Annotated in this window: 46 protein-coding genes and 1 riboswitch (2 of these 47 cut by a window edge); of the genes, 12 read left to right on the top strand and 34 right to left on the bottom strand. The window is 59.7% G+C overall.

Going from position 1 to position 57671, the window contains the following annotated elements:
* The 12 genes from BK670_RS02010 to BK670_RS01955 form a co-directional block, all read right to left on the bottom strand.
* Positions 1 to 1394 carry the 5' portion of a methyl-accepting chemotaxis protein gene (locus BK670_RS02010; protein ID WP_123448521.1) on the bottom strand. 541 nt of this gene lie to the left of the window's left edge, so the window shows 1394 of its 1935 coding nt (coding positions 1–1394); its start codon is at positions 1392 to 1394; the stop codon falls past the left edge of the window.
* 140 nt (positions 1395 to 1534) lie between these two features.
* Positions 1535 to 2824 (bottom strand): adenylosuccinate synthase, encoded by a 1290-nt coding sequence (locus BK670_RS02005; protein ID WP_003221122.1) that lies wholly within the window; start codon positions 2822 to 2824, stop codon positions 1535 to 1537.
* 54 nt (positions 2825 to 2878) lie between these two features.
* Positions 2879 to 4066, bottom strand: coding sequence for an ATP phosphoribosyltransferase regulatory subunit (locus tag BK670_RS02000; protein ID WP_007915833.1), 1188 nt, complete (start codon positions 4064 to 4066; stop codon positions 2879 to 2881).
* Between the two features lie 313 nt (positions 4067 to 4379).
* Positions 4380 to 5249 (bottom strand): protease modulator HflC, encoded by an 870-nt coding sequence (hflC, locus tag BK670_RS01995; RefSeq protein WP_123448397.1) that lies wholly within the window; start codon positions 5247 to 5249, stop codon positions 4380 to 4382.
* Positions 5249 to 6421: an FtsH protease activity modulator HflK gene (gene hflK, locus BK670_RS01990; RefSeq protein ID WP_123448396.1), complete on the bottom strand. Its 1173-nt coding sequence runs from the start codon at positions 6419 to 6421 to the stop codon at positions 5249 to 5251. Before hflK ends, hflC begins: the two co-directional genes overlap by 1 nt.
* 96 nt (positions 6422 to 6517) lie before the next feature.
* Positions 6518 to 7819: a ribosome rescue GTPase HflX gene (hflX, locus tag BK670_RS01985; RefSeq protein ID WP_123448395.1), complete on the bottom strand. Its 1302-nt coding sequence runs from the start codon at positions 7817 to 7819 to the stop codon at positions 6518 to 6520.
* Between the two features lie 12 nt (positions 7820 to 7831).
* The gene (gene hfq / locus BK670_RS01980; protein WP_007902656.1) at positions 7832 to 8092 is read right to left on the bottom strand and encodes an RNA chaperone Hfq; all 261 of its coding nucleotides are present in this window, start codon (positions 8090 to 8092) and stop codon (positions 7832 to 7834) included.
* Between the two features lie 95 nt (positions 8093 to 8187).
* Positions 8188 to 9159 (bottom strand): tRNA (adenosine(37)-N6)-dimethylallyltransferase MiaA, encoded by a 972-nt coding sequence (gene miaA / locus BK670_RS01975; protein WP_123448394.1) that lies wholly within the window; start codon positions 9157 to 9159, stop codon positions 8188 to 8190.
* Positions 9159 to 11060, bottom strand: coding sequence for a DNA mismatch repair endonuclease MutL (gene mutL, locus BK670_RS01970; RefSeq protein ID WP_175559558.1), 1902 nt, complete (start codon positions 11058 to 11060; stop codon positions 9159 to 9161). Before mutL ends, miaA begins: the two co-directional genes overlap by 1 nt.
* Before the next feature lie 8 nt (positions 11061 to 11068).
* On the bottom strand, positions 11069 to 12442 hold the full coding sequence (locus BK670_RS01965) for an N-acetylmuramoyl-L-alanine amidase (protein ID WP_371748301.1): 1374 nt from the start codon (positions 12440 to 12442) through the stop codon (positions 11069 to 11071).
* 57 nt (positions 12443 to 12499) lie between these two features.
* Positions 12500 to 12970, bottom strand: a complete 471-nt coding sequence (gene tsaE, locus BK670_RS01960) for a tRNA (adenosine(37)-N6)-threonylcarbamoyltransferase complex ATPase subunit type 1 TsaE (protein WP_007915806.1) — start codon at positions 12968 to 12970, stop codon at positions 12500 to 12502.
* Positions 12958 to 14457 (bottom strand): NAD(P)H-hydrate dehydratase, encoded by a 1500-nt coding sequence (locus BK670_RS01955; RefSeq protein ID WP_123448393.1) that lies wholly within the window; start codon positions 14455 to 14457, stop codon positions 12958 to 12960. The genes tsaE and BK670_RS01955 overlap by 13 nt, the downstream gene beginning before the upstream one ends.
* A 63-nt stretch (positions 14458 to 14520) precedes the next feature.
* On the opposite strand from BK670_RS01955, the gene queG reads away from it, so the two are divergent.
* Positions 14521 to 15582 (top strand): tRNA epoxyqueuosine(34) reductase QueG, encoded by a 1062-nt coding sequence (gene queG, locus BK670_RS01950; protein WP_123448392.1) that lies wholly within the window; start codon positions 14521 to 14523, stop codon positions 15580 to 15582.
* A 21-nt stretch (positions 15583 to 15603) separates the two neighbouring features.
* On the opposite strand, the gene BK670_RS01945 is transcribed toward queG, so the two are convergent.
* From BK670_RS01945 to orn, 5 genes are all read right to left on the bottom strand, one after another.
* Positions 15604 to 20400 carry an RHS repeat-associated core domain-containing protein gene (locus BK670_RS01945; RefSeq protein WP_259697512.1) on the bottom strand — a complete coding sequence of 1599 codons (4797 nt, stop codon included), beginning with the start codon at positions 20398 to 20400 and terminating at the stop codon, positions 15604 to 15606.
* A 461-nt stretch (positions 20401 to 20861) separates the two neighbouring features.
* Positions 20862 to 23279, bottom strand: coding sequence for a leucine-rich repeat domain-containing protein (locus BK670_RS01940; protein ID WP_123448390.1), 2418 nt, complete (start codon positions 23277 to 23279; stop codon positions 20862 to 20864).
* Positions 23280 to 23435: 156 nt separating this feature from the next.
* A complete protein-coding gene (locus tag BK670_RS01935) occupies positions 23436 to 24464 on the bottom strand; it encodes a hypothetical protein (protein ID WP_123448389.1) in 1029 nt (342 codons plus the stop codon).
* A gap of 154 nt (positions 24465 to 24618) precedes the next feature.
* Entirely contained in the window at positions 24619 to 25230 is a 612-nt protein-coding gene (locus BK670_RS01930) for a trimeric intracellular cation channel family protein (protein WP_123448388.1), read from the bottom strand.
* Positions 25231 to 25451: 221 nt separating this feature from the next.
* Positions 25452 to 25994, bottom strand: a complete 543-nt coding sequence (gene orn, locus BK670_RS01925; protein WP_053116764.1) for an oligoribonuclease — start codon at positions 25992 to 25994, stop codon at positions 25452 to 25454.
* 107 nt (positions 25995 to 26101) lie between these two features.
* Between orn and rsgA the strand changes: the two genes are divergently transcribed.
* The 4 genes from rsgA (at position 26102) to BK670_RS01905 (ending at position 29200) form a co-directional block, all read left to right on the top strand.
* Complete coding sequence (gene rsgA, locus BK670_RS01920) at positions 26102 to 27133, top strand: small ribosomal subunit biogenesis GTPase RsgA (RefSeq protein ID WP_034151654.1); 1032 nt, start codon at positions 26102 to 26104, stop codon at positions 27131 to 27133.
* A 212-nt stretch (positions 27134 to 27345) separates the two neighbouring features.
* Complete coding sequence (locus BK670_RS01915) at positions 27346 to 27753, top strand: TIR domain-containing protein (RefSeq protein ID WP_123448387.1); 408 nt, start codon at positions 27346 to 27348, stop codon at positions 27751 to 27753.
* A 2-nt stretch (positions 27754 to 27755) separates the two neighbouring features.
* Positions 27756 to 28715, top strand: coding sequence for a caspase family protein (locus BK670_RS01910; protein WP_123448386.1), 960 nt, complete (start codon positions 27756 to 27758; stop codon positions 28713 to 28715).
* Complete coding sequence (locus BK670_RS01905) at positions 28715 to 29200, top strand: toll/interleukin-1 receptor domain-containing protein (protein ID WP_123448385.1); 486 nt, start codon at positions 28715 to 28717, stop codon at positions 29198 to 29200. Before BK670_RS01910 ends, BK670_RS01905 begins: the two co-directional genes overlap by 1 nt.
* Positions 29201 to 29242: 42 nt before the next feature.
* Here BK670_RS01905 and BK670_RS01900 read toward each other — a convergent pair whose 3' ends face one another.
* The 3 genes from BK670_RS01900 to motA all read right to left on the bottom strand — a co-directional run bounded on the left by BK670_RS01900 (position 29243) and on the right by motA (position 32428).
* On the bottom strand, positions 29243 to 30406 hold the full coding sequence (locus BK670_RS01900; protein WP_123448384.1) for a sterol desaturase family protein: 1164 nt from the start codon (positions 30404 to 30406) through the stop codon (positions 29243 to 29245).
* Between the two features lie 90 nt (positions 30407 to 30496).
* The gene (gene motB / locus BK670_RS01895) at positions 30497 to 31573 is read right to left on the bottom strand and encodes a flagellar motor protein MotB (protein ID WP_123448383.1); all 1077 of its coding nucleotides are present in this window, start codon (positions 31571 to 31573) and stop codon (positions 30497 to 30499) included.
* A 3-nt stretch (positions 31574 to 31576) separates the two neighbouring features.
* Positions 31577 to 32428, bottom strand: coding sequence for a flagellar motor stator protein MotA (motA, locus tag BK670_RS01890; RefSeq protein WP_007915795.1), 852 nt, complete (start codon positions 32426 to 32428; stop codon positions 31577 to 31579).
* A gap of 166 nt (positions 32429 to 32594) precedes the next feature.
* Between motA and BK670_RS01885 the strand changes: the two genes are divergently transcribed.
* The 3 genes from BK670_RS01885 to asd are packed head-to-tail and all read left to right on the top strand — an operon-like array spanning position 32595 to position 35870.
* On the top strand, positions 32595 to 34133 hold the full coding sequence (locus BK670_RS01885) for an HDOD domain-containing protein (protein WP_123448382.1): 1539 nt from the start codon (positions 32595 to 32597) through the stop codon (positions 34131 to 34133).
* Between the two features lie 42 nt (positions 34134 to 34175).
* Positions 34176 to 34991, top strand: a complete 816-nt coding sequence (rhdA, locus tag BK670_RS01880; RefSeq protein WP_123448381.1) for a thiosulfate sulfurtransferase — start codon at positions 34176 to 34178, stop codon at positions 34989 to 34991.
* Positions 34992 to 35009: 18 nt separating this feature from the next.
* Positions 35010 to 35870 carry an archaetidylserine decarboxylase gene (gene asd, locus BK670_RS01875; protein WP_123448380.1) on the top strand — a complete coding sequence of 287 codons (861 nt, stop codon included), beginning with the start codon at positions 35010 to 35012 and terminating at the stop codon, positions 35868 to 35870.
* A 69-nt stretch (positions 35871 to 35939) separates the two neighbouring features.
* Here asd and BK670_RS01870 read toward each other — a convergent pair whose 3' ends face one another.
* The gene (locus BK670_RS01870) at positions 35940 to 36341 is read right to left on the bottom strand and encodes a lectin OAA family protein (protein WP_123448379.1); all 402 of its coding nucleotides are present in this window, start codon (positions 36339 to 36341) and stop codon (positions 35940 to 35942) included.
* A 220-nt stretch (positions 36342 to 36561) separates the two neighbouring features.
* Here BK670_RS01870 and BK670_RS01865 point away from each other — a divergent pair, with 220 nt between their 5' ends.
* Positions 36562 to 38316: a molecular chaperone gene (locus BK670_RS01865; protein WP_123448378.1), complete on the top strand. Its 1755-nt coding sequence runs from the start codon at positions 36562 to 36564 to the stop codon at positions 38314 to 38316.
* A 90-nt stretch (positions 38317 to 38406) separates the two neighbouring features.
* On the opposite strand, the gene serB is transcribed toward BK670_RS01865, so the two are convergent.
* Positions 38407 to 39621: a phosphoserine phosphatase SerB gene (gene serB, locus BK670_RS01860; protein ID WP_064388597.1), complete on the bottom strand. Its 1215-nt coding sequence runs from the start codon at positions 39619 to 39621 to the stop codon at positions 38407 to 38409.
* A gap of 134 nt (positions 39622 to 39755) precedes the next feature.
* On the opposite strand from serB, the gene BK670_RS01855 reads away from it, so the two are divergent.
* Positions 39756 to 41261 (top strand): AhpA/YtjB family protein, encoded by a 1506-nt coding sequence (locus BK670_RS01855; protein WP_123448377.1) that lies wholly within the window; start codon positions 39756 to 39758, stop codon positions 41259 to 41261.
* A 335-nt stretch (positions 41262 to 41596) separates the two neighbouring features.
* Here BK670_RS01855 and BK670_RS01850 read toward each other — a convergent pair whose 3' ends face one another.
* The 9 genes from BK670_RS01850 to BK670_RS01805 all read right to left on the bottom strand — a co-directional run bounded on the left by BK670_RS01850 (position 41597) and on the right by BK670_RS01805 (position 51011).
* Entirely contained in the window at positions 41597 to 42307 is a 711-nt protein-coding gene (locus tag BK670_RS01850; RefSeq protein ID WP_123448376.1) for a PqiC family protein, read from the bottom strand.
* Between the two features lie 177 nt (positions 42308 to 42484).
* The gene (parC, locus tag BK670_RS01845; protein ID WP_123448375.1) at positions 42485 to 44749 is read right to left on the bottom strand and encodes a DNA topoisomerase IV subunit A; all 2265 of its coding nucleotides are present in this window, start codon (positions 44747 to 44749) and stop codon (positions 42485 to 42487) included.
* A gap of 7 nt (positions 44750 to 44756) precedes the next feature.
* The gene (locus tag BK670_RS01840; protein ID WP_007915776.1) at positions 44757 to 45281 is read right to left on the bottom strand and encodes a retropepsin-like aspartic protease family protein; all 525 of its coding nucleotides are present in this window, start codon (positions 45279 to 45281) and stop codon (positions 44757 to 44759) included.
* Positions 45278 to 46267 carry an esterase-like activity of phytase family protein gene (locus tag BK670_RS01835; protein WP_123448374.1) on the bottom strand — a complete coding sequence of 330 codons (990 nt, stop codon included), beginning with the start codon at positions 46265 to 46267 and terminating at the stop codon, positions 45278 to 45280. The genes BK670_RS01840 and BK670_RS01835 overlap by 4 nt, the downstream gene beginning before the upstream one ends.
* Entirely contained in the window at positions 46267 to 48174 is a 1908-nt protein-coding gene (gene parE / locus BK670_RS01830) for a DNA topoisomerase IV subunit B (protein ID WP_095047278.1), read from the bottom strand. The genes BK670_RS01835 and parE overlap by 1 nt, the downstream gene beginning before the upstream one ends.
* Positions 48175 to 48215: 41 nt before the next feature.
* Positions 48216 to 48824, bottom strand: a complete 609-nt coding sequence (locus BK670_RS01825) for a YqiA/YcfP family alpha/beta fold hydrolase (protein ID WP_123448373.1) — start codon at positions 48822 to 48824, stop codon at positions 48216 to 48218.
* A gap of 211 nt (positions 48825 to 49035) precedes the next feature.
* Positions 49036 to 49851, bottom strand: a complete 816-nt coding sequence (gene cpdA / locus BK670_RS01815) for a 3',5'-cyclic-AMP phosphodiesterase (RefSeq protein ID WP_123448372.1) — start codon at positions 49849 to 49851, stop codon at positions 49036 to 49038.
* A gap of 99 nt (positions 49852 to 49950) precedes the next feature.
* Positions 49951 to 50403, bottom strand: a complete 453-nt coding sequence (locus BK670_RS01810) for a DUF1249 domain-containing protein (protein ID WP_034151669.1) — start codon at positions 50401 to 50403, stop codon at positions 49951 to 49953.
* Positions 50394 to 51011 carry an NUDIX domain-containing protein gene (locus BK670_RS01805; RefSeq protein WP_123448371.1) on the bottom strand — a complete coding sequence of 206 codons (618 nt, stop codon included), beginning with the start codon at positions 51009 to 51011 and terminating at the stop codon, positions 50394 to 50396. The genes BK670_RS01810 and BK670_RS01805 overlap by 10 nt, the downstream gene beginning before the upstream one ends.
* 228 nt (positions 51012 to 51239) lie before the next feature.
* Between BK670_RS01805 and BK670_RS01800 the strand changes: the two genes are divergently transcribed.
* Positions 51240 to 51986 (top strand): RsiV family protein, encoded by a 747-nt coding sequence (locus BK670_RS01800; protein WP_123448370.1) that lies wholly within the window; start codon positions 51240 to 51242, stop codon positions 51984 to 51986.
* Here BK670_RS01800 and cytX read toward each other — a convergent pair.
* Positions 51955 to 53247: a putative hydroxymethylpyrimidine transporter CytX gene (gene cytX / locus BK670_RS01795; protein WP_123448369.1), complete on the bottom strand. Its 1293-nt coding sequence runs from the start codon at positions 53245 to 53247 to the stop codon at positions 51955 to 51957. The two genes, BK670_RS01800 and cytX, sit on opposite strands and share 32 nt — an antisense overlap.
* Before the next feature lie 220 nt (positions 53248 to 53467).
* Positions 53468 to 55357, bottom strand: a complete 1890-nt coding sequence (gene thiC / locus BK670_RS01790; protein ID WP_123448368.1) for a phosphomethylpyrimidine synthase ThiC — start codon at positions 55355 to 55357, stop codon at positions 53468 to 53470.
* Positions 55358 to 55503: 146 nt separating this feature from the next.
* A riboswitch (TPP riboswitch) is annotated at positions 55504 to 55609 on the bottom strand.
* A 206-nt stretch (positions 55610 to 55815) separates the two neighbouring features.
* On the opposite strand from thiC, the gene BK670_RS01785 reads away from it, so the two are divergent.
* Positions 55816 to 57249, top strand: a complete 1434-nt coding sequence (locus BK670_RS01785) for a TolC family outer membrane protein (protein ID WP_123448367.1) — start codon at positions 55816 to 55818, stop codon at positions 57247 to 57249.
* Between the two features lie 209 nt (positions 57250 to 57458).
* Here BK670_RS01785 and waaA read toward each other — a convergent pair whose 3' ends face one another.
* Positions 57459 to 57671, bottom strand: partial view of a lipid IV(A) 3-deoxy-D-manno-octulosonic acid transferase gene (gene waaA, locus BK670_RS01780; RefSeq protein WP_123448366.1) — the 3' portion only. The gene runs 1062 nt beyond the window's last position; only the last 213 of its 1275 coding nucleotides appear in the window; its start codon lies off the right edge, out of view; the stop codon is at positions 57459 to 57461.

Here is a 57671-nt window from a genome sequence, read left to right as displayed (position 1 = left end):
TCAATGACTTTCGCCCCGGTATCGACTTGCCCCGCCAGCGCCTCGATCAGGCTGCCGACCTTGGCGGAAGTCCGGGTGTTTTCGTCGGTAGCCTGGCGAATATCCACAACCTGCTTCAACGCCGCTTGCATCGCATGGCTTTCCGACTGCGCCTCGTCGGCCATTTGCGACAGCGCACGCAGGCTCTCCGCCACTTCATCACGCTGCATGCCCGCCGCCGCATCGGCACCAGCATTGCGCAGGGTCATGGCGCCGATTTCCACACCGGTACGTTGGGCGACATCGCCAGCCTCGCGCACGATCGGCTGCAACTTATCCACAAAGCGATTGACCGCCGAGGCCATGTCGCCGATTTCGTCTTTGCTGTTGATCTGCACGCGCTTGGTCAGGTCGCCCTCGCCCGCCGCCAAGTCATCCATCGCGGCGTTGAGCATCTTCAGACGATTGACCACGCGATGGCCGAGCACGACTGCCAACAACAGCAACACGCCGCAGCCGACCAACGCCAGGCCCATGCCGATCCGCCAACGCAGGGTTGCTGCAGCTTCCTGAACGGTATTGGCGGTGTTGGCTTTCATCTCGACGGCCGTTGACTGTGCCGATTGCAGGCGCGCCTGCATGGCCTTGGCACTGTCCGCGGCAGCGCCTTTCAGGCTGTCGCCGACCAGTTGATCACTGCTGGCGATCAACGCCGAGAAGCGCTTGTCCAGTGCCGCCAGATCGGTTTCCACCGAGGCCGTCGAAACGCCCATCAGCACCTTGCCGATTTCCACGCCATTGGGATTGATCGAGGCCTCAAGGTAGTAAACCGACGGATCGTTTTTCGCCGCATCCAGCACTTTATCCAGCGCACGCTCGCCCTGACCTTTTTCCAGCAGGGCCTTGTTGATCGGATTTTCGCGATTGAGATAGCGGGTCAGGTGCTGGCCGGTGGCATCGTCATACACCACAAACAACACATTGGGATTGCGCTGGGCGCGGCGGGCGAACTCGGAGAGGGTCGGCACGTCGCTGTCCCACATGGCTCGCGGCGCTACCGAGGCGAGCAATTGCGCCATGTCATTGGCCGAATCTTTCAGATCCTTTTCCAGCGTCGCACGCAGTTGCGCCTGCTCTTCTTTCAGACGCGAAGACAGGCCGACGGTAAGTCGCTGGCGGGTACTGGCAGACAAAGCATCGAGGCTCGACGTGACTTCACGCCCGGCTTGCTCCAGCTCGCCGGAGAGTTTCTGGCTGTCGGCGCCCAGGCGCACCGCCAAATCAGCTTCCAGCGCGGTGACGGTGCTCCGCGTCAGGGCAACGGCCACCAACACCTGCACCAAAAGGGCGATACCAAGGGTAACGAACACGGGCCGCAACAAACGGCTTTGTAACAGTGAGAGAACGGCCGACACTGTGAATACCTCTACTTCTGACGCCATTAATTTGATGGCACTCTTGTAGACAGATTCACAGCAAAGGTCATGCCGTCCAACAGGCATAAACGACAAAGGCCCCGATTAAGGGGCCTTTGTGTTTTTACATCAACGACTTATCAAGCAAACGGATGACGCAGAACGATGGTTTCGTTGCGGTCCGGGCCCGTCGAAATAATGTCGATCGGCGCGCCGATCAGCTCTTCAACGCGTTTGATGTAGGCACGAGCGTTAGCTGGCAGCTCTTCCAGGGTCTTGGCGCCCACGGTCGATTCGGTCCAGCCTGGCACTTCTTCGTACACAGGCTGCAGGCCTACGTAGCTGTCAGCGTCGGTCGGAGCAACAGCGTTGCCTTGTGCATCTTTGTAGCCGGTGCAGATGTTGATGGTTTCCAGACCGTCGAGTACGTCCAGCTTGGTCAGGCAGATACCCGAGATGCTGTTCACATCGATAGCGCGACGTAAGATAACGGCGTCGAACCAGCCGCAACGACGGGCACGGCCGGTGGTCGCACCGAACTCGTGACCTTGCTTGGCCAGATGCGCACCGACGTCGTCAAACAGCTCAGTCGGGAACGGACCCGAACCTACGCGAGTGGTGTAAGCCTTGGTGATGCCCAGGATGTAGTCGAGGAACATCGGGCCAACACCGGAACCGGTCGCCACGCCACCAGCGGTGGTGTTGGAGCTGGTCACGTACGGGTAGGTGCCGTGGTCGATGTCGAGCAACGAACCCTGGGCGCCTTCGAACATGATGTCTTTGCCGGCGCGACGCAGGTCGTGCAGCTCAGCCGTCACGTCGAGCATCAGCGGCTTCAGCAGCTCGGCGTATTCCTTGCACTCGGCCAGGGTTTTCTCGAACTCGATGGCCGGCTCTTTGTAGTAACCGACCAGCATGAAGTTGTGGTAATCCACCAGTTCACGCAGCTTGTCTTCAAAGCGCGGCATGTTGAGCAGGTCGCCAACACGCAGGCCACGACGGGCAACCTTGTCTTCGTAAGCCGGGCCGATGCCGCGACCGGTAGTACCGATCTTCAGCTCGCCACGGGCCTTTTCACGGGCCTGGTCCAGCGCCACGTGGAAGGACAGGATCAGCGGGCAGGACGGGCTGATACGCAGACGCTCACGCACCGGTACGCCTTTCTCTTCCAGCTTGGTGATCTCGCGCAGCAGGGCGTCAGGTGCAACCACCACGCCGTTGCCGATCAGGCACTGCACGCCTTCGCGCAGTACGCCCGACGGGATCAGGTGCAGGACGGTTTTTTCGCCGTCGATCACCAATGTGTGGCCAGCGTTGTGGCCACCTTGGTAGCGCACTACGGCGGCAGCATGTTCGGTCAGCAGATCAACGATCTTGCCTTTGCCCTCATCACCCCATTGGGTGCCCAGGACTACGACATTCTTACCCATAACACTTGTCCTCATTCGCGCAAACTTGGTGCCGGCGATGGCCGGCAGGAAAACTCAAGAAGCCAGTGGCGATACTTGCCAAAGCCCGTTCTGCTGAATCAATTGCCGGTCGCAGTCCGCATCACGGGCGGCGGCCAAAGGTTGTCCAGGCAAGGCCTGAACGACACGCTGACCCTCACTGCGCAACTGGCAAACCTGCTGCCAGAGTGCCGCATCCGTACTGTCAGGCATCCAGATACCGCCAGACGGTAGCTCGATCTCAGCACGCCCCAGGGTCACCAGGGTTTTCAAATCGGTGGAGAAGCCTGTCGCTGGACGGGCGCGACCGAAGTCGGCACCGATGTCGTCATAGCGACCGCCTTGAGCGATGGACTGGCCAACGCCCGGCACGAACACCGCAAACACCACACCGGTGTGGTAGTGGTAGCCGCGCAGCTCACCCAGGTCGAAGTACAACGGCAGCTCCGGGAAACGCGCCGACAAGCGCTCGGCGATCGCCAGCAAATCTTCCAGTGCCGCCAGCACCGGCGCCGGCGCATTGGCCAGACGCTCGCGGGCAGCGCTCAACACTTCACGGCCGCCACACAGGTCAACCAGCGCCCGCAGCATGCCGGACAGGTCGGCCGGCAAGCCTTCGGTCAAGGTAATGACCTCGTCGATGGCCTTGCGTTGCAATGCATCGAACAACTGCTGCTCGACTTCACCGGACAGACCGGCGGCACGCGCCAGACCACGGTAGATGCCGACATGACCGAGGTCCATATGCACATCCGGCACATCGGCCAGTTGCAGCATGGCCAGCATCAGGCTGATCACTTCAACGTCGCTGCTCGGGCTGGCATCGCCGTACAGCTCGGCGCCCAACTGGATCGGGCTGCGCGAGGACGACAGTGCACGCGGCTGGGCATGCAGCACGCTGCCGGCGTAGCACAGACGGCTTGGGCCTTCGCGACGCAGGGTGTGCGCATCGATGCGTGCCACTTGCGGCGTGATGTCGGCACGGAAACCCATCTGCCGGCCCGATTGCGGGTCGATGACCTTGAAGGTACGCAGATCCAGGTCCTGGCCCGCGCCGGTCAGCAGGGATTCCAGGTACTCGATATGGGGAGTCACGACAAACTCGTAACCCCAGCTCTGGAACAGATCCAACACCTGACGACGCGCAACTTCAATGCGCGCCGCTTCTGGTGGCAGTACTTCTTCGATGCCATCTGGCAGCAGCCAGCGGTCTACCGTTGCCATTACGCCATTCCCCTTTGATCCGGGCGGCCAGCCTGCGGGCGAGCCTTGAGTGAAGCAGAAAATGACCGACCCGTTCAAAACGCACGCGCATGAACGACGCGGCGAAAGGCCTGTTACCGGCTTCGCCCATCACTTTCCTCGAAATACTCTCGGGCCATTCAACCCGATGCCTGCAACAAAAAACAGCAATCAAACGTGCAGACGCAAAAAAGCCGGGAATTTCCCGGCTGCCGCATCATACACACGTTTTCCCAAAGGATCACCCCGCCCGAGGTTTTAGCCGCCGGGCGGAATGATTCAGGTCAACGGCGTATCAAGGCTTGGACTTTTCCAGGTAACGGAAAAAGTCGCTGCTTGGGTCGAGGACCAGTACGTCGGACTTGTTCGCGAAGCTTTCACGGTAGGCGCGCAGGCTACGGTAGAAACCGTAGAACTCCTGATCCTGACCGTAGGCCTTGGAGTAGATCGCAGCGGCCTGGGCGTCGCCATCACCGCGAATCTCTTCAGATTCACGATAGGCTTCAGCCAGCAACACGCGGCGCTGACGATCGGCGTCGGCACGAATGCCTTCAGCCAGCTCGTTACCCTTGGCGCGGTGCTCGCGAGCTTCACGCTCACGCTCGGTACTCATACGTTCGAACACGCTGCGGTTTACTTCTTTCGGCAAGTCGATGGTCTTGACCCGGACATCGACGACTTCGATCCCCAGCTCTTTCTCCGCCATCTTGTTCAGCGAGGCAGTGATGTCAGCCATCAATGCGTCACGCTCACCCGACACCACTTCGTGCAGGGTGCGCTTGCCGAACTGGTCACGCAGACCGGATTCCAGACGACGGGACAGACGCTCGTCGGCGATTTGCTTGAGGCCGGAAGTTGCGGTGTAGAAGCGCTCGGCATCTTTCACGCGCCACTTGGCGTAGGCATCGACCATCACGGCTTTCTTTTCCAGGGTCAGGAAACGCTGCGTCGGTGCATCCAGCGTCATCAGACGTGCGTCGAATTTACGCACCTGGTTAACGTAAGGCACTTTCACATGCAGACCTGGCTGAACATCCGCCTGCACCACACGACCGAATTGCAGCAACACCGCACGCTCGGTCTGAGCCACGATGTAGAAGCAGTTCCAGCCCACCAGTACCACGACAACGCCAACGATCAGGGCGATCAGCGATTTATTGCTCATCAGCGGGTCTCCCTTGTGCGCGACTGCGGAACGTCAGTGACGTGTGGCGTGACATCCGTGTTGCTGGCGGCGGACGAACCGGTGACCGGCGCATTGCCGCCCGAACTGTTCTGAATCATTTTGTCCAACGGCAGATAAAGCAGGTTGCTCTGGCCGTCTTTATTACCGGTCACGAGTACCTTGCTGGTATTGCTGAAGACTTCCTGCATGGTGTCCAGGTACAGACGCTGGCGGGTCACTTCAGGTGCCTTGCGATACTCGGCGACCAGTTTGGTAAAGCGATCGGCTTCACCCTTGGCGCGCGAGACCGTTTCGTCGCGGTAACCGTTGGCATCTTCGAGGATGCGCTGGGCCTGACCACGGGCTTCCGGCACGACGCCGTTGGCGTAGGTTTCAGCCTGGTTGCGCGAACGCTGCTCGTCTTCACGGGCGCGGATCACGTCATCGAAGGCTTCCTGCACTTCACGCGGTGCCGCTGCGCTCTGTACGTTGACCTGAGTGACGGTGATACCGGTGCGATAGGTATCGAGGAAGCGTTGCAGACGCTCCTTGATTTCGCTGGCCATCAATTCACGACCTTCCGTCAGCACCTGATCCATGGCGGTAGAACCCACCACGTGGCGCAGGGCGCTGTCGGTCGCATGCTGCAGGCTGATTTCCGGCTGATCGACGTTCAGCACGAAGTCCTGCAGGTTGCTGATCTTGTACTGCACGGTCAGCGGCACTTCGACGATGTTCTCGTCTTCGGTCAGCATCTGGCCCTGCTTGGTGTACGCACGCTCACGCGTAACGTTTTCCATGTACTTTTTATCGATCGGCGGGAAGTAGATGTTCAGGCCGGGGCCGACAGTCTCGTAGTACTTGCCGAAGCGCAGCACCACTGCCTGCTCCTGCTCGTCGACCACGTAGACCGCGCTGTACAGCCAGACAGCCGCCAGCACGACGAGGCCGATGCCGAGCAGACCGCCGAAGCCGCCACCACTCCTGCCCGAACCACCGCCATCATCACCACCGCGTTTCTTACCACCACCGAACAACCCGTTCAGGCTTTCCTGCAGCTTTCGGAAGGCCTCGTCGAGATCCGGTGGCCCCTTGCGGTCGCCGTTATTGCGGCGTTTGCCACCCCAAGGATCCTGATTATTCGAGTTGCCACCCGGCTCATTCCAAGCCATAGCGCTCTCCATCTGATAAAGCAAAGACGCACCCACGGCGCGCCGACCAATGCTACAGAATGCCTGCCGTTGCGGCACAACCGCTTTTTCAGGCTTTTATTGCAAAGTGTGTTGCTCGATGAATTCCATCGGCTGCAATCCTTCGCGGCTTACCAGTCGATTCAGCTCGACACGGGGCAAACGAACGGCCAGCAGACTGATGCCTTCTTCGTCGTGCTCTTCTTTCTGCACCGCACCGAGTTCGAAAAACTGCGCACGCAGTCGGGCGAATCGTTGCGGCAAGCGCAATGTGCCGATGAACAAATCACTGCCGAGTAATTCGGCGATGGCTTGTTCAAGCAATTCCAGACCACTGCCATCACGTGCCGAAAGCCAGACCCGCTGAGGCTTGCCGTTTTCGTCGCGCTGGATTTGTGGCTCAACGCCTTCAAGCAAATCGAGTTTGTTATAGACCTCGAGTATCGGCAAGTCCTGGGCACCAATCTCGCCCAGCACCACCATCACCTGCTCGATTTGCAGCATGCGATCCGGTTCCGCCGCATCAATCACGTGCAACAACAGGTCGGAGTTGGCCGACTCTTCGAGGGTAGACCGAAATGCCTCGACAAGCTTGTGTGGCAGATGACGAATGAAGCCCACTGTGTCCGCCAGAACAATCGGCCCCAGGTCGTCCAGATCCAGACGGCGCAGGGTCGGGTCCAGCGTAGCGAACAACTGGTCGGCCGCGTACACGTCGGATTTCGTCACGTTGTTGAAGAGTGTCGACTTACCGGCGTTGGTGTATCCCACCAGAGACACGGTAGGGATATCCGCACGGGAGCGGCCACGTCGCGATTGCTCGCGCTGGCTGCGCACCTTCTCCAGCCGGCCCTTAATCTGGCGCAGGCGGACCCGCAGCAAACGGCGGTCGGTTTCGAGCTGGGTTTCACCCGGGCCACGCATGCCGATGCCGCCACCCTGACGCTCAAGGTGAGTCCAGCCGCGAACCAGGCGGGTGCTCATGTGGTCAAGCTGGGCCAGTTCGACCTGGAGCTTGCCTTCATGGGTACGGGCGCGCTGGGCGAAAATATCGAGAATCAGACCGGTACGGTCGATCACGCGACACTCGAAAACACGTTCGAGGTTACGTTCCTGACTGGGCGTGAGGATGTGATTGAAAATCACCAGATCGGCTTCTTCAGCTTTGACCAGGTCGCGCAATTCCTCGACCTTGCCGCTGCCAATCAGGTATTTGGCGGTTGGCCGATGACGCGGCACGTTAAAAAACGCAACGGTCTCGGCGCCGGCCGAATTAGCCAATTCCTGAAACTCCTGCGGATCTTCGCGCGCCTCAGGGTCCTGTCCATCCAAGTGAACGAGGATCACTCGTTCACCACCACCGTGGCGCTCAAAGAACAAAGGAGACTCCTATCAGGCGTTACCTGGCTCAGCGTCACCTGCTTCGGATTCGGTTGCGCTTGGCAGACGAATTGGACGAACCGGCACTACTGTCGAGATAGCGTGTTTGTAAACCATTTGGCTCACGGTGTTTTTCAGCAGGATGACGAACTGGTCGAACGACTCGATCGTGCCTTGCAGTTTGATACCGTTGACCAGGTAGATGGAAACCCCAACTTTCTCTTTACGTAAAGTATTCAAGTAAGGGTCTTGTAGCGAATGCCCTTTTGACATGTGCCGCACTCCTTTAAGGATTCAATAATAAAAAATAGGTAATTCAGATGGCTTTGGCCGCCACACCCCCAAGGATAGACGGCAATTGCAAGGACTCAGCTCAATATGGAGATGGTCCCAAGGTATTTCAAGGCGCGTGGCAGATTGTCGCAATCCAGACTGTCCAGCCAGTGTATATCTTCCCAGCTGCGCAGCCAGGTGAACTGGCGTTTGGCCAATTGGCGCGTGGCGATGATGCCGCGCTCCTGCATTTCGGCCAACGTCAGCTTGCCATCCAGGTAATCCCAGACTTGGCGGTAGCCTACCGCACGTATAGACGGCAACCCTGAATGCAGGTCACTTCTTTTACGCAGGGCTACGACCTCGTCGATGAACCCCTGTTCCAACATATTTGTGAATCTTTGTTTAATGCGCTCGTGCAATACCTGACGATTTGCCGGGGCAATGGCCAAGTTCGCGACAGTATAGGGCAATTGTTGCAGTCCCGAAGCGGCAGCTTCAGTACTTTGCGCAGATTGTTGCTGGCGCAGCTCGGTCATGCTCTGACCGCTGACTCGATAAACTTCCAGCGCGCGACTCAGGCGCTGCGGGTCGTTCGGGTGAATGCGCGCCGCAGACACCGGATCAATGATCGCCAATTGGTCGTGCAGGGCTTGCCAGCCAAGGCGCGCAGCCTCTTCTTCGATCTGCGCACGGACTTCGGGATCGGCGGCTGGCATGTCTGCCAGGCCTTCGACCAGAGCCTTGTAATAGAGCATTGTGCCGCCCACCAGCAGCGGGATTTTTCCACGCGCGGTGATCTCGGCCATGGCTTGCAGGGCATCGCGACGGAAATCTGCAGCCGAATAGGCCTCGGCCGGATCGAGAATATCGATCAGACGGTGCGGATATTCGGCCAGCAACTCCTTCGAAGGCTTGGCGGTGCCAATGTCCATGCCGCGATAGACCAGCGCCGAATCGACACTGATCAGCTCGCACGGCAGCACCTTGCTCAGCTCGATGGCCAGATCGGTCTTGCCCGCAGCGGTCGGGCCCATCAGGAAAATCGCTGGAGGAAGCTGGCTCATCAACGACCGCGCAGGAACAGTTTGTCCAGATCGTCCAGGCCCAATTGGGTCCAGGTCGGTCGGCCATGGTTGCATTGACCGCTGCGCTCGGTGTTTTCCATGTCGCGCAGCAGACCGTTCATTTCCGGCAGGGCCAAGCGCCGGTTGGCGCGGATCGCACCGTGACAGGCCATGGTGCCGAGCAATTCGTTGAGGTGCGCCTGAATCCGGTCGCTGGTGCCATATTCCATCAGGTCCGACAGGACATCGCCGACCAGACGGTTGGCTTCGGCCTGCTTCAACAACGCCGGAATTTGACGGATCGCCAGGGTTTCCGGGCCCAGACGCTGCAATTCGAAGCCCAGCCGCTGGAACCATGCGGCGTGCTCTTCAGCACAATCGGCTTCGCGCTGACTGACCGCCAGTGACTCAGGCACCAACAACGGCTGACCGCTCAAGCCTTCGCTGGCCATGGCGATTTTCAGGCGTTCATACATGATCCGCTCGTGGGCGGCATGCATATCCACCAACACCAGACCTTGGGCGTTCTCGGACAGAATATAAATGCCTTTGAGCTGCGCCAGCGCGTAACCGAGCGGCGGAATGTCTTCCTGTCCGGCTGGCAATGCGTTGGCATTGGCTTCCGGCAGCGGTGCGAAAAATTCACGGTACGCGGCTTGCGCCTCGGCAGCCGGCGGCACCGCCGATTGCGGGCGTGGCGTGTATTGATACTGGTAAGCCCCGCCAGCGCTGGCACCGGACGAGGTATTGAACGCCGGTTGCGCCTGCGGTTGCTCCAGCAGCGCATTGGCCGCCAGGCGCATCTCGCCCTGTGGGCCGAACTCACCGGCATCGAGGCCGGTTGGCCGGACGACGGCGGTGGTCACGGAACCGGCAAGCTGATCTTCCGGACGCACATCGCCCAAAGCGCGGTGCAACGTGCCATAAAGGAAGTCATGCACCATGCGCCCGTCACGGAAGCGCACTTCGTGTTTGGTCGGGTGGACGTTGACGTCGACCGCCGCCGGATCGACTTCGAAAAACAGCGCAAACGTCGGGTGACGGCCGTTGAACAGCACGTCGCGATAGGCCTGACGCACCGCGTGGGCCACCAGTTTGTCGCGCACTGCCCGGCCATTCACAAAGAAATACTGCAAATCCGCCTGACTGCGGTTGAAGGTCGGCAAACCAACCCAGCCCCACAGGTGCAAGCCGTTGCGTTCGATCTCGATCGGCAGCGCTTGCTCGAGGAAACCCGAACCGCAGATCGCCGCCACTCGCCGCGCGCGGGCGGCGTCATCGTGGGCCTCGTGCAGGCTGAGGATGGTCTTGCCGTTATGCCGCAGATGGAAAGCCACGTCGAAACGCGCCAGCGCCAGACGCTTGATCACTTCTTGCAGGTGATCGAATTCGGTTTTCTCGGTCTTGAGGAACTTGCGTCGCGCCGGGGTGTTGAAGAACAGGTCGCGAACTTCCACCGAGGTGCCAACCGGATGCGCCGCTGGCTGGACCCGAGGTGCCATGTCGCGGCCTTCGGTTTCCACCTGCCAGGCCTGGTCGGCGTCACGGGTGCGCGAGGTCAGGGTCAGACGTGCCACGGAGCTGATCGATGCCAGCGCCTCACCACGGAAACCGAGACTCATCACCTGCTCAAGGTCTTCCAGATTGCGAATCTTGCTGGTGGCGTGACGAGCCAGCGCCAGTGGCAGGTCATCGGCAGAGATGCCGCTGCCATCGTCGCGTACCCGCAGCAGCTTGACGCCGCCCTGCTCGACGTCGACATCAATACGCTTGGCGCCGGAATCGAGGCTGTTTTCCAACAGTTCCTTGATCACCGAGGCCGGGCGTTCGACCACCTCACCGGCAGCGATCTGGTTCGCCAGCCGTGGGCTGAGCAGTTCGATGCGGGCAGCAGCGTTCAGCACTTCGTTCATTCTTTGGACGCCAGTTCGGTGCCAGGAATGGTCAAGTGCTGGCCGACTTTCAGCTCATCGCTTTTCAGATTGTTGGCAGCGCGCAGCGTGGCCGGCGACACCTGATAGCGCACGCCAATCATTGCCAGCGTTTCACCCGGGCCGACGCGATGGTCGCGTGGGCCCTGTGCGATCTTGCCGGAATCACGCAGCCAGGCGATGTAAGTGCCCGGTGGCGGGTTCTGCTGGAAGAACTGGCGCACGCCACTGCTGATCGAACGCGCCAGCGCTTGCTGGTGGCTCGATGCCGAGAGCTTGTTCGCTTCGTTGGCGTTGGAGATAAACCCGGTTTCGACCAGGATCGACGGGATGTCCGGCGACTTCAGCACCATGAACCCGGCTTGTTCCACGCGCTGTTTGTGCAGCGGCGTGACGCGGCCGATGTTGGTCAGGACTTTCTGCCCGACGTTGAGGCTGGAGGTCAGCGAGGCGGTCATCGACAGGTCGAGCAATACGCCGGCGAGCATGCGGTCCTTGTCATCGAGGCTGACGTTGCCGGCACCGCCGATCAAGTCGGACCGGTTTTCGCTGTCGGCCAGCCAACGGGCGGTCTCCGACGTCGCGCCGCGATCAGACAAGGCAAACACCGATGCACCAAAGGCTGCGGCAGACGGCGCGGCGTCGGCGTGAATCGACACGAACAGGTCGGCGCCCTTCTTGCGGGCGATTTCGGTACGGCCACGCAGCGGGATGAAGTAGTCGCCGGTACGGGTCAGTTCGGCGCGGAAGCCTTTCATGCCATTGACCTGACGCTGCAGTTCGCGGGCGATCTGCAGAACCACGTCTTTTTCACGCTGGCCGCGCGAGCCGGACGCACCCGGGTCTTCGCCGCCGTGACCGGCATCGATCACGACAATAATGTCGCGCTTGCCGGCGGGGGCTGGCGGCAACTTGATTGCAGGTTCAGTCGGGGTTACAGGCACCGCTGGCACGGTCGCCACCTGCGGTGTTGGCGCAGGGGGAGGTGCGGCGTCGGCCGGGTTGTCGAACAGGTCGACCACCAGACGGTTGCCGTACTGCGCGTTCGGCGCCAGCGAGAAGCTTTTCGGGGTGACGGCTTTCTTCAGGTCGATGACCACCCGCAGATCGGTCGGCGTGCGCTGGGCAGAGCGCATCGCGGTGATCGGCGTGTTCGCGGTCTGCACATTCAGCGGCGCACCGAGGGTGGCACCGTTGATGTCGATCACCAGCCGGTCCGGTGCGGTCAGGGTAAACACGCTGTGCTGCACCGGGCCGCTCAGGTCGAAGACCAGTCGCGTGTTGTCCGGCGCCCGCCACAGGCGCACGCTGTTGACCTTTGAATCGGCCACAGCGTTGACGGTCACTGCCATCAACAACAGTCCAGCGGCAGCCACCAACGCGCGAAAGCGCATACCTAACCCCATCATTTAATTGGATTCCAACGCCAAAGCGGCACACCAGGCCTCGCCACGCGAGCCCTGGGATAAAATTTTCAGCGAACGCCCGCTGTCTTGCGGGCTAATGGTAATGGTCAGGTCAGGCTTTGGCAAAAAGCCTGCACCTTTATCGGGCCATTCGATCAGGCACATCGCGTCGTCTTCGAAGTAGTCGCGGATGCCGAGAAACTCCAGCTCTTCCGGATCGACCAGGCGATACAGGTCGAAGTGAAAGGCACGGATGTCGCCGATTTCGTAGGGTTCGACCAATGTGAAGGTCGGACTTTTCACCGCGCCGACATGGCCCAAGCCGCGAATGATGCCCCGCGACAGGGTGGTTTTGCCCATGCCCAGGTTGCCTTCGAGAAAAATCAGGCCATGGCCCTGGGTCACGCGGGCGATCCGTGCGCCAAAGTCGCTCATGGCCTGTTCATCGGCCAGGTACAGGGTTACTTCAGACACGGTGCTTGCTCCTCCAACAACTGACGAATGGCTGGAATCAGATCACTGGCCGCCAGCCCACGGCCGAATTTTCCTTGTTGCCTACCGGCATTGGCGTGCAGCCAGACCGCCAGGCAGGCGGCATCGAAACCGTCCATGCCTTGCGCCAACAGCGCGCCGGTCAAACCGGCGAGCACGTCGCCAAGGCCGGCGGTGGCCATGGCCGGATGCCCCTGGTGACACAACGCCAGACGCCCATCGGGGTGCGCGATCAGGGTGCCAGCACCTTTAAGCACGACGACTGCTGTATATTTTTTGCTCAACGCCAACGCTGCCGCCGGACGGTCCGCCTGCACCTCGGCGGTGCTGATCCCCAGCAAACGCGCCGCTTCGCCCGGATGCGGGGTGATCACGCAATCCTTGGGCAATTGAACGAAATCACTCGCCAGCAAGTTCAGTGCATCGGCATCCCACACTTGCGGCAATGCCGCGTTGGCCGCCGCCGACAACAACGCACGCCCCCAACTGGCCTGACCGAGACCAGGACCGACGACCAGCGTCGAGACTTTCTCCAGCAGCCCCATCAACTGATTGGCTGACGAGGTGCCGAGCACCATCGCTTCCGGCACACGGGTCAGGGACGCCGCGACATGTTCTGGCCGGGTCGCCAGCGACACCATGCCCGCGCCGCTGCGCAGCGCCATTTCGGTGCTGAGCAGGATCGCTCCACCAAAACCGTGATCGCCACCGATCAGCAGCACGTGACCGAAACGGCCCTTGTGCGATGTCGGCGCGCGTGGCGCCAATCGAGGAAGATTAGCGGCATTGAGTCGCTGAGCGCGGACAGGAATGTCACGGTAAGTTTCCGCTGGCGCCTGCAAATCGTTGAACACCAGCGCGCCGACATGATCCGCCGCATCGCCGGTGAAAAGCCCAGGCTTCAGACCAATAAAGGTCACCGTGAGATCGGCACAGACCGCAACACCCAGCGCTCGCCCAGTGTCGGCGCACAATCCGGAAGGGATATCGACCGCAGCAACCGGCAAGCCACTGGCGTTGATCGCATTGATCGCGGTGGCATAAGGCTCACGCACTTCGCCGTTCAGGCCGGTACCGAGCAAGGCATCGAGGATCACACCGCGCAACTCGCTGTGAGCGCTCCACCCCTGAATCGCCACACCGTGCGCCAAGGCCTCGGCATGGGCCGACGCCGCATCGCCCTGCAACTGCCGGGGATCACCGACCGCCAGCACCCGCACGAGCAACCCTGCTCGTTGCGCCATCGCTGCAACCAGATAACCGTCACCGGCATTGTTACCATGCCCGGCCAGCACCGTCAGTTCATTCGCCGACGGCCATTGCCGCACCAACGCGCGCCACGTCGCATGGGCGGCGCGCTGCATCAATTCGAAGCCCGGCGTGCCGGCGGCAATCAGCCGTGCATCGAGTTCGCGCACCTGTGCGGCGCCATACAGCGCGTCGGGTAATTTATCTTTCGTGTGCGGCATGCGTCTTCAGGCTCCGATGTCTGGCAGAATTATACGCACCTCAGCTCCGGTTTCTCTCGCCTCATGTCCGCCATCACCACAGACCTGCCCGCCCTCGCCCAATCGATCAAGGATTGGGGCCGCGAGCTGGGCTTCCAGCAAGTCGGCATCAGCGGTCTCGATCTGGCCGAGCATGAGCAGCACCTGGCGCGCTGGCTCGATGCCGGCTACCACGGCGAAATGGATTACATGGGCGCCCATGGCAGCAAACGCTCGCACCCCGAAGAACTGGTACCGGGCACTTTACGTGTGGTCTCGCTGCGCATGGACTACCTGCCCGGCGACACGCAAATGGCGCAAATGCTGGCACAACCGGAAAAAGCCTACGTGTCGCGTTATGCCTTGGGCCGCGATTACCACAAATTGATCCGTAAACGCGTGCAACAATTGGCCGACAAGATTCAGGAGCAGATCGGCCCGTTCGGTTTTCGCGCCTTTGTCGACAGTGCCCCGGTGCTGGAAAAAGCCATCGCCGAACAGGCCGGACTGGGCTGGATCGGCAAAAACACCCTGGTGCTGAATCGCAAGGCCGGCAGCTATTTCTTCTTGAGCGAACTGTTCGTCGATCTGCCGTTACCGGTAGATGAACCGCACAGCACCGAACACTGCGGCCGCTGCACTGCGTGTCTCGATATCTGCCCGACCAATGCCTTCGTCGGCCCCTATGTACTGGACGCGCGGCGCTGCATTTCCTACCTGACCATCGAATTGAAAAGCGCCATCCCCGAAGACTTGCGACCGCTGATCGGCAATCGCGTGTTCGGCTGCGATGACTGCCAGATCGTCTGCCCGTGGAACCGCTTCGCCAAGCCCTCCGGCGAAAGCGATTTCAAGCCACGGCATAACCTCGACAATGCCGAATTGGCCGAGCTGTTTTTGTGGGATGAAGAGAAGTTCTTGAGCAGCACCGAGGGTTCGCCGTTGCGACGGGCGGGGTACGAGCGCTGGTTGAGGAATCTGGCGGTAGGGCTGGGCAATGCGCCTTCAACGATTCCGGTGCTGGAAGCGTTGAAGGCGCGACGGGATTATCCGTCAGAGCTCGTCAGGGAGCATGTGGAATGGGCGCTTAAGCAACATTCGATATGATCCTGTCCATCAGGTGAGTTTTTAGTTGGCTACAAATGCCGATCCCCAAACGGGATCGTGTGCCCCCCTTTGCATGATGCGAATTTGCCGGGTCTCGTTGTTGACCAGATAAAACAATCGATCAGCGCCACCTAACCGCATATGCACGTGGTCGAAGCCTTTGTGCAGACTATTGGGGTAGAAAAACCTGTAGTTTGGATAAGGGTCCTGGGAGCTTCCTGGATAAGCCCGGGCTGCCTCGCTTGGTTTCACATTACTTTCTACCGCAGCTTTGAATTCGTCATATCTTCTTACGGCCACTTTGCCGGGTTTGCCCGAAGGCAAATAGTCATGGTTGCTGAATTCTTCAGCAACCGTCCACCGTGCTGGCGGCTCTGCCTGAGCGGCGGCACCTCCCGCTTTGCCTGACTTGGCAGATCCTTTCGGATACGGCATGCCGAACGTCGCATATTCCCGCTCAACGAGCATGACCGGCGGCTCGTCAGCCAACTTCACGAGATACGGACGTGGTTTCAGAGTTTGCGCAACGGCCTGCCGAACCGCCAGTGCACCTGCAGCAGCCGACGCAATACCCAGGCCCATGCTGACCCAGCCGAGTATTTCGCCTACCCGGGATTGCGGGTCATACGCATACGCTACCTCGCTACCTATGGCAGTCACTCCGGAGGCGATGCCTAGGCCCATGGCCAACAGGGATAAAGGCGTGGCAGCACCCAGAGTCAAGACGCTGGCGGCGATCCCGAGGAAACCCAGCGCAATCCCCGCAATCGACTGCCAGGAGACATGCCCCGTAGGGTCAACCCGATTGACCGGATCGCCGAGGCAGTAGGCATAGGCATTCAGACCGCCGGCGCCAAACGGGCTCATGCTGTCGGGGCTGGTGAACCGCATCAGGGTCGGGCTGTAGGCCCGGTAACCGTTGCCGAGCAGGTACAGGCCTGTGACTGCATCCAGTTGCTCGCCGTTGAAACCCGCCAGACTGAACATCCACCCTTCGGCAGGACGATGCCCATAAGGACTGTAGGCCGTGTCTTGCCATTGCTCTGCGTGCAACTGGGTCAGCACACTCTGTTGTTGATCCGTCCCGTAGATCCGGCTGCCGGCGTCCGCTCCGAGTTGCTGTTGCCCCAGTAGCCATCTGCCATTGCGCACGACACTGCGTGAATCTGCGCCGCGGATTTCGCTGCTGACTGTCGAGTTGTGGTAGTAGCGCTGCAAATTCGGCATTCGCGGTTGCGACAGTTCGACAATTCGGTCAAAGCCGTCGTAGTGAAAACCACGCATCACCTCGCCTTGTGCGTTGCTCACCCGAGTCAGCCGCCCGAAGGCGTCATACGTCAAGGTACGCCCCTGATCGTCCTTGATCATCCGACCGTCGGCGTCGTACTCCAGCGTGACCGGCGCGGGATAGTCAGTATGCGAGTGCGTCACGCCAATGAGCTGCGCCGCATCGTCCTTGCTGAAACTGAAGGTCGTCTGGTTGATGCCCTGGGGAAACGTGGTTTGCAGTGTCAGGATGTTGTCCAGCACGTCGAAAGTGAATATCTGCTGAACGATTTCCTTGCCGTAAGGATCTCGCGGCCGCTGGCTGCCATCGCAATCGTATTGCGTGAGGCGCCCGCGCACGTCGTAAGTGAATCGCTCATCGCGCAGCACGAAAGCGCCGCGCTTGAGCACCTTCTGCGCCAGCTTGCCAGTCACGGTGTAACTGGAGGTCAGCGTTTGGGTGGGTAAACCGTCGACTTCAAAACTCCGGGAGGCTTCACGTCCGATATCGTCGTACGTCAGGCGCGTTATCAACAGGCGCTTGGTCGAAGTGTGGCGCGTTTCGATCCTTTCCAGCAGACCGCGCTTGTCATGGAAAAAAACAGCCTGCAGCGGGCCTTGCTTGAATGAGCGCCTACGCCCCCAATTGTCGTACTCGACCTGATGCTTAGTACCCAGTACATCCATGTATGTCAGGGGCAAACCGGCGAAAGAATAGGTATGAGAGACGGTCTTGCGTTGCTCGCCATACAGGCTGCTTTCCGACTTTAGACGGCCAGATGGAAAGTACTCGAAATGACGCTCGCGGCCCTGTTCGATGCAGCTACTGGTTTTTCCGTTCAGGGCATCGTAAGTGAACCGCGTGAGCACCTCATCATCTTCCCTCTCGGTCACGGCTTTGCGCTCAGTCAACAATCCGCCCAGCTCAGGCGCATAGACGAACTCGATCTTCTGACCCGAGGCATCGGTGGAGGACCAGGGCGCGCTGCGACCGGCCGCGTAACTGGCGACCGACTTGCGCCCTCCCACTGACATCTCGATCACACGGTTCAAGCCATCAAACCGCTGTTGCCCCAATGACAAACCGGCCACTTTGATTTCCACGGGCAACTCGTCAGTGCTGTGGGCGGCGAACGTCGTTTCCACGGCATGGCCGTCCGGCAGAACGCTGCGCACCATTCGGTCGAACACATCATATTCGTAGCAAGTCTTGTTGCCTGCCGGATCGGTTTGACTGAGGGTTCGGCCCAAACCGTCATATTCATAAACGGTTTTGCCCAGGCTTTGAGCCTTGAGATCGAAGACCTCGACACTGTCCGGCTTACCGAAAGCATTGATGTCAGTGACCGTCTTACCCATGCCCTGCTGCCAGTTTTGCTGCCGACGGCTGATCGGGTCGAACACACTATGTTCGATTCGCCCATCGTCGTGGCAGGTCTCTGTTACCTGTCCCCAGTTATCGTAAGTAAATTCCGTCTTGACCTCTCGCGCCTGGCCGTCCCACCAATCGCTGTGAATGACCTGCACCGGCCGTCCGGTCTGGTCGTGGAGGGCCGTGTAGGCTGTTCGCATCGGGCACTCGCCTTGCTGATCAGGGTTGTCGCAATCCTTTTCCTGAATTTTGCAGATGCGTCCCAGCGCATCGTAGGTGGCTATTTGCAAGCCGCCTGACGAGTCCGTCGTCATCATCGTCGCAGGCTGGTTACCTTTGGCGGCCTGATAGCTCCAACGGGTGGAGGCGGCATAAGCCGTACCGGGGGCGAGTGTCTTGCGCAGACGGCGGCCAAGCTTGTCGTATTCATACTCGACCACGCTGTCGTCAGCATCACGCTCGGACACCACCAGTCCGCTCAGGGTCGAGAGCGTTTGCTCACTCGAGCGGGTTGTGCCGTCAAAACCGTGCACAGTTTTCTTCAGCAGCAGTTGGGTACCGTCGAGCACATACGAGTAATCGATGCGGGTCGTCGTCGCATTGCGAATGACGCGTTGCTGTTGCAGCAAACCGTGTCTGGCGGGGTCGGTGGGGGTATCCAGATAAGTCAGGTCGACTTGAGAACGCAGGCTCTCACTGCCGTCGGCCAACTCGAAAAAACACTCCTGGATGGGTAGAACATTGGCCAGCGTTGCGCCTTCGAGAGCGGGATGCAGAGCATATCGATAGCGCGTAACAGTAGAGGCGCCACCGCCAGCCGCGGGTGTCACGGTCTTCTGTTTCAGAAAGCGGACAAATCCGAGAGGATCTTTCGGGCAGCCCTCTGATTCGGTGTCCGGATAGTATTCGAACTGTGTGGTCACCCCATCAACCCCCACCTGCCTCACCCGATTGCCGGCGGAATCGAACTCGGTGATGAATGTCTCAGGGCGCTTCTTTGCGGTTGTGCTGTTTTCGTAACTGACGGTCTGGGACTTGGGCAACCTGAATTGCGCGTCCTGCCTGGTAAACGGCCTGGCGACGTCACAATGATATTCGGTGCCAGCCGAAGCTACAGCCTCATTGCAGGTGGTCACTTCAGAAATCAACAAATGAAATTTGTTGTAAGTGCGTTGGGTCTGGGTATGGAGCTTTCCCCCCACCACCAATCGTTCAGTGGAACTGTACTGATAGCTCCCGGGCGCACGATAGAGAGGGTCACCGTCATCAGTGGGATCCAACGGCACACCATGCCCCAGGTAATTGCGATCTGAATAAGTGTACGTTTTGATTAACTTCGGCTGCCCTAGTTTGGCGAAAGTGTCATGGGCTATCACGTACGGCAGACTTTGCACTCCCCCCAAAGCAGGAAGCAGGTGCCCAACACGCTTGTATCGAATGTGTTCCACGGCTCCTAGGGGCGATTCCACACGTTTCACATGGCTGATACCGTCAATGACTTCGTACTGAAGATCCCAGCCCCTGCCTTCCGGCAAGCCAATCGCAGTGACGCGTTCATTCTTGAACGTCATCGTGAATTCAGTGCTGTCTGGCGTATCAGGATTGCGGGTCAGTGTGAGGCGGCCGGCGGTACGGCGGACGTTGAGCAATGTTCTCTTTGTATCTCTGATTTCCACGAGCATGGGTTGCTCATTGAACAGTGCATATTTCAAGGCGATGCTCGCACCATTCGCCGCGATGATTCTCATGGGGACGGCGATATGAGTGGCGCCAAATACTTCAAGCTCTTCTCGCCGGCCATCCTTGTAGCGAACTTCGTATCGCCCGATACCTGATTTCAGAACCCTGGCGCTCTCCAGCTTCATTTCCTTGAAGGACAACGTTTTTAGTGTTTCAGAGGCTTTGTAGATCTCGCCGCTGGCCAACGTCATGACTTTACTGCGCAAGTCGTAACGACTGGTCGACAGTGACCACCCGGTACCATAGCCTGAATTACGCGTATTAAGAGGGCTGAAGCCCAAGGCAAGATTGAATGATGGCCCGTTAAGATCGGTAGAACGAAGAGTCCCGAGCGTCAATGCCAAGCTATATATACCTGTTCGCGGATCAACCCCCCCGGCAACAAAGCTACCGAAGTTGAATGCGTTAGAACGCAGCGAATCAAAACTTTGACTATCCATGAATTACATCCTGTCATTTCTGGAAAAAAGAACACAAGACAGCATCCTGCTGACTTCACAAAAACAATAAAACCGCAGCGACCTTCGAGAAACCCCATCAACTTAATATGTACAAATAACTGACAATAATCCGTGAGTACGGGCTTGCTCGGATAATCTTGCAATAGCCCCCGATCCGGCATATTGATACACGCAATCAAAACGAATAAAACAAGCGCTCTATATCCTTATGTAAGGACACACACGGAAATACCGGACAATACAAATACCGAAACAATTCATCCAGCAGCAGGCTTAGCCAATCCGACCATTAAAAAACAGCGGACGCGACGCGCGACTTATAAACTCCACACCCACAAAAAAGTCCACCCACTGGAAATCGTAAAAACGAAACCGGAGGCGGACTTTATTGACACTTGTCGCGGACGAAAATTTATCTCAAAAAGTTATCAGACATTAATTCAATCGCTTTCAGAACCCACACCACTATCAGAAAAATCGGACAGATCAAAGTCATCATCAACCACCTGCTGCCGGGTTCGGATGATGATTTGACTGTCCATGCTCGCCTTCTGTAGATAGTCATTGATACGCCATAGTGCAGCTTCGCTCAACGGGTTATCAATCAGGTTGACATACACGTCTTGAGTATCGGGAATCTCAAACAAATCAATCCCTGCGTCGACAATATCGTTATTGTGCAAGTCGAGCAGCTTCAGCTGAGCCAGTTGTTCTACACCGGAAGGAATCTGATTCAAACCCGTATTACCCAAGTACAACTCTTTCATTTGACGCATGAATCCCACATGAGGCGCAACACCCAACGGATTTCCTTCAAGCCTCAGCAGTGTAAGTGTTTCGATTCTCGAAAGCCCCTCCGCATCGGCTTCAGAAAGTCGAAGTGAACAATCTTTCAAGATCAAATGTTGCAAGCCGCGCATCTGGAAAATCCCCGGAGCAAAACCATCATCCATGCGCACCTTTTCGAGGACCAGATAACTCAGGTTGGGAAAACTGTCGAGAAATCTGCCCACTTTCACCCCGGACGTGCGAGCCTCAAGTACCAGCTCCGTCACGTGCTCGAATCTGGCGCTCATGGGCGGCAACTCAGCGATGAAATCAATAAAAGAGGAGAAGCTTTCATCTCCTGCATCGGCCGTCAGCTTTTGTTGCCACAGGGCTTGCACATTCTCACTGAACCGCTGACGCAACTGCCGTTGTTCAGCCAGTGCGTCGACGCTCCACCCTATCTCCCCGGCTGGAGGTAGAGGCACTTCCTCACGCCATACCTGCAACTCCCGGCGCAGCGTTGAGAGTTCCTTTTCCAGACGCTTCAAAACACCGGAAGCGTCGTGCTGCAGGCGCTCGCGGATAAACGCCGACACATCCTCGTTCGAAATTCCCGGGTACAGGTCCCGTATGCGATCTTCAACAGGCTTTTTCAAGTTGGGGTGGTCATCGGCTCCACCCCGCAGAAACCCCGTGTGCCTTGCTTGCTCTATAGTCGCCTTGGCGGCAGGTGGCAGTACGGGCAAACGCAGCACGTCACTCACGCGCTGACGCGACGGTAAAGGCTGGGCACGAATCACTTCTTGCAACGTCAGACTATCGCCTTCAGTCATACCGAGTGCTTGACGCTGCGCCGGCGACAACAGAGACCAGATGGCCGAATACAGATCCTGCGTTCCGTGAAGTGCCGGAGTGCCGCTGTCTGTGACGGTATAGCCTGTATCCTGGCGAATCAGTATGTGCCGAACCGGTGACAGGGCATCGCCGATGGTACTCAAGATATCCCCGTGCATCGCCCGCTGGCGAATCTCTATACGAGTCTGCTGCGGCCAACCCGCGAGATTGGCGAGCATATGCAGCACCAACCGGTCACTGTCCGGATTGGATACCGAGTTTAGATAAATGCCTTCACCGGCCCTGGTGATGCGCGTTTCTCGCAAAGCTATCAGTGCCTCTTTCGCCACAGTCTGCGGTATGCCCGGGTGGTTGTGCATATGCAAGCGCTCGGCAACGCTCATATTACGCCATATCGCCTGTGCGGCCGTTTTCGGCAAATCAGGAAACACCCGCCGCATCCGCAAAGCGTTTTCATCACAAGCGGCTTCGAAGGCGTCTTCAAGCTCTTGGAAGCGTGCGAAGTTCTCATGAGGCAACCGGCGCCCCTCTGCCTGAACCTTCTGATCAAGTTCAAATCGTCTGATGGTGTCCTCCAGCAGGAAAGGCGCAGGACGATCATGAACGAGCACATCGCGCAGCATTGATTCATTGACTCCACTCACCTCCAGCATGCGTGCAACCGCGGCGTCGGGAAACTGCGCCACGGAACGTCCCATTCGGCGAAAAAGACTGGCGGCCTGCACTGAAATTGAATCAGGGAAAGTGGCGCCATCGCTGTTCAGCGGGTGCCAGAACCGGCCTTCGTCATCGGGAACCAGCAAAGGGCCAGAGGGATTGAGTTCTCGGGAGTTCGTCGCCCTGAACAGTCCACTTTCCGGATCGGTGACGACCTGGACAAGTTGGCCATCGGCAACCGTTACATAGTTACGCCGTTTGAATGTCCAGACGCCTCGAGAGTCAAGCGCCATCGAACCCGGCGCCATAATTCGAAAACCCGATAGCACCTCCTCTGCAGCGGCATGCATCACTTGATCGGTAATGGAATTCATCAGACTGACGCGGATCGCCTGCTGCGCAGTAAACGACTCCACAACCACAGGCTCTGGTCTGATCGCGGGAAACCGGGGTTCAGTAACGTATGGCGACGGTAAGATGGCTGTTTCACTGTCCGGCGTCCGTTGCCGGCCGTCAGCGCCGAGATCCGGTTTTTTCCAAAGTCCGGTTACATTTTTACGGGGTGGTTTGCCGACCATGAAGACTCATCCTTGAGTGTGTGATAAAGCCGGCCCGCAACATCGCGGGACCAGCAAGCGCCGAAGTAAAAGAAGCGCGCAGTTTACATCGCCGTTTCACACAGGATGGTATATACACCTACCGCACTGTATTGAACGAAACGCTTAAAACAGAGTTCATCCGCGCTCCAACGCAAGAGTAAGACTGGAAAAGTTCATTCGAACTGCCAGTTTATGCTCTGTTCCGTATTGATCAATCGCACGAAAGGCAAACCGTCCGCCTTTTCTCGACGGCAGTGAAAGAGTCGAGTACTCGGATATTGCTTGCACCACGGTCAATTCGCCATTCCGATCATTGACCCGCACCTTGTAATACTTTGACTCCGAAGTGATCGCATCACTGTAGTGACGATAGGCCAGGGCACTTCCGTTGTACGGCAAGGAAACACCGTATTCGCTATCTTCGGGACGGGTTAAAACAACATCAAGATAGTTAGCCTGATTTTCCCGAAGCTTATTGCCGTCAGCAATGTGGCCGTCGCCCACAACACCATCAGCAATCCAGTCTACCAACTTGATTTGCTGTCCCTGTGGGTACAAACCCAGGTAGTGGTTCCAGATGCGATTACCCCATTCTTCATTGCCTCGCCTGATTGCAGCCCAGCGAAACTGTTCAATGGAATAAGTCAGGGGCAATTGTGCTTCCAGGGTCACGCTGCTGTCATGGACGCTGGAAAGACTCGTGCCGTTGCTGCGAATCGTCGTCCCCCCGAGGGTCAGGCGTGCGGCGATCCGGGTGGATCCAGACACCGAAGAGGAAACCCAGAACGTACGCACTTGAGGGAGAGGACTATCATCGTCGGCATCATCGTCAGAGGATACCGGGAGGGCGAATGTCGTCTGCGCCTCAAGCGTAAACCGCCCTTGCTCAGTACTTGCACTCCAGCCATCGCGCAAGGTCCGGCCAGTATCGTAATGAATAAGTTTAATGCTGGTCATGACTTCAGGTGGAACGTGTACTGCATTTCCGTCGGCATCGGCCCCGGCAATCAGCACTTGCACTTTGACCTGCATTCGGCCATTGCCAAACAACGTTTTACTTTGCGCGGCCTCACCAGCATCAAACTTGACCTTGAGCATCGTAATACTGTCCAGCTCGGCCACAGTCTGTTGCCGAGCAAGTTCATCGTCCATGTGTTCGTTCATACGGCAATTCCTTTTGACGTTATGTTATTTCAAGAAATCAACACCCTTTAAGATGTCGACTCCAGAAATAACATACGTCTCAAAATACCGACAAAGCGAAAAGTGTAAGAAACATACATACACTTAAACCAAGGAAGGCATAACCATTCAACCCTCAACGTTCGTCGTTATAAACGAACTTGGGCATTTCCCAGTGAAAACGAATGGCCAACAGTCGCAGCAGGAAGCCACCGAACAGCGTGACGAGTATCGCTTGTTCTCCTGGCAAGTTCAGATACAGGCACAACATGTAACACCAGGCTGCCGCAAACGACACACTGGCGTACAGTTCTCGGCGGAAAATCAGCGGGATGTCGTTGCAGAAAATGTCGCGCAGGATGCCACCGAACACGCCGGTAATCACTCCACTGACAGAGGCCACCAACATGCCGTGGCCCATTTCCAGCGCGGTCATGCAGCCGATCAGAGTGAACGCCACCAGACCCACAGCGTCGAGCACCAGAAACAGCGAGCGCAGATGACGCATCCACCGGGCGGTGAACACGGTAAACATCGCGGCGACCGAGGTCAGCACCAAGTATTCAGGATGTTTGACCCAGGTCAGCGGGTAGTGCCCAAGCAACACGTCGCGTACCGATCCGCCACCTAATGCCGTGACACAGGCGATCAACACGACACCGAACCAGTCCATGCCCCGACGTCCGGCAGACAGCGCGCCGGTCATGGCTTCAGCGGTAATGGCGATCAGATAGAGCATCAGCAACATAGTGGCGATCCAGGCAGGAAGGCGCGCAGTCTAGCCATTTCGGTGCCGCACCAGAAGGGGGCGAAGGCGCATTGCATTTGTGGCGGGGGAGCCTGCTCCCGCTGGAGGGCGAAGCACTCCCCTGCATTCTTTCAGGCATGGCGGATGCGCAGATTGACGACTGCTACGCGGCCGAGCGGGACGGTGCGACGAGTCGACACGCTCCTCGCCACAAAAAACCATCAGAACTTGATGAAGTGCTTGCGGTAGTGCTGCAACTCGGCGATCGATTCGCGGATGTCGTCCAGCGCCAGGTGGGTGCTGCCCTTCTTGAAACTGTCGCGCACGTCCGGGGCCCAGCGTGCGGCCAGTTCCTTGAGCGTCGACACGTCGAGGTTGCGGTAGTGAAAGTAGCTTTCCAGCGCTTTCATGTGGGTATAAAGGAAGCGACGATCCTGGCAGATGCTGTTACCACAGATCGGCGACTTGCCCTTCGGCACCCATTTCTCCAGGAAGGCGATGGTTTCGGCTTCGGCTTCGGCCATGCTGATGCGGCTGTCACGCACACGCTGGGTCAGGCCCGAGTTGCCGTGGGTGCGGGTGTTCCACTCGTCCATGCGGGCGAGCACTTCGTCGCTGTGGTGGATAGCGATCACCGGGCCTTCGGCCAGAGTATTCAAGTCACTGTCGGTGACGATAGTGGCCATCTCGATGATGACGTCGTTGTCCGGGTCCAGACCGGTCATTTCCAGGTCGATCCAGATCAGATTCTGCGGGTTTTGCATATTCGGGCTCCTAGGCAATGCTGCGCAGTTTAGCCTAGGCCGGTGCCGGGGCGTGCTAAACTCGCGGCCGTTTTACCTAATCGCTGCATTCTTCAGACGGAACACCCATGGCCAAACGCCAACTCAATCGTCGTCAAAACTGGCGCATCGAAAAGATTCAAGGCGAGCGCGCCGCACGCGCCGCCAAACGCGAGTCCTCGGCGGTCGAAGCCCTTGAGGGCGGCGACCTTGGCCCGGAACAAACAGGCCTGGTAATCGCCCACTTCGGTGTGCAGGTCGAGGTCGAAGCTGTTGACGGTGATCAGGCCGGCCAGGTGTTCCGCTGCCACTTGCGCGCCAACCTGCCCGCGCTGGTAACCGGCGACACAGTCGTCTGGCGTGCCGGCAATCAGGGCATCGGGGTGATCGTCGCGCAACTGCCGCGTACCACAGAGCTGTGCCGCCCGGACAGCCGTGGCCAGCTCAAACCGGTAGCGGCCAACGTCGACATGATCGTCATCGTCTTCGCGCCGTTGCCCGAACCACATGCCAACCTGATCGACCGCTACCTGGTCGCCGCCGAACACGCCGGCATCCGTCCGTTGCTGCTGCTGAACAAATTCGACCTGATCGACGAGCAGAACGCTCCGGCGCTCAATGCGCTGCTGGCGGTGTACCGCACGTTGGGTTATCCGGTGCTGGAAGTCTCGGCGCATCACGGCAACGGCATGGAGCAGTTGCAGCAGCAACTCGACGGCCGCATCAGCGTGTTCGTCGGCCAGTCCGGTGTCGGCAAGTCATCGCTGGTCAACAGCCTGCTGCCGGAAGTTGAAACCCGCGTCGGGCCGTTGTCCGAGCTGTCCGGCCAGGGCACTCACACCACGACCACCGCGCGCCTGTTCCACTTTCCCGGTGGCGGCGAGTTGATCGACTCCCCGGGTATTCGCGAATTCGGCCTGGGCCACGTCAGCCGCGCCGACGTCGAAGCCGGCTTCATCGAGTTCGATGACCTGCTCGGCACCTGCCGCTTCCGCGACTGCAAGCACGACCGCGAGCCGGGTTGCGCGCTGCTCAAAGCACTCGAGGATGGCCGCGTGCAGCAGCAGCGGATGAACAGCTACCGCTCGATCATCGCCAGTTTGCCGGAAAACGGCTACTAAACATCTGCACCGGCAGCACCTCGCCCGAGGGCTGCCGGATGTCGGACCGCGCCTGACAAATCCCCGCCCCCGTTAAACGTCAGACCTTTCTGACAGACCTGAAAACGCCTGTTTGCAGGACATTTCTCTTTCACCGCCCAGCCCTTGTAGGCTCGCGCCAGATGCCTAGATTGGGGTCCTCCTTCGCACCTTCGCGACCTTCGAGGAAACCCATGCAGACCTATCACCTGTTCATCAGCCATTCGTGGAACTACTCCGGTTCGCACGACAATCTGATTCGACTGCTCAGCGACCACCCCACCTTCACGTTCAAGAATTTCTCGGTGCCACCGCAGAATCCGATCGTCGGTGCCCGCACCGATAAAGAGCTCGAAGAAGCCATCGAAAACAAGATTCGCCCCTGCTCGGCCGTACTGGTGATGGCGGGCATGTACTCGGCCTACAGCAAATGGATTCAGAAAGAGATCGATATCGCTAAACGGATGGGCAAGATCATCATCGCGATCCGCCCCCACGGCGCCGAGCGCACGGCCACGGTGGTCAGCGACGCCGCTCACGCCGAGTGCGCGTGGAACACCAACAGCATCGTCAGCGCGATCCGCCTGCATACGGCGGTGTAACCATGCGCAAGGGACTGTTTATCGGCATCAACCACTACGACTACGTCTCGCCGCTGAGCGGTTGTAACAACGACGCAATGGCCATGGCTTCGGTACTGGAGCGTCACGCCAGCGGGCGCCCGAACTTCAGCAGCAAAGTGCTGACGTCGGCCGAAGAACAACTAACGCTCAAACACATGAAACAGCAGATCCAGAGCCTGTTCTCAGGCGACTGTGACGTGGCACTGCTGTACTTCGCCGGTCATGGGCAGTTCGACACCAGCATCGACGAAGGACTACTGATTCCCCAGGACTATCAGCCTGGCGGAGACGGTATCCGCATCAGCGACATTCTGGAATGGGCGGACAAGGCCCCGCACATCAAGAATAAAATCATCATTCTCGATTGCTGCCAGGCCGGCGCAGCAGGTGCCCTGCGCAACCTGCGCGGTGGCAGCAGTGTGATCGGCGAAGGCGTGACCATTCTCACCGCCTGCAAAAAAGAACAGTACGCCCTGGAAAGTCGCGGTCACGGTGTATTCACGGATCTGTTGCTGCAAGCGCTGCATGGTGGCGCTGCCAACGTACTCGGCAAGGTCACCCCCGGTAGCGTCTATTCGTTTGTCGACAATGCGCTGGGAGCCTGGGAACAGCGCCCGGTGTTCAAGACCAATGTCTCGCAGTTTGTGCCGCTACGCGAGGTCGCGCCGCTGATTGCCGAAGAAACCCTGCGCAAACTCAAGGACTGGTTCCCCGAGCCGAGCTTCGTTTTCAGACTCGACCCCAGCTACGAGCCCACCGAAGCGCTGTTCGACCCCGAGCACGGCGACATCTTCAAGCAACTGCAAATGTGCAATCGCCACAGCCTGATCGAGCCCGTGGACGCCGAACACATGTACTACGCGGCCATCAACTCCACCGGCTGCCGCCTCACCGCCCTCGGCGCCTACTACCGCGAACTCGCCCTAAAAGGACACTTCTGATGCCCGTATTCATCAGCTACCGCCACATGGATCGCGCCCACGCTATCGCCATCAATAGCCGCCTGATCCAGGCCAACATCAAAACCTACCTCGACGTGCTCGACCCGGAATCGCAGACCACCGACGACATCACCGGGGTCATCACCCGCAACATCACCGAATGCACGCACCTGCTGGCAGTGGTCTCGGAAAAGACTGCGTTATCGTGGTGGGTGCCGTTCGAAATTGGCGAGGCGACGATCAGCAATCGGCGGATCTGTTCGTTCAAGACCGGGCCGACGGAACTGCCGTTGTATCTGGATAAGTGGCCAAAGTTGAGCACGGCCAGTGATCTGGATTTCTTTATCGATGCGTATCGAGAGGAGGTGTCGAACAAACGCTCGATGTCGCTGGAATCGATAAGCGAATCCGTTAAGGGCACCTACAAACGAAATGCCGAGATTTTCCACGAACAACTGAAGAACCGGATTCGGCGCGGGTTCTGACAGACGTAAAAAAGCCGCGATCATCTCGCGGCTTTTTTTGCCTCACACGCTGGCCGGCGGTTTTGGCACAAGCACCTTTGGCTCAGGCTTGCGAAACGCATACAGGTGCTGACGCACAATCCCGCCCGGCAGTTCCTTACCAAACACGCCATAACGCACCGGCCATTCCTTCGGTGGCAGCTTGAACGTACCGAAGAGCATGTCCACCAGCGGCGTGTGGATCGCGTAGTTTTTGTAGATGTAGTCCTTGTGCCGAGCGTGGTGCCAATGGTGATAGCGCGGCAGCACGATCAGGTAGTTCAGCCAGCCGCCATTGATTCGCACGTTGGCGTGGGCCAGGACCGCTTGAACGCCGACCAGAATCACATAGGCATTCAGTGCCTGCGGGGCAAAACCCAGCAACATCAACGGCACCAGCACGCCGGTGCGGGTCAGCAGGATTTCGATGAAATGCACGCGGGAACCGGCGAGCCAGTCCATGTGCGTACTGGAGTGATGCACCGCATGAATGCGCCACAGCCATGGCACTACATGGTAGAGCCGATGCAGCCAGTACTGACCGAGATCGGCCACCAGGATCGCCAGCAGAAACTGCACAACGAGCGGCAGGCTTTGCACACTCGCCTGCAAGCCGGGCGACACCGCCCAGCCGGCGATGTAACTCGAGGAGGCGGTGATGAAGATCAGGATGAACTGCACCAGCATGTGGCTGACAAAAAAGTACGTCAGGTCGGTGCGCCAGTGCGGGCGCAGAATGTTCTGCTCAGGGTCTTTGGAGTAGAGCTTTTCCAGCGGAATGAAGACGATGGCCGACACCAGCAACGCCAGCACGAACCAGTCCAGGCCGAGCGAGTACGGCGTCTGCCCGATCGCGCTGACCTGGACATTGGTACCACCGAGAAACACCGCCAGCCCCGACGCCACCAATCCGGTAATCCCCAGACGTTTGCGCTTGTTGAGCAGGATATTCAGGGTGCCGAGGCTGAACGACAGCACCAGACCGAGCAACAGCGTGGTGCGCGCGAACTGCTCGTCATAGACCTTGCGCAGTTCGGCGGTGGTCAGCCATTCGGGGAAGAGGAAGCAGAGCACTGCCAGCAGGCTCAGCAGCCCGAGTGTCGCCGAAATATAGCCACTGACCCGCCCCTCGCCAAATTTGAAGGGTGCGTTGCCGTGCCGCTGAAAATAGGCTTTGAGTCTTTCCATAACTGATCTTCCGTGATTGCGAAAACTGCGACTGGTCATTGCGACGCAGGCAGAAACAAAAAAGCCACGGTGACCGTGGCTTTTTGTGAATCACTGCTTGGGCGCGAGAGCCGGTGCAGTGGCTGGCGGAGCAGCGGGAGCAGGCGCCGCACTCCCCGGCTCGGCCGGTTTCGGTGCGGCGTCGTCGAACAGATTCAAGCGCTCGCGCAACTCGTGCGCAGGCACGGGTTGTTGATCCGCCGGCAGCGCGTTCGGATCAACCGGTGTCGCCGGGGCATTGCCGTTCTGACTCTGATCCGCCGGCTTAGCCGCGTCGGCACCTTGCGCACCTTCGATGGCCGCTTGGGCCTTCTTGGTCAGCACCACAATATCGATGCGGCGGTTGACCGGGTTGAACGGGTTTTCCCGATCGAACAGCGCCGACGAGGCATACCCTACTACCCGCGCCACTTGCGCATCCGGATAGCTACCGGCAACCAAGGCACGCCGGGCAGCGTTGGCACGGTTGGCCGACAGCTCCCAGTTACCGTAATCACCGGTACCGATATAAGGCTTGGCATCGGTGTGGCCGCTGATGCTGATCTTGTTCGGCACCGCTTTGATGGTGTCGGCCATGGCCAGCAGGATGTCTTCGAAGTAAGGCTTCAGGCGTGCGGAACCCGAGTCGAACATCGGTCGGTTCTCGGCGTCCATGATCTGGATGCGCAAGCCGTTCGGGGTGATCTCGAAGAGGATCTGATCCTTGAACTTCTGCAGTTGCGGGTTCTCGTCGACCTTGTTCTGCAATTCTTGCAGGAGCAGTTCCAGGCGCTCTTTCTCGACCTGCTCGGCCATGCCTTCAACCTGTTCGGTGTCGACCGTGACCTTGTCCGGTTGCGGCTGCGACTTCACCTCGGGGTTGAGGGTGTTTTCCGGCGCCAGGGTCGGCGTGCCGCCCAAGTCGATGATGTACGGCGTGCCGCTTTCGGAGAAGCCGACCGGGTCTTTGAAGTAACCGGCGATGGCGATCTTCTGCTCCGGCGTCGCGGTGGACAGCAGCCACAACACGAGGAAGAACGCCATCATCGCCGTGGCGAAGTCGGCGAAGGCGATTTTCCACGCCCCGCCGTGATGCCCGCCGGCTATGCGCTTGACGCGCTTGATGATAATCGGCTGATTATTTTCCATGACTTAGCGACCGCGAACCGCTTGTTCCAGCTCGGCGAAGCTTGGGCGGTGCGCCGGGTACAAAACCTTGCGACCGAACTCGACCGCCAGCGAAGGCGGCATGCCGGAAGCCGAAGCTACCAGCGAGGCCTTGATGGCTTCATAGACGTTCAGCTCTTCCTTGGCATCGTGGGCCAGCGAGTGCGCCAGCGGGCCGAAGAAACCGTAGGCCGCGAGAATACCGAAGAAGGTACCGACCAGTGCCGCACCGACGTGCAGACCGATGGACTTCTGATCGCCTTCACCCAGCGAGGCCATGGTCACCACGATACCGAGTACCGCCGCGACGATACCGAAACCGGGCATGGCGTCGGCGATGCCGTTCACCGCATGGGATGGATGCTCGAGGTCTTCTTTCAGGCTGTACAGTTCCATGTCGAACAAGCCTTCCAGCTCGTGCGGCGCCATGTTGCCGGAGGACATGATGCGCAGGTAATCGCAGATAAACGCGGTCATGCGTTCGTCTTTGAGCACTGCCGGGTACTTGGCGAAAATCGGGCTCGCGGCGGCATCTTCGATGTCGCCTTCGATGGCCATCATGCCTTCGCGGCGGCTCTTGTTGAGGATCTCGTAGATCAGGCCGAGCACTTCCAGATAGAACGTGTGGCTGAAGCGCGAACTGAACATGCTCAGGGATTTCTTGAGCACGTGCATCGTCATGTAGCCGGGGTTGGCCTGGAGGAATGCACCCAGTGCCGCACCACCGATGATCAACACCTCGAAAGGCTGGATCAGGGCGGCAATCTTGCCGTGGGAGAGCACGTATCCGCCGAGCACGCTCGCGAATACGACGATGATGCCGATAATTTTAGCCATAGGTAGAAAGTACTTATTTAAGTCGGGTTCAAGGTCATATTCGGAAGTTAAAAAATCTCTTCTTCTACTTATCGGCAAAACTGCGCCAGACTATAGCCAGTTCAGGCGAAAAGCCAATTTAGCCCATGCCGGGCGCGTCTACAGTCAGTGAAGATCTCGTCCAGACATGGCTAATGAAACGAACGTCCCACACGCAAAACCGACCACGCTCGACGGCTGGGTCAAGCTGCTCGACAGCGTCCGGCTGCCCGTGCCGCAAGAGGCTCACGACAAAGTCTGCCGGGCGATCCGCGACAACCGCAGCTCGTTGCGCGACATCGCCGACCTGATGCAGGAGAGCCCGGCGCTGGCCTTGAGCATCATCCGTGAGGCAAATCGTCACACCCACGGCACGATGGCCGCACCGGCGGAAAATCTCGAGGTGGCAATCAATCGCCTCGGCCTTGCCCGCACCGAAGAACTGCTCGCGCGCTTGCCTGCCGAACCGCAGATGCAGATTCCCAAGGCCCTGCGCCAGTTACAGATGATCAGCCAGCACGCGACGCAACAGGCCAACGGTTTTTTCGCCAGTCGCCTGGCGCGGCTGTGGCAGGACATTCATTGGGGCAGCTTGTTGTTCCTCTCGCCGCTTTGGCCCTTGGCGCTGACGTATCCAGAGTTGCTCGAAGAGTGGGAACTGCGGGTTATCCACAAGGGCGAGTCGGCCCCGGTGGTCGAGAAGCAGCTGTTTGGCGTGCGCCTGCTGAAGATCGCCGAGGCGCTGGTGCAAATCTGGCACCTGCCGATCTGGGTCCAGCAGGGCTATAAATTGCTGCTCAGCGAACAGCGTGAACTGGTCAAAGTCCTGCGCATCGCCCGCGACAGCGAACATCCGCTGCGCCAGCAAAACCGTCTCGATGACGATCCGACCCTGCGCCGCTGGCTCAACCAGCCGGCCAACACTGTGCTGCTGGCCAACGGCCTGGCACTGTCGGCGCAACAAGCGTGGGACAGTCGGCACAGCGAACGCTGGCAGTACCTGACCAGCCTTTATCTGCAGATTTCCATGGATGAAGTGCAACAACAGTTGCACCAGCAAGCCGCCAACAGTGCGCGCCATCATGCGATGCCCGACCTCTGGCACCCGGCGGTTTCGCTGCTGTGGCCGTGGGGCACCCATCGTTTGCCGGCCGGCATGCTACCCGCCGCTGCGCCAACCTCGGAAGATCTGACGCAATGGCGCCGGCAATGCGCCGAACTGTTGGCCGAGCCGAGCCGTTTCACCAATGCCATGAGCCTGACCGTCGCCGCTCGCGATGCGCTGGTGGCCAGCGGCATGCGCCGGGTGATGATCCTGATGGCCGACCGCACGCAGTCCAATCTGCGCGTGAATCAAACCGCCGGGCTGCCGAAAGAAGCGGCGGCGCTGAATTTTGTCGTCAGCCAGAGCAAGGTCCTGCAACGGCTGCTCGCGCAACAGGCGCAGGTGCGGATCAATCCCGAGAACAACGCACAATTCTCTGCCCTGCTGCCAGCGAGCCTGCGCACGCTGTTTCGCGGCGAGCATCTATTCCTGCGCTCGCTGGTCAATAACGGTCGGGTGATCATGATCGTCGTCGCCGATCAGGGCGGCGGGCCGTTCGCCGACATCACCGTGCAAGCCTTTGGCAAAACCGCGCAGTGCATCGAAAAAGCCCTGCACAGCTTTAGCAGCCGTGGCCGATGAGGCTGCGCTACAATCCTCCCCTTTGTGCTCTGGAGACCTCACATGTCTGACTTCTCTGGCTTGCCGCTCGTCATCGAGGCGAGCGACCTGCTCCCGCGTCTCGATTCCCCTGAACTGATTCTGGTGGACCTGACCAGCCCTGCCCGTTATGCCGAAGGTCACTTTCCCGGCGCACGCTTTGTCGACCCGAAACGCACCCAGCTCGGCCAGCCGCCAGCGCCGGGCCTGCTGCCGGCCAAAGGCGATCTGGAAGCGTTGTTCGGTGAACTGGGCCACCGCCAGGACGCGGTCTACGTCGTGTATGACGACGAAGGCGGCGGCTGGGCCGGGCGTTTCATCTGGCTGCTCGACGTGATCGGTCACGACAAATACCACTACGTCGACGGCGGTTTGCCGGCGTGGCTGGCGGCCGGCATGCCGATGTCGATCCAGGTTCCGCCTGCGGTCGGCGGCCCGGTGGCGCTGACCCTGCACGAAGAGCCGACGGCAACCCGCGAATACCTGCAAAGCCGTCTCGGCGCTGCCGATCTGGCGATCTGGGATGCGCGCGGACCACTGGAATACTCCGGCGAGAAAGTACTGGCCGCCAAGGCCGGTCACATCCCCGGCGCGGTCAACTTCGAATGGACGGCGGGCATGGACAAGGCACGTCAGCTGCGCATTCGCAGTGACATGCCGCAGATCCTCGAAGACCTCGGGATTACCAAGGACAAAGAAATCATTACTCACTGCCAGACCCATCACCGGTCGGGCTTCACTTATCTGGTGGCCAAGTCCCTCGGTTATCCGCGGGTCAAGGGCTACGCCGGTTCCTGGGGCGAATGGGGCAACCACCCTGACACGCCTGTCGAGATTTAAGGTTTTTAAGGACAACTAATGAAAGAGCGTCTGTTTATCCTCAGCCAGTACCTGCTGCCTCATCACCTGCTGTCGCGTCTGGCCGGCTGCGTTGCCGAGTGCCGCGTGCGCTGGTTCAAGAATGCCTTCACGCAGTGGTTCGCCAAGCGTTATCAGGTCGACATGTCGCAAGCACTGGTCGAAGACCTCACCGCTTACGAGCACTTCAACGCCTTCTTCACCCGCGCCTTGAAAGACGGCGCGCGTCCGCTGGACGAAACCCCGGGCGCGATCCTCAGCCCGGCCGACGGTGCGGTCAGCCAGCTCGGCCCGATCGAACACGGTCGCGTGTTCCAGGCCAAGGGCCACAGCTTCAGCGTGCTGGAACTGCTCGGCGGTGACGCAGCCAACGCGGCACCGTTCATGGGCGGCGACTTCGCCACTATTTACCTGTCGCCGAAGGACTACCACCGCGTGCACATGCCGCTGGCCGGCACCCTGCGCGAAATGGTCTACATCCCGGGCCGGATCTTCTCGGTCAACCAGACCACCGCAGAAAATGTTCCGGAACTGTTCGCCCGCAACGAACGTGTAGCGTGCATCTTCGACACCGAGCGCGGGCCGATGGCTGTGGTACTGGTGGGCGCAATGATCGTCGCTTCGATCGAAACCGTATGGGCCGGTCTGGTCACCCCACCCAAGCGTGAACTGAAAACCTTCCGCTACGACGAAGCTGCGCGTGCGCCGATCCATCTGGAAAAAGGTGCGGAACTGGGGCGCTTCAAGCTGGGTTCGACCGCAATCGTGCTGTTCGGGCCGGATCAAGTGAAATGGGCGCAAGAGTTGGTGGCGGGTTCGCCAGTGCAGATGGGCCAAGGCCTGGCGCTGCCAAAAGCCTGAACATGATGTGAGCCACTGATCCGCCCTTTCACACGTCTGCGAAAGGGCGGATACGACTCGGTGGTGCCGTTACTCTATTTGCCCACGGAAGCCGATCGGGCCTTCGTTGGCATAGGTATTGGTGCCACTGAGGTTTTTCCCTCCGTCACTGGACGTGACGCTCAACGCGATAACGTTCTGGTTGTCCCGGCCGCCAATCACCCACTTGCCGCCCGGATGCCATGGGGCATCATCGCCACCCCACTGATTCTCGACGTTGTACTGGTTCTGACCGGTGCGTTGCGCTTTGAAGCCAATGGGACCTTCCCCGGCATAGGTCATGGTGCCGGTGAACGTTTTACCGTCATCGCGCGACTGGATCTCGATAGCGACGACATTCTGGTTGTCCCGCCCGCCCAGTACCCAGGTTCCACCCGGATGCCACGGCGCCGAACTGCCACCCCATTGATTTGCCACTGCATATTTAGACATGAACCTCATCTCCTTGAAGTTTCGGGAGACCTGCCCGAGGTTGACGGCAGGCCGTGCAACCGTGCGTTTCCGATCGCACGCCAGAGAGACTAGTAGGCCTTGGAGAATGGCATCCGGCCAGCAGACCAGCGGTCAAAAAGCCTGACGCCAACCAGCGAAACAGACCACAACTGCTAGAGTTTCGGGCATCGCCTCTTTCGCCATCGGAGCCAGTCAAGGCATGAGTGAATCTCGCCCCCTACCCTCCCTGCGCGCCCCGACCCCGACGCAAACGCGCCTGTCGTTTTGCGAAGCAACGCCGCGCGACCTCAAGCGCTGGATCGCCGGCCTGCCCAAGGCCAACATCGGTGAAACCGCTCGCCTGCTGTATCAAGGCCTGGGCGAACTCAATCAATTGCTCACCCCCAGTGACAATCGCCTCAACCTGCTGGAGCTGCTGCGCCCCGAGGTCTATTTCGTCTGCCAGCATCTGGAACGGCATTTCCTGCATCAAGCGATCATGCTCGACGAACGTTCGCGCAAGATCAGCAATCTGTGCCAGGCGCTGCAAAGCCATCTGGCCATCGGCTACAAACAGATCGTGTTGCGGATTGCGCCGAAGTACAGCAAGGATCGCGCGGCATTGGTCAGTATGGCCCTGCAACGGGCGGCCCATGCACTCAAAGGTCAACTGCTGCGTGCCACGCAGTTATATAGCGCGCCGCCGGAGCATGTGTGGTTCGAACTGCATCAGCTGTATCGCAGCACCTGCGAACTGCAACTGCAACAACGCCGGGTGCATGATGATCTCGCCAGCCTCACCACCGAACTCAGTCTTGAACAGACTTACATCGCCGCCCTGCTCCTGGGCAGCGCCCGTTGCAATCAATTGCGGCAGAACCAGATCGCCCGCTTGGCCGAAGTACTCGAACCGTGGAGCGCCCTGCTCAAATTGCATCCCGCTCGCACGAGCGAAGGCCTGTTTGCGATCAGCCCGGCCATCGATGCCGGCCCGCGCTACCGCAACATGTTTCGCAGCGAAGAACAGCCCGGATTGCTCGGCTTCGATCCACAGCCGCTAGTGAACGCCATCGAAGCGCATTTGCAGCATCAAGACACATCAACGCCGCTACCCGTGCCGGCCGGCCTGAGCCTCGATACCCTGCAACACCTGCACGCCACTTGGGGGCAGGCCGCCGAGCGCAGCTTTCAACGTACCGTTGGCCAGGGCAATCTCACTGTATGCGTGGGTATGAGCGCCCTGCACTTTTACCTCGGCGGCGAGCGCAGTTTCAGCGAATTGCTCAAGCATCCCGCAGCGCGCCCGGCAAATTTCCGCAGTAGCGTCGCTGAAGGTGAAAAGGACAGTTGGAGCCAGGCCTTCGACGCGGCACCGCAGAGCAAATCTGATGAATTTTTGCCTTACGAGGAAATCCAGTACGACCATTTGCTCGAGGATGAAAGCGGCACGGACAGTACGCCGCATTACCCGACCTACGCCCTGCCGGTGATCAATCACAGCCCCGGCGGATACTGCCTCGCGTGGCCAGATGAAGTGCCCGCCGAATTGCAGGCCGGAGAAATGCTCGGCATCCACGACAGTGTCAGTCTGGGCTGGAGCATCGCGGTCATTCGCTGGATCCGCCAGGTGCGCGGCGGCGGCACGCAAATGGGCATTGAACTGGTGGCACCCCATGCTCAGCCTTGCGGCCTGCAACTGGTGCGCTCGCGCGACGATCACAGTCAGTATCTGCGCGGATTACTCCTGCCGGAGATCAGCGCGATCGACTTGCCGGCGACCCTGCTGGCGCCGCGCTTGCCGTTTCAGGAAGGCAATAAAGTGTTGATCAATACCCAGGGCGAAGAACACCGCGCCGGGCTGGATCGACGGGTGGCGAGTACGCACAGTTTCAATCAGTTTGCCTATCGCTCGCTGGAGGCCGCGCGCAATGGCGGGAGCGAGGAGGATTTTGATTCGTTGTGGAAGTCGCTTTAAAGCAAAAGATCGCAGCCTTCGGCAGCTCCTACAGGGAAATGCATATCCCTCTGTAGGAGCTGCTGAAGACTGCGATCTTTTGATCTTTAATTACAACTGCCCGTCGCGATCGCGGAAACCCAGCAGATACAGCACGCCATCCAGCCCCAACGTCGAAATCGCCTGCTTCGCCGACTGTTTCACCAGCGGCTTGGCACGGAACGCCACGCCCAAACCGGCAATCGCCAGCATCGGCAGGTCATTCGCGCCGTCGCCGACCGCGATGGTCTGCTCCAGACGCAAACCTTCCTTGTGTGCCAATTCTTTGAGCAAGTCAGCCTTGCGCTGCGCATCGACAATCGGTTCGATTGCCACGCCGGTGCACTTGCCGTCGACCACTTCCAGCTCGTTGGCGAACACATAGTCGATGCCGAGCTTGGCCTGCAGTTGTTTGGCGAAATAGGTGAAGCCGCCGGACAGAATCGCAGTCTTGTAGCCCAGACGCTTGAGTTCGGCGAACAGCGTTTCGGCGCCTTCGGTCAGACGCAGCGAAGCGCCGATCGAGTCCAGCACGCTGACATCCAGACCTTTGAGCAAGGCCAGACGCTCTTTGAAACTGGCGCGGAAGTCCAGCTCGCCGGCCATGGCGCGTTCAGTGATTGCCGACACCTGCTCGCCCACGCCGGCAGCCTTGGCCAGTTCGTCGATGACCTCGGCTTCGATCAGCGTCGAGTCCATGTCGAACACCGCCAGACGACGGTTGCGACGGAACAGCGAATCTTCCTGGAAGGCGATGTCGACGTTCAGCTCTTGGGCAACGCTGAGGAATTCGGCACGCAGCGCCTGCGGATCAGCCGCTTCGCCACGCACGGAGAACTCGATGCACCCCTTGCCTTTGTCGGCCGGAGTGTCCAGCGGCATGCGACCCGACAGACGGTCGATGTGATCGATGTTCAGGCCGTATTTGGCGGTGATCGAGCTGACGGCCTGCAATTGGCCAGCGGTGACTTTGCGGGTCAGCAAGGTGACGATGTGGCGTTTCTTGCCCTGATTGCCCACCCACTGCTGGTAATCCTCTTCGGACACCGGGGTGAAGCGCACCTGCTGGTCGAGCTCGTAGCCCTTGAACAGAATGTCCTTGAGCACGGATTTACCCTGCTCGGAATCGGGGATTTCAACCAGGATGCCAAACGACAGGGTGTCGTGGATCACCGCCTGACCGATGTCGAGAATGTTCACACCACCTTGTGCCAGAACGCCGGTAATGGCTGCCGTCAGACCCGGACGGTCGACTCCCGTGATGTTAATCAGGACGATTTCGCGCAACGCGCACCCCCGCAACTGGAAAAAAACCGCATTCTACCCACTTTCAGTGACCATCGGGCACCGCGAGCGCTTTGCCGGCCTAGGGCCTGTCGCTATACTGCGCGTCAACTTCACGGACAAAAGAGCCGAGCTCAGTGAACCGGCCCACGCCAGTTAAAACCGATAACTTCTTCCTGCTGATCTTCCGTGCACTGCGCCACCGCCGTGTACCGATTGCATTGCGCATTGCCAGCCATAACGTGATCCTGGTCGCTCTGGCCCTGGTGATCTATGCCGGCGTGATGGGTTTGCAATTCAAGCAGGCCATGCACCAGCAGGCCGATGCGCTGGGCGAAAGCCTGACCACGCAGACCGCGACCTCTGCCACAGAGCTGTTGGTGTCCAACGACATCCTCAGCCTGAACGTGCTGCTCAACAACCTGACCAAGAACAAACTGGTGGCCCACGCGGCGATCTACAGCGTGGATAACCGCATCCTCGCCGAGTCCGGTCAGCGGCCCAAGCACAGCCTGCTGGGCGAAGCCGAGGGCATGTACGAGAGCAAGATCACTTTCCAGGACGTGACCGCCGGGCAGCTGCGCATCAGCCTGGACATGGATCAGTTCCAGCAGCCGATGACCATCAGCCTGCAAAGCATGGGCATTCTCAGCGGGATTCTGTTGGCGCTGTCGCTGGCCTTGAGCCTGCGCATGGGCCGCTATCTGTCGACGCCGCTGCTGCAACTGCGGGTATGGTTGCGCCGTATCGACGAACACACGCCGGGCATCGATCGTCAGGATGAAATCGGCGATCTGGCGCGTCAGCTGCACGCCAACTACGCGCCGGAGCCTGCACCTGAACCGGAGCCTGAGTTCGAGGACGAAGAGGACGAGCCGGAATTCGAGGTGCGCAACTTGCGTGATCCGAGTTTCGACGAAACCCGTCCAATGGCCGCGCAGAAGCCTGCGCCGAGACATCTGGTCAGCACCGTCGAAGACGATGATGACGATGACGCATTCGCCGACCTGCGCGACGAGTCGCTCAATGGCGCGCCCCAACCTGTCGTCCGCCAACCGTCTCCAAGCGTGCCGCAGCACACCGCCGTATTGGCCGTGCAACTGGGCTCGCAAGAACAACTGCGTCGCTTGCCACGGGCACGCCTGGAAGAGTTGCAGGTGCGCTATCGCGACTGCCTCGATCAGGCTGCGTCGCTGTATCAGGGCGAAATCGAAACCCTGAACGACGGCAGCACGCTGATGCTCTTCCACACCGAAGACAGCGGCGACGATTACCTGACCAACGCGATCTGCTGCGGCGAGCTGCTGCGGGCACTGGGCCATCAGTTGCAAATTGAAGTCGCGGACAGCGGCATCACCCTGCAATTGCAGCTGGGCCTGACTTTGGGCGATGAGCTGTTCGGTCTGAGCCAGATTGATCTGCTGCTGACCGACTCGGCGCAGGACGCCCTGGCCTTGTCGCAACACAGCCGTAACCTGCTGCTGGTCGAGCGCAAGATCAGTGACGATGCCTTGATTCGCCAGCGTGCGCGGATCCGGCCGATTGCCAGCCCTGAAGGTGCTTGCTGTGTAGAGCGGTTGATGGAGCCGTATCCGTCGATGCTCGAGCGGCAACTGGCGCGGATGCATGAGCGTCGGGCTTAAGCCTTAGGCCTGAAACACAGAAGCCCGCAGACGAGTGATTGTCTGCGGGCTTTTTTGTGGCTGACTGAAAAGCCCCTCACCCTAGCCCTCTCCCAGAGGGAGAGGGGGACTGACCGAGTTGTCTGACGCGATACATCGACCTGACAAATCGAGTCGATCATGGATTCACAGCAGGACGATCAGGTCGGCGTAACTCTGCAATATCCCCCAATCGGTCCCCTCTCCCTCCGGGAGAGGGCTAGGCGGGCGGCGTTCCGATGAGGGGCTTTTGATCTTCTAGCCCCCAGATACAACAAAGCCCGCACAAGGCGGGCTCTGTTCTGACTCGATCCGGCTTAGAAGCGGAACACTTCCATATCGGTACGAATCGGCGATGCCATCGGAATCTTCGGCTGCTTCTCGGTATCCGCCGCCGGTGCTGCTGGCTTCGGTGCCGCTTTACGCGGGACCTCAGCCACCGGTGGCTGATTGGCCAACGGCTTGAGCGCTACCGACAATTGCTCGGCCAGACGCTGCAGCAAAATGCCCTGGGCCTGAACCTGCGAAGCGGTACTGCCAGCATGCAGCTCCTGCAGATGAACGATGCGGTTATCGCGTACCTGACCACGACGGTCAATCAGGCGCCATTGCGCATCGAGAATCGCCGGTTGTTTCTGGCCAGAGTCCAGACGCGTGATGGTCAGCAACACCTGCACATCCGGAGTGAACCCCGCAGTGGCCGGTGCCAATACCACACGCTGGCTGTCCAGATGGCCAGCGACCTGACGCATCAGCAACTGATCGATATCCGACGAAAGGCTGCCAGCCCAACGACCATCGGTCGCTGCCTGCAGGCTGCCGTCCGGTTGACGTTGCAGCAATGTCTCACGTTGCAGGTAATCGGCTACGACTACCGGGCCTAACAAAACCGCCATACCCGCGCTTTGCGCAGGCTGAACCGGACTTCCGCTGTCCAGTTGATACAGCGACACCGGCTGGTGAACGCTGCAACCCGCCAGGCCCAAAACGCCGGCGAGCAGGAAAATAAGGGGGCGCAGAGCAGTCATCATCCCGTCCAGGTGGCCGCCACAAGGCTGACCACAGTGAAAATACTCAATAAATATGAAGAACGCTCGGCCACGCCGGCGCTTGGAAAGGCCATATCATCCGTGAATATGCGTTCCGACTCCAGCGCCAAAGCGTCGATCTACGCGTTAAATCGTGGATCGACGCGTCTAGCACGCTTAATTGAGGTTTTCGACGAGCAGCGCATCGACCCGCTGGAAGCCCCTTGGAAGCTTATTGCCACGACGTCCACGCTCACCCTTGTAGTGTTCGAGGTCGTCGGCCTTCAGCGACAGGGTCCGTTTTCCGGCCTGCAGCACCAAGGTGGCGCCTTCCGGAAGTACGGCGATGTCCGTGACATATTCTTCGCGACTGGCCACGCGCTCACCGGAAATACCGATGATCTTGTTGCCTTTGCCCTTACCTAATTGTGGCAGATCGCTGATCTTGAAGATCAGCAGGCGACCTTCGGTCGTGACCGAAGCCAGCCAGTTCTGCTCGCGATCGGTCACCGGGCGTGGCGCGATCACTTTGGCGTTGTTCGGCAGGCTCAACAGGGCTTTACCGGCCTTGTTCTTGGCTTGCAGGTCTTCGCCCTTGACCACGAAGCCGTAACCGGCGTCGGACGCGATCACGTACAGCGCATCGTCTTCCGGCATCAGCACGCATTCGAACGTGGCGCCGGGCGGCGGCGTCAGGCGGCCGGTCAGCGGTTCGCCCTGGCCACGGGCCGACGGCAAGGTGTGCGCGGGCACCGAGTAGCTGCGGCCGGTCGAGTCGATAAACACGGCAAACTGGTTGGAGCGCCCCGCCGCCGAAGTCTTGAAGCCGTCACCGGCCTTGTACGACAGGCCGGTGGCGTCGATGTCATGACCTTTGGCCGAACGGATCCAGCCTTTTTCCGACAGCACCACGGTGACTTTTTCATTCGGCAGCAAATCGTGCTCGGTCAGCGCCTTGGCTTCAGCGCGCTCGACAATCGGCGACCGACGGTCATCACCGTAGGTTTCGGCGTCTTTCAACAGCTCGGTGCGCACCAGTTTCTTCAGCTTGGCTTCGCTGCCCAGCAGGGCTTGCAGCTTGGCTTGTTCCTTGAGCAACTCGTCCTGCTCGTCGCGCAACTTCATCTCTTCCAGTCGCGCCAACTGACGCAGACGGGTGTCGAGGATGTAGTCGGCCTGAATCTCACTGAGGGCGAAACGCTCGATCAGCTTGGCTTTCGGGTGCTCCTCGGTACGGATGATGTGGATCACTTCATCCAGGTTGAGGTAGGCAATCAACAAACCGTCCAACAGGTGCAGGCGACGCTCGACCTTGTCGAGGCGGAATTGCAGGCGACGACGCACGGTCAGCACGCGGAATTCCAGCCACTCGACCAGCAGCGCACGCAGGTTTTTCAGCTGCGGCTTGCCGTCCAGACCGATAATGTTGACGTTGACCCGGTAGGTCGACTCCAGCTCGGTGCTGGCGAACAAGTGCTGCATCAGCGCTTCGTGATCGACGCGGCTGTTGACCGGGATGATCACAATACGGCACGGGTTTTCGTGGTCGGATTCATCGCGCAGGTCAGCGATCTGCGGAGCCTTCGACGGTTTGGCCTGCATCAACGCGGCGATTTGCTCCAGCACTTTGGCCCCGGACACCTGGTGCGGCAGCGCGGTGACGATGATGTCACCGTCCTCGACGTGGTAAACGGCGCGCATGCGCACCGAGCCCTTGCCGGTTTCGTACATCTTCAGCAGGTCGGCACGCGGCGTGATGATTTCCGCTTCGGTCGGATAATCCGGACCTTGAATGTGTTCGCAGAGCTGTTCGACCGTGGCTTTCGGCTCATCAAGCAGGCGCACGCAAGCGGTGGCGACTTCACGCAGGTTATGCGGCGGCACGTCGGTGGCCATGCCCACGGCAATGCCGGTGGTGCCGTTGAGCAGGATGTTTGGCAGGCGCGCTGGCAGGACCAAAGGTTCCTGCAGGGTACCGTCGAAGTTCGGCCCCCAGTCGGCGGTGCCCTGACCGAGTTCGCTGAGCAGCACTTCGGAATAACGCGACAACCGCGCTTCGGTGTAACGCATGGCGGCGAAGGACTTCGGATCGTCCGGCGCACCCCAGTTACCCTGACCGTCGACCAGCGTGTAGCGATAGCTGAACGGCTGCGCCATCAGGACCATCGCTTCGTAGCACGCCGAGTCGCCGTGCGGGTGGAATTTACCGAGCACGTCACCGACGGTACGCGCCGATTTCTTGTGCTTGGAATCAGCGTCCAGCCCCAGCTCGCTCATGGCGTAGACGATACGCCGCTGTACCGGTTTCAGGCCGTCGCCGATATGCGGCAGAGCACGGTCCATGATCACGTACATGGAGTAATTGAGGTAGGCACTTTCGGTGAAGTCGGCCAACGAGCGGCGTTCTACACCGTCCAGGCTGAGATCAAGGGGGTTGCTCATGCAGGCCTCATCGGTTCGTTGTCTGGCGCAGCAGCATGGTGCCACCGCGCTGAGTAAATTCAAGTTTGTTCAGGGCGCTCATGCCGAGCAGCACCTGATCGCCATGCAGCCCCGGCGCCACCAGTGCGCGGACGTCGCGCAGCACAATGTCACCCAGTTGCAGGCGGTCGATTTTGGTCCGGTAGCCCTGGCTCAGGCCATTGGCCGTGCTCAGGGTCACACCGAAACCTTCTTCCAGCTTCAAACGCTTGGCCAGATCCGCCGGGATCGCTACATCGGTTGCGCCGGTGTCGAGCATGAACTCGACCGGTTCGCCGTTGATCTGACCGCTGGCGACAAAATGCCCTTGGGCGTTGCCGGCCAGCTTCACCTCGATAAACCCTTCGCCCTGCTCCGAACTGACCACGACGTTCGGATTCTGCTGGCGTTGCTCCCACTGGCCGAAAAACCGCGTCGCCAGAAACAGCGCCGCGCACCATGCCAGAATCATCAGCACCCGACCGGCGCGTTTGCCCGGGGGTTGCTGGCTCACGGCTTCGCGCTCCAGCCACCCTCAGGCGCGGCGAAGCGCCAGACGATCGGCCGAACCTCACCGTCGGCACGCGGCCCAAAATTATTGTCAACGCCGACCCACGCACCCTCAGCGTCAACGATCAGCGCCTCTTCCAACCCGAAGTTCTGCGAGTAGCGGCGGTTGGCCTGCAACAATTCAGCGGCGTACGACCAGCAACGCTCGACCTTGGCGGTCTGCGCATCGCGCCGACAAATCTGGAAGGCGTTGCGCTCAAGGGTAAACAATTTGCCGTTAAACAACGAAAGGTCGGAAAAGTCCCGGTCGACCGCTCTGGCCTTCGGGAACTGCGGCGGCTGCATTTCCTTGCCGCCCTCGCTGAGCAGCACGCAACGACCATCGCAATCCCACACCGTCTGCCGGCGCTTGATCAGCAGCAAGCCACGGCTTTGCCGTTCGGCGGCCAGCCACATCTGATCGCCCGCCGGATTGATCGCCAGGCCTTCGAAGATCGCATTGAAATGCAGGAGCATGCCGCTGGCCCGTGCTTCGCGAACCATCATCGGCGAGATCTTCAGCCAGTTGACCGGGCCGCTGACGGGCACCTGCAAGACCGCCGCATGGCCCTCGCTGACAATGTAGCGATTGCCGGCGCTGTCGCAGCTGATACCTTCGAAATCCAGGTCGCCACCGCGCACGAACGAAGCGGCCCAGTTGCGCGAGCGCAACCCCCACGGCAAACCGGTCTCCGGCACCAGGGGGACGTCGATGTGCAAGGCTTCGGCCTGCCAGACCTGTTCGGCGGTATTGAGCCGATAGATCTGATCGTCATCGCGGTCCGACACCGTCCACAACTCGCTGCCACACATGGCCAGCCCCGACAGGTTACCGCCGCGCATGCCGTCGACCGGGTGCTCGGAGAGCACGCGCAATTCCTGCAACGGCTCGGCCGACACGCTCATCGCACTCAGCAGCAACGCACCCGCCAAGGCCCAGCCAAACCGCATCAGGCCAGCACCTCGGCGAGGTTGCCTTTGGATTCAAGCCAGGTCTTGCGGTCACCGGCGCGTTTCTTCGCCAGCAGCATGTCCATCATTTCCGAGGTTTCAGCGAAGTCTTCGCCCAGTGTCAGTTGCACCAGGCGCCGAGTGTTCGGGTCCATGGTGGTTTCACGCAGCTGTGGCGGGTTCATTTCACCCAGACCTTTGAATCGGGTGACCTGTGGTTTACCGCGTTTCTTCTCGGCGACCAGACGATCGAGAATGCCGTCGCGTTCGGCTTCGTCGAGGGCGTAGTAAATCTCTTTGCCCAGGTCGATACGGTACAGCGGCGGCATTGCCACGTAGACGTGACCGGCATCGACCAGCGGGCGGAAATGCTGGACGAACAGCGCACACAGCAAGGTTGCGATATGCAGACCGTCGGAGTCGGCGTCGGCGAGGATGCAGATTTTGCCGTAGCGCAGCTGGCTCATGTCCGCTGCACCCGGATCGACACCGATGGCCACGGCAATGTTGTGCACTTCCTGGCTGGCGAGTACCTCGCTGCCGTCGACTTCCCAAGTGTTGAGGATCTTGCCGCGCAACGGCAGGATCGCCTGGAATTCCTTGTCCCGCGCTTGCTTGGCGGAACCGCCGGCGGAATCACCCTCGACCAGAAACAGTTCGGAACGCATCGGATCCTGCCCGGCGCAGTCAGCCAGTTTGCCCGGCAGTGCCGGCCCCTGGGTGACGCGTTTACGCTCGACTTTCTTGCTTGCCTTGAGACGACGACCGGCGTTGTTGATCGCCAGTTCCGCCAGGGCCAGACCGGTCTCCGGGTTGGCGTTGAGCCACAGGCTGAAGGCGTCCTTGACCACACCGGAGACGAACGCCGCCGCTTCACGCGACGACAGACGCTCTTTGGTCTGGCCGGAGAATTGCGGCTCCTGCATCTTCATCGACAGCACGAAAGCGATCCGCTCCCAGACGTCTTCCGGCGCCAGCTTCACGCCGCGCGGCAGCAGGCTGCGGAATTCGCAGAACTCGCGCATCGCATCAAGCAGGCCCTGACGCAAACCGTTGACGTGGGTACCGCCCTGCGCCGTCGGGATCAGGTTGACGTAGCTTTCCTGCACCGCGTCGCCACCTTCCGGCAACCACAGCAGCGCCCAGTCGACCGCTTCCTTATTACCGGCGAAAGCGCCGCAGAACGGTTCGTCCGGCAGGCGTTCGAATTCGCTGACGGCATCGACCAGATAGGAGCGCAGGCCGTCTTCGTAATGCCATTCGACTTTCTCGCCGGTGCCTTTGTCTTCAAAGCTGACCAACAGGCCCGGGCACAACACAGCCTTGGCCTTGAGCACGTGCTTGAGGCGGCTGATGGAGAATTTCGGTGAATCGAAATACTTCGGATCCGGCGCGAAGTACACGCTGGTGCCGGTATTGCGCTTGCCAACGGTGCCAACGATTTCCAGCTCGGAGGCCTTGAAGCCGTCGTTGAAGGTCATCTGGTATTCGTTGCCGTCACGCTTGACGCGCACACGGACTTCGGTCGACAAGGCGTTGACCACGGAAATACCTACCCCGTGCAGACCGCCGGAGAACTGGTAGTTCTTGTTGGAAAACTTGCCGCCCGCATGGAGCTTGGTGAGGATCAGCTCAACGCCCGACACGCCCTCTTCCGGGTGGATGTCGACCGGCATGCCACGGCCGTCGTCGCTGACTTCCAGCGAATGGTCGGCGTGCAGGATGACCTGCACCGACTTGGCGTGGCCGGCCAGGGCTTCGTCGACGCTGTTGTCGATGACTTCCTGGGCGAGGTGGTTCGGCCGACTGGTGTCGGTGTACATGCCGGGGCGTTTGCGCACCGGGTCGAGGCCCGAGAGGACTTCGATGGCGTCGGCGTTATAAGAGCTAGCGCTGGGAGTGGCCATAGGGTCTCGTCGTCAGTCATTCATGAAATAGGGGCAAGACTTCACAGTTCGGTGAAATCGATTGCCTGATACACATCGGCGCCAATGCCGGCAAAACTCAGCAACGCCGGCAATTGCCCGGCAAAACCCTGAAACCCATGGTCGCCGCCGGCCTGAATGCGCAATGCACAGGCCCGGTAATACTGCTGGGCGAGGCGATAATCCAGTGTTTCATCGCCGGTCTGCAACCATACCTGATAGCGCTGTGCATCCTGAGGCGCCGGCACTTCCAGTTCGGCCAGCGCCGTGACGTGGTCGTGGGTCAATTCCCAGGTTTCATCGGTGTACAGGTTTTTCTGCGGGCCCAGATAGCCGTCGAACATCCGGTGCGGGCTGACCGCCGGGTTCACCAGCAGGGCTTTCAGGCCATGGCGCTCGGCCAAGTGAGTCGCATAGTAGCCGCCGAGTGAGCTTCCCACCAGCAGCGGGCTGCCCAGTTCGGCAATCGCTTGCTCCAACTGACCGATGGCTTCACGCGGGTGGTGATGCAGGGCCGGGACACGCAGTTGCTCGCTCAACCCCAGCCGCTCCATCACCGCGACCAGCTGACAGGCCTTTTTCGAGGCCGGGGCGCTGTTGAAACCGTGGATATAAAGGATCGAACCGGACATTGGAGCTCCCTGGGTGTCGGCGAAAGAGAGCGGAGTTTACAGGGAGTCAGTGTAAGGGCATAAACAAAAACCCTGTGGCGAGGGAGCTTGCTCCCGCTCGGCTGCGCAGCAGTCGTAACCCAGACAATTGCTCTCTTCTGCGCTGACGCGGTGACTGAGTCTGGGTCTGCTACGCAGCCCAGCGGGAGCAAGCTCCCTCGCCACAATGATTTCAGTAACCTTCAGAACCGTAGTCGACTGTGAACTCGAATCCGGTAACGCGCTCAACGCCGGTTTCCAGCCGACCATCCGGCAACAACCGCAACCACCGATACCCCGGCGCCTGCTCACCGACTTTGAAGTCCTCACTCCCTGGCTCAAACTGAATGCACGTCGAAGGCGAAGCCATCAACCGCACGCCATTACGCTCGCGATCAATCTCCTGATGCACATGCCCCCACAACACGGCGCGCGCCTGTGGAAAACGATCCAGCACTTCGAAGAACGCTTCTGGATTGCGCAAACCGATCGGCTCCATCCACGCACAACCGATCGACACCGGATGATGGTGAAAACACACCAGATGATGGCGCTCCGGCGCTTCGCTCAGCGCGCGGGCCAACAGTTGCAATTGATCATCCTGAAGATACCCGGGCACCGAGCCCGGCACCGCGGAATCGAGCATCGTCACCCGCCAGTTGCCGATGTCGACCACAGGGTCGAGCAAGGCACTTTGCACCGCCGCCACGGCCATGATCTGCGGCTCATCGTGATTGCCGGGAATCCAGCGCGCCGGGGCCTCGATCTGTGCGGTCAGTTCACGAAACTGCTGATACGACTCCAGTGTGCCGTCCTGGGAAATATCACCCGTAGCCAGCATCAGATCGATTTGCGGCTGCTGCTCCAGCACCCGTTCGATGACTTTCTGCAGGCTCTCGCGGGTGTTCATGCCCAGCAGCGTGCCATCCGTTTCAGCAAACAGATGGCTGTCGGACAACTGCACCAGCAACGCCGCATCGGCGGTGGTCAACGTGGATACGCTCGGCAAGGCGCTCTCCCAAGGCAAAAGCACGGAATCGATCAAGTGCCGCAATTATGCTGGGGGATCAGTGAAAGAGGAAACCGCCGAACCGGACACAGTTCACAACTAGCGTACGACTTCGTACTCATGCCCCAACGCCAGACAATGACTCAGCCATTCCCCCAAGAACAGATTGAGCTGCGCCTTTTCATCCGGCTGATGCATCGCTGCATTCGGGTAAGGATAGATGCCGCGAAAGCGTCGCGCATGTTCGGCGCTGACCACTTCGGCCATGCGCGCGTCGTGATAGACCTGCACTTCCAGTTGCGGCACCGGCAGCCATGGCAGGCTGTGCTCCTGACGCACTTGCAGCGTCGTGGTGTACGGGCAGGTTTGCAGCACTTCGAGGGCCAGTACGCCAAGCATCTGCTCACCCTGAGTGACGGCGATGCGTCGCGCCTCGGGTTCGTTGCGCATGTCCGGGACCAGTCGCATCAGGCGCGCGTAGTTGGCCTCGCAGGCGGCTTGCAGCCCCACGAGGTCGACTCGATAGCGATCGCGCAACTTGTTTACGACCATAACCCCCTCACTTCGGCGCGGTTCAGCGCCAGCCACTGCAAAGCGATGATGCTCGCCGCGTTGGCAATGCGTCCGTCACGGACGGCCTGAAAGGCATCTTCAAAAGCCCAGACCGTGACGCGGATATCTTCTGCCTCTTCTTCCAGGCCATGCAGGCCGCCAACGCCTTCCGTACTGCAACGCCCCAGATACAAATGCACGAACTCGTTGCTGCCGCCCGGCGACGGGAAATATTTGGTCATCGGCCACAGGGCCTTGATGTCCAGCCCAGCTTCCTCCTGCGCCTCGCGGTGAGCAACTTCTTCCGGCACTTCGGCCTTGTCGATCAGACCAGCGACCAGCTCGACCAGCCACGGATTGTCGGTCTTGCCCATGGCGCCAACGCGGAACTGCTCGATCAACACCACTTCGTCGCGCTGCGGATCGTAGGGCAGCATGCACACGGCATCATGACGCACAAACACTTCACGGTTGATCTCGCGGCTCATGCCACCGGCGAACAATTCATGACGCAGGTGCAAACGCTCGAGTTTGTAAAAACCCTCGTAGCAGCGTTCGCGTCGTACGACGTCGACGGTGGTCGGAATGGCGTTGGCAAAATCAGTCATGAGCATCCTCTTTACTGCAGATCCATTACGCGGTTGCTGTTGGTGACTGGCAACCTCGACTTCGCGCCATCCTAACGCGCCCGCACGGTTTGATGCAGCCCCTTTACCGTCAGCGGGATGGACGGTGGCGGCGAAACCCACTCTAATTAGCTTAGTGGCGAACTGACTGCTTCTGCGAGAGTCGAAGCGGATATCTTTTTGCCTTCCCCTGTTTCAGAAAGGACGCCCATGTCGCTTTTCAAAATTGCCTCCGTGGCCGCCATCGCCCTGACCCTCGGCGCGTGCGCGAGCCTGTTCCAGCCCAACTACCGCACACCGCTGGAAACCACCCGCGATGCCTCGGAACAGCTCAAGCCTGGATGTTCCAACCCTGATTGCCCGCTGGTCAACATCGACACCCTGCGCTTCCCGGCCGAACCGGCGCTGGACGGCATCATCGAAAAACGCCTGCTGCAAATGACCCGCACCGAGCAAAACGCGCCGGTGGCGCCAACCCTGGCGGCCTATCGCGAGCAGTTTCTGGCCAGCGCCGGCCCGCGCAACAGCAGCTACCTGCAAGCGAAAGTACGCGAGCAGCATGACGGCTTGGTGATCATCGAGTTGTCGAGCTACCTCGACACCGGCGGCGCCCATGGCACACCGGGTCGCGGTTTCATCAACTATTCGCGCCAGCAGCACAAAGTACTGAACCTGTCCGACATGCTCGTGCCGGGTCAGGAAGAGGCGTTCTGGAAAGCAGCGCAAGTGGCGCACAACAGCTGGTTGATCAGCACCAAGCTCGACCAGGAAGCGGACTTTGTGAAGAGCTGGCCGTTCGTGAAAACCCCGAACGTGGCGCTGACCTATGGCGGCGTGATCCTCAAGTACGACGTGAGCACCCTTGCGCCTTACGCGCTGGGCCACGTCGAACTGAAGATTCCTTACCCGCGCCTGAACGGCATTCTCAAGCCCGAGCTGTTTCCCGGCCGTAACTGAAGGCCCGGCCCAGCACTAGTTGCAACAGCCCTGCCAGCACCAGCGCCGGCAGGGTTGCGCCGACATCCGGATACAGATTCGCCAGCAAGTGGTAGGTGCTCACGCCTCCCAGCCACGCCAACAACGCCGGCCAGCGCAATGCGGCTGACGCAACCTGAGCACTACGCTTGCGCAGGATGAAATGATCGACCAGCACCACGCCGAACAGCGGCGCAAACACCGAGCCGATCAACAGCAGGAAATTCTGGTACTGCGCCAACGGCGCCAGCAGTGCGATCAGCGTGCAGATCACGCCGATGGCCAAGGCCAGATGCTCGACTTTCAGACGCAACAGAATCCCGCTCGATACCGCTGCCGAATGAATGTCGGCGAAAGCGTTTTCCGACTCATCCAGCAGAATCAGCAGCAGCGGAATGCCCAGACCGGCACCGGCCAGTGCCAGCAGCAGCGCGTTGACTTCACCGCTCGGCGCGAACGCCAGGGTGTAAGCGACGCCGAGGCTCATCAGCCAAAAGTTACCGATGAAGAAACCGACGGCAGTACCACCGAAGACGTTTTTCGCGCGTTTGCCGAAACGCGAGTAATCGGCGATCAGCGGCAGCCACGACAGCGGCATGGCGATGGCGATGTCGAAGCCCACGGCGAACGGCATCGAACCGTCACCGGCACGCGACCAGAGATCCGCCAGATCGGCTTTGGCGAACAGGTTCCAGGTCAGCCACAGGCACGCCGCCAGTAACAGCCAGATGCCCCACTTGCGCAGGATCTGCCGCACGAAAGTCAGCGGGCCGCTGACCGCGAGCAATGTTGCCAGAGCGCCGAAAAACAGCGTCCATAACATCGGGTTCGACCACAGCGAACCTTCGCTGAACGCACGAGTGCCGAGCAGACTGGCGGCGTCACGCATGACGATGATTTCGAACGAACCCCAGCCAATCAGTTGCAGCAAATTGAGTAGCGCCGGCAGGCTCGCGCCTTTGCTGCCGAGGCTGAGTTTCAGCGCGGCCATCGACGACAGGCCGGTGTCGCTGCCGATCACACCGACAGCGGCCAGCAGCAAAACGCCGACCAGTGTGCCGAGGAAAATCGCCAGCAGCGAGCCGGACAGGCCCAGGCCTGGCGCGAGCAATGCGCCGGTCTGCAAAACCATCAGGCCGATGCCGAGGGAGAACCACAGGGAAAACAGATCGCGACCGCCGAATACACGCTTGTCGGCGGGTACGGCGAGGTCGGGGGAATAGGTGCCGGGTTGAATGCTCAAGGGTGTTATCTCAGAGGGACATTTGTTGTTGTGTGTGATCGCACACCATTCCTGTGGCGAGGGAGCTTGCTCCCGCTGGTCTGTACAGCAGACCCAAAACCGGTCAACCCGTTCTTTCAATCAGAACGCATTGGCCGGATTTACGACTGCTTCGCAGCCGAGCGGGAGCAAGCTCCCTCGCCACATAGGCTCCGGTGATCCCAGAGCCTTTCAGGTCAGATCAAACCTTCTTGTACAGCTGACTGCCTTCCTTCTTGAACCGCTCGGCCTGTTCCGCCAGGCCTTGGGCGACGTCCACGTCGACCGCGTCGATCCGCTGGTTGGCCGCGTATTCACGGACTTCCTGAGTGATCTTCATCGAGCAGAATTTCGGCCCGCACATCGAGCAGAAATGCGCGACCTTGGCCGAATCCTTCGGCAGGGTCTCGTCGTGATAGGAACGTGCGGTATCCGGGTCGAGGCCGAGGTTGAACTGGTCTTCCCAACGGAACTCGAACCGCGCCTTGCTCAAGGCGTTGTCGCGAATCTGTGCGCCCGGATGGCCCTTCGCAAGGTCCGCTGCGTGGGCAGCGATCTTGTAGGTGATGATCCCGGTCTTCACGTCATCCTTGTTCGGCAGGCCCAAGTGTTCCTTCGGCGTCACGTAGCAAAGCATGGCGCAACCGAACCAACCGATCATCGCCGCACCGATACCGGAGGTGATGTGGTCGTAGCCTGGGGCGATGTCGGTGGTCAGTGGGCCGAGGGTGTAGAACGGCGCCTCGTCGCAGCACTCGAGCTGCTTGTCCATGTTCTCTTTGATCAACTGCATCGGCACGTGGCCCGGACCTTCGATCATGCACTGCACGTCGTGCTTCCAGGCGATCTTGGTCAGCTCGCCGAGGGTTTCCAGTTCGCCGAATTGCGCTTCGTCGTTTGCGTCGGCAATCGAGCCCGGACGCAGGCCATCGCCCAGCGAGAAGCTGACGTCGTAGGCCTTCATGATTTCGCAGATTTCGTCGAAATGGGTGTAGAGGAAGTTCTCTTTGTGGTGCGCCAGGCACCACTTGGCCATGATCGAACCACCACGGGAAACGATGCCGGTCACGCGTTTGGCGGTCAGCGGCACATAGCGCAGCAATACGCCGGCGTGGATGGTGAAGTAGTCGACACCCTGCTCGGCCTGTTCGATCAGCGTGTCGCGGAACAGCTCCCAAGTCAGGTCTTCAGCAACGCCGTTGACCTTCTCCAGCGCCTGATAGATCGGCACGGTGCCGATCGGCACGGGCGAGTTGCGGATGATCCACTCGCGGGTTTCGTGAATGTGTTTACCGGTGGACAAGTCCATCACGGTGTCCGAGCCCCAGCGAATGCCCCAGGTCAGTTTCGCCACTTCTTCTTCGATCGAAGAACCCAGTGCGCTGTTGCCGATGTTGCCGTTGATCTTCACCAGGAAGTTACGGCCGATGATCATCGGCTCCAGCTCGACGTGGTTGATGTTGGCCGGAATGATCGCGCGACCACGGGCGATTTCTTCGCGGACGAACTCAGGGGTAATTTCTTTCGGAATGCTCGCGCCGAAGCTGTGGCCGGCGTGTTGTTGCTGCAAAAGGCCGGCAGCGCGGGCCTCTTGCAGTTTCATGTTTTCGCGGATGGCGACGTATTCCATCTCGGCAGTGATGATGCCTTGGCGCGCGTAGTGCATCTGGCTGACGTTAGCCCCGGCCTTGGCCCGGCGCGGATTGTTAACGTGGGCGAAACGCAGTTTGGTCAGTTCAGCGTCGGCCAGACGCTGCTGGCCGAAGTTCGAACTCAGGCCCGACAGGCGCTCGGTGTCGCCACGGTCGTCGATCCACGCCGAACGCACATCGCCCAGACCTTTGCGCACGTCGATCACTACGTTCGGATCGGTGTACGGGCCCGAAGTGTCATAGACGGTGACCGGCGCGTTGATTTCGCCGCCGAAGTCGGTCGGCGTCACATCGAGGGTGATTTCGCGCATCGGCACGCGGATGTCCGGGCGCGAGCCCTGAACGTAGACTTTTTGCGAACGGGTGAACGGTTTGACCGATTGCTCGTCGACCTTGGCCGAGTCACTCAGGTTGATCGCGTTTTTTGATTTTGTAGTCATCACGGGCTCTCCAGACAGCATCCAGGCAGTGGATTGTCGGAGTAGAACCTGAAAGGCACGGACGCACCAGGACCGGTGCTGTGCATCGTCGTCGAGCGTTCGATTGTCGAACAATTTCCCGGACGAAGCACAAGAGGACTCGCCGGGTGACGAGAAATCTTGTTCCCTACGCAGGCGCTAACCTGATCAGGTTCAACGGGATCCGAAATTATTCGATCTCAGCCTCATAGCAAGGCACCCCGACAAGAACCCGGCCAGTCTAGACACAACCGGCAAAGAACGCCAACACCGCAGCAAACACCATGATGAATGGCATAAATACAGGGGCTTGGCCGATTGTTGTGCTGCGCTTGCGCAACTACACTCGCCTTGCCCCGCCACGCCTTGACGCTGTGGGGCCTGCGCCTTACCTTTGGCGCCCGGATTATTTCCATAATATTAATGCTAGGGATCGCCTCATGCTGCGCAAACTCTCACTGGCTCTGGCCGTGTCTTGTGCGTCCAACGCAATGGCCTGGGCAGCAGAAGCGCCCTTGTCGACCAAAACCGATCTGGTCAGCGTCTATCAGGAAGCGGTCGACAACAACGCCGATCTCGCCGCCGCACGCGCCCAGTACGGCGCGCAGAAAGAAGTGGTGCCGCAGGCCCGCGCCGGGCTGCTGCCAAACCTGTCCGGTGGTGCCGAAACGGCCAACGTGCGCACCTCGATCGATCAGCCTTCGGCCATTGCCAATCGCAGCGCTCACTCCTATCAAGCGACACTGGCCCAGCCGTTGTTCCGCGCCGATCGCTGGTTCCAGTACCAGGCGGCCAAAGACGTCAACGAACAAGCCGCACTGCAACTGTCGGCGACCGAGCAGAACCTGATCCTGCAATCGGCCGAAAGCTACTTCAACGTGCTGCGCAGCCAGGACAACCTCGCCTCGACCAAGGCCGAAGAAGCGGCGTTCAAGCGCCAGCTCGACCAGTCCAACGAACGCTTCGATGTCGGCCTGTCGGACAAGACCGACGTGCTGCAATCGCAAGCCAGTTACGACACCGCACGGGCTAACCGGATCGTTGCCCAGCGTCAGGTCGATGACGCGTTCGAAGCGCTGATCACCCTGACCAATCGTCAGTACAACTCGATTCAGGGCATCGTCCACACGCTGCCGATCCTGCCGCCAGCGCCAAACGACGCCAAATCCTGGGTCGACACGGCGGCGCGGCAGAACCTCAATCTGCTCGCCAGCAACTATGCGGTCAGCTCTGCCGAGCAAACGCTCAAGCAACGCAAGGCCGGCCACTTGCCGACCCTCGACGCGGTGGCGAAATACGAGAAAGGTGACAACGACGCCCTCGGTTTCGCCAACCCGAACTCGTTCGGTGCACCCTACGGCGGTAACGTCGAGCAGAGCACGCTGGGCCTGCAACTGAACATCCCGATCTACAGCGGCGGGCTGACCAGCTCGCAAGTGCGTCAGTCGTATGCGCAACTGGACCAGAGCGAACAGCAGCGCGAATCGCTGCGTCGCCAGGTTGTGGAAAACACCCGCAACCTGCACCGCGCGGTGAACACCGACGTCGAGCAGGTGCAGGCGCGTCGTCAGTCGATCATCTCCAACCAGAGCGCGGTGGAAGCCACGGAAATCGGCTATCAGGTGGGTACGCGCAACATCGTTGACGTGCTCGATGCCCAGCGTCAGCTGTACACCTCTGTGCGCAACTACAACAACACGCGTTATGACTACATCCTCGATAACCTGCGTTTGAAGCAAGCGGCGGGGACGCTGAACCCGGGTGACCTGGAAGATCTGCGGAGGTATCTGAAAGCCGATTACAACCCGGACAAGGACTTCCTCCCGCCGGATCTGGCCAAGGCTGCCGAGGCGCAGCTCAAGGCGCGGCCTTAAGCCTTAAAAGCAAAAGATCGCAGCCTTCGGCAGCGCCTGCAGGGGAGATGCTACACGCCGTGATCTTTTTGCTTTTTGTGGCGAGGGAGCTTGCTCCCGCTGGGCTGCGAAGCGGCCCCAAATCTGACACATCGAGTGATCAGGTTTTACGACTGCTTCGCAGCCGAGCGGAAGCAAGCTCCCTCGCCACAATATGTGTCCCAAACAAATTACTTGATCAACCGGCCCAAGCCATCCAGCAAACGCTGCAACGCGCCCTGATTGCGACGCATCACCGCCAGCCCGGCCTCAGCCATGCGCTGCGCATCACGCGGCAGTTCGAACAGGCGCTGCACTTCCACCGCCAACCCTTCGGCATCATCCACTTCCGCCAACGCCCCGGCCTCGCGCAATTGCGCGGCGATGTCGAGGAAGTTGAACAG

Origin of the sequence: Pseudomonas fluorescens (assembly GCF_003732425.1) — a bacterium.
GTDB lineage: Bacteria > Pseudomonadota > Gammaproteobacteria > Pseudomonadales > Pseudomonadaceae > Aquipseudomonas > Aquipseudomonas fluorescens_BE.
Note: the sequence above shows the minus strand (reverse complement) of the source record. Positions and strands in the feature narration are given on the sequence as shown.

Excerpts from the sequence above, each read along its gene's own strand:
- BK670_RS02005 (WP_003221122.1), bottom strand. The coding sequence starts at position 2,824 with ATGGGTAAGAATGTCGTAGTCCTGGGCACCCAATGGGGTGATGAGGGC.
- BK670_RS02000 (WP_007915833.1), bottom strand. The coding sequence starts at position 4,066 with ATGGCAACGGTAGACCGCTGGCTGCTGCCAGATGGCATCGAAGAAGTA.
- hflC (WP_123448397.1), bottom strand. The coding sequence starts at position 5,249 with ATGAGCAATAAATCGCTGATCGCCCTGATCGTTGGCGTTGTCGTGGTA.
- hflK (WP_123448396.1), bottom strand. The coding sequence starts at position 6,421 with ATGGCTTGGAATGAGCCGGGTGGCAACTCGAATAATCAGGATCCTTGG.
- hfq (WP_007902656.1), bottom strand. The coding sequence starts at position 8,092 with ATGTCAAAAGGGCATTCGCTACAAGACCCTTACTTGAATACTTTACGT.
- miaA (WP_123448394.1), bottom strand. The coding sequence starts at position 9,159 with ATGAGCCAGCTTCCTCCAGCGATTTTCCTGATGGGCCCGACCGCTGCG.
- BK670_RS01965 (WP_371748301.1), bottom strand. The coding sequence starts at position 12,442 with ATGGCAGTGACCGTCAACGCTGTGGCCGATTCAAAGGTCAACAGCGTG.
- BK670_RS01955 (WP_123448393.1), bottom strand. The coding sequence starts at position 14,457 with ATGCCGCACACGAAAGATAAATTACCCGACGCGCTGTATGGCGCCGCA.
- queG (WP_123448392.1), top strand. The coding sequence starts at position 14,521 with ATGTCCGCCATCACCACAGACCTGCCCGCCCTCGCCCAATCGATCAAG.
- BK670_RS01945 (WP_259697512.1), bottom strand. The coding sequence starts at position 20,400 with ATGGATAGTCAAAGTTTTGATTCGCTGCGTTCTAACGCATTCAACTTC.
- BK670_RS01940 (WP_123448390.1), bottom strand. The coding sequence starts at position 23,279 with ATGGTCGGCAAACCACCCCGTAAAAATGTAACCGGACTTTGGAAAAAA.
- BK670_RS01935 (WP_123448389.1), bottom strand. The coding sequence starts at position 24,464 with ATGAACGAACACATGGACGATGAACTTGCTCGGCAACAGACTGTGGCC.
- BK670_RS01930 (WP_123448388.1), bottom strand. The coding sequence starts at position 25,230 with ATGTTGCTGATGCTCTATCTGATCGCCATTACCGCTGAAGCCATGACC.
- orn (WP_053116764.1), bottom strand. The coding sequence starts at position 25,994 with ATGCAAAACCCGCAGAATCTGATCTGGATCGACCTGGAAATGACCGGT.
- rsgA (WP_034151654.1), top strand. The coding sequence starts at position 26,102 with ATGGCCAAACGCCAACTCAATCGTCGTCAAAACTGGCGCATCGAAAAG.
- BK670_RS01915 (WP_123448387.1), top strand. The coding sequence starts at position 27,346 with ATGCAGACCTATCACCTGTTCATCAGCCATTCGTGGAACTACTCCGGT.
- BK670_RS01910 (WP_123448386.1), top strand. The coding sequence starts at position 27,756 with ATGCGCAAGGGACTGTTTATCGGCATCAACCACTACGACTACGTCTCG.
- BK670_RS01905 (WP_123448385.1), top strand. The coding sequence starts at position 28,715 with ATGCCCGTATTCATCAGCTACCGCCACATGGATCGCGCCCACGCTATC.
- BK670_RS01900 (WP_123448384.1), bottom strand. The coding sequence starts at position 30,406 with ATGGAAAGACTCAAAGCCTATTTTCAGCGGCACGGCAACGCACCCTTC.
- motB (WP_123448383.1), bottom strand. The coding sequence starts at position 31,573 with ATGGAAAATAATCAGCCGATTATCATCAAGCGCGTCAAGCGCATAGCC.
- motA (WP_007915795.1), bottom strand. The coding sequence starts at position 32,428 with ATGGCTAAAATTATCGGCATCATCGTCGTATTCGCGAGCGTGCTCGGC.
- BK670_RS01885 (WP_123448382.1), top strand. The coding sequence starts at position 32,595 with ATGGCTAATGAAACGAACGTCCCACACGCAAAACCGACCACGCTCGAC.
- rhdA (WP_123448381.1), top strand. The coding sequence starts at position 34,176 with ATGTCTGACTTCTCTGGCTTGCCGCTCGTCATCGAGGCGAGCGACCTG.
- asd (WP_123448380.1), top strand. The coding sequence starts at position 35,010 with ATGAAAGAGCGTCTGTTTATCCTCAGCCAGTACCTGCTGCCTCATCAC.
- BK670_RS01870 (WP_123448379.1), bottom strand. The coding sequence starts at position 36,341 with ATGTCTAAATATGCAGTGGCAAATCAATGGGGTGGCAGTTCGGCGCCG.
- BK670_RS01865 (WP_123448378.1), top strand. The coding sequence starts at position 36,562 with ATGAGTGAATCTCGCCCCCTACCCTCCCTGCGCGCCCCGACCCCGACG.
- BK670_RS01850 (WP_123448376.1), bottom strand. The coding sequence starts at position 42,307 with ATGACTGCTCTGCGCCCCCTTATTTTCCTGCTCGCCGGCGTTTTGGGC.
- parC (WP_123448375.1), bottom strand. The coding sequence starts at position 44,749 with ATGAGCAACCCCCTTGATCTCAGCCTGGACGGTGTAGAACGCCGCTCG.
- BK670_RS01835 (WP_123448374.1), bottom strand. The coding sequence starts at position 46,267 with ATGCGGTTTGGCTGGGCCTTGGCGGGTGCGTTGCTGCTGAGTGCGATG.
- parE (WP_095047278.1), bottom strand. The coding sequence starts at position 48,174 with ATGGCCACTCCCAGCGCTAGCTCTTATAACGCCGACGCCATCGAAGTC.
- BK670_RS01825 (WP_123448373.1), bottom strand. The coding sequence starts at position 48,824 with ATGTCCGGTTCGATCCTTTATATCCACGGTTTCAACAGCGCCCCGGCC.
- BK670_RS01810 (WP_034151669.1), bottom strand. The coding sequence starts at position 50,403 with ATGGTCGTAAACAAGTTGCGCGATCGCTATCGAGTCGACCTCGTGGGG.
- BK670_RS01805 (WP_123448371.1), bottom strand. The coding sequence starts at position 51,011 with ATGACTGATTTTGCCAACGCCATTCCGACCACCGTCGACGTCGTACGA.
- BK670_RS01800 (WP_123448370.1), top strand. The coding sequence starts at position 51,240 with ATGTCGCTTTTCAAAATTGCCTCCGTGGCCGCCATCGCCCTGACCCTC.
- thiC (WP_123448368.1), bottom strand. The coding sequence starts at position 55,357 with ATGACTACAAAATCAAAAAACGCGATCAACCTGAGTGACTCGGCCAAG.
- BK670_RS01785 (WP_123448367.1), top strand. The coding sequence starts at position 55,816 with ATGCTGCGCAAACTCTCACTGGCTCTGGCCGTGTCTTGTGCGTCCAAC.